Origin of the sequence: Quatrionicoccus australiensis, assembly GCF_020510525.1 — a bacterium.
Classification (GTDB): Bacteria; Pseudomonadota; Gammaproteobacteria; order Burkholderiales; family Rhodocyclaceae; genus Azonexus; species Azonexus australiensis_B.
The window spans coordinates 3,394,794-3,452,464 of sequence record NZ_CP075188.1; the positions used below are offsets into that span (position 1 = coordinate 3,394,794).

General features: G+C 63.4%; 47 protein-coding genes (2 of these 47 cut by a window edge). 30 read left to right on the plus strand and 17 right to left on the minus strand.

All coding sequences use genetic code 11. From position 1 onward, the window contains the following. A protein-coding gene (locus tag KI612_RS16210) for a ProQ/FINO family protein (RefSeq protein WP_226441102.1) crosses the window boundary here: on the plus strand, positions 1-235 show its 3' portion. It extends 212 nt beyond the left edge of the window; only the last 235 of its 447 coding nucleotides appear in the window; the start codon falls outside the window, past its left edge; the stop codon is at positions 233-235. Between the two features lie 27 nt (positions 236-262). Here KI612_RS16210 and KI612_RS16215 read toward each other — a convergent pair whose 3' ends face one another. Further along, positions 263-487: a hypothetical protein gene (locus KI612_RS16215; protein WP_226441103.1), complete on the minus strand. Its 225-nt coding sequence runs from the start codon at positions 485-487 to the stop codon at positions 263-265. Positions 488-630: 143 nt separating this feature from the next. On the opposite strand from KI612_RS16215, the gene KI612_RS16220 reads away from it, so the two are divergent. The 12 genes from KI612_RS16220 to KI612_RS16275 all read left to right on the plus strand — a co-directional run bounded on the left by KI612_RS16220 (position 631) and on the right by KI612_RS16275 (position 18,613). Beyond that, a complete protein-coding gene (locus KI612_RS16220; protein WP_226441104.1) occupies positions 631-2,178 on the plus strand; it encodes an autotransporter outer membrane beta-barrel domain-containing protein in 1,548 nt (515 codons plus the stop codon). 158 nt (positions 2,179-2,336) lie between these two features. After that, positions 2,337-3,548: an efflux RND transporter periplasmic adaptor subunit gene (locus KI612_RS16225; protein ID WP_226441105.1), complete on the plus strand. Its 1,212-nt coding sequence runs from the start codon at positions 2,337-2,339 to the stop codon at positions 3,546-3,548. A 9-nt stretch (positions 3,549-3,557) separates the two neighbouring features. After that, on the plus strand, positions 3,558-6,683 hold the full coding sequence (locus tag KI612_RS16230) for an efflux RND transporter permease subunit (protein ID WP_226441106.1): 3,126 nt from the start codon (positions 3,558-3,560) through the stop codon (positions 6,681-6,683). A 1-nt stretch (position 6,684) separates the two neighbouring features. Beyond that, positions 6,685-8,112, plus strand: coding sequence for an efflux transporter outer membrane subunit (locus KI612_RS16235; protein WP_226441107.1), 1,428 nt, complete (start codon positions 6,685-6,687; stop codon positions 8,110-8,112). A 31-nt stretch (positions 8,113-8,143) separates the two neighbouring features. Then, positions 8,144-8,773, plus strand: coding sequence for a TetR family transcriptional regulator (locus KI612_RS16240; RefSeq protein WP_226441108.1), 630 nt, complete (start codon positions 8,144-8,146; stop codon positions 8,771-8,773). Positions 8,774-8,854: 81 nt separating this feature from the next. Then, entirely contained in the window at positions 8,855-9,280 is a 426-nt protein-coding gene (locus KI612_RS16245; RefSeq protein ID WP_226441109.1) for a hypothetical protein, read from the plus strand. 43 nt (positions 9,281-9,323) lie between these two features. Next, positions 9,324-11,861: a sensor histidine kinase gene (locus tag KI612_RS16250; RefSeq protein WP_226441110.1), complete on the plus strand. Its 2,538-nt coding sequence runs from the start codon at positions 9,324-9,326 to the stop codon at positions 11,859-11,861. Then, a complete protein-coding gene (locus KI612_RS16255) occupies positions 11,854-12,216 on the plus strand; it encodes a response regulator (protein WP_226441111.1) in 363 nt (120 codons plus the stop codon). Before KI612_RS16250 ends, KI612_RS16255 begins: the two co-directional genes overlap by 8 nt. 391 nt (positions 12,217-12,607) lie before the next feature. Next, complete coding sequence (locus KI612_RS16260; RefSeq protein WP_226441112.1) at positions 12,608-14,179, plus strand: ShlB/FhaC/HecB family hemolysin secretion/activation protein; 1,572 nt, start codon at positions 12,608-12,610, stop codon at positions 14,177-14,179. Then, a complete protein-coding gene (locus KI612_RS16265) occupies positions 14,103-16,148 on the plus strand; it encodes a two-partner secretion domain-containing protein (RefSeq protein WP_226441113.1) in 2,046 nt (681 codons plus the stop codon). The genes KI612_RS16260 and KI612_RS16265 overlap by 77 nt, the downstream gene beginning before the upstream one ends. Then, complete coding sequence (locus KI612_RS16270) at positions 16,117-16,974, plus strand: FecR family protein (RefSeq protein ID WP_226441114.1); 858 nt, start codon at positions 16,117-16,119, stop codon at positions 16,972-16,974. The genes KI612_RS16265 and KI612_RS16270 overlap by 32 nt, the downstream gene beginning before the upstream one ends. Positions 16,975-17,143: 169 nt before the next feature. After that, positions 17,144-18,613 carry a DEAD/DEAH box helicase gene (locus KI612_RS16275; RefSeq protein ID WP_226444273.1) on the plus strand — a complete coding sequence of 490 codons (1,470 nt, stop codon included), beginning with the start codon at positions 17,144-17,146 and terminating at the stop codon, positions 18,611-18,613. 58 nt (positions 18,614-18,671) lie between these two features. On the opposite strand, the gene KI612_RS16280 is transcribed toward KI612_RS16275, so the two are convergent. The 5 genes from KI612_RS16280 to KI612_RS16300 form a co-directional block, all read right to left on the minus strand. Next, positions 18,672-19,469, minus strand: a complete 798-nt coding sequence (locus KI612_RS16280; RefSeq protein ID WP_226441115.1) for a PP2C family protein-serine/threonine phosphatase — start codon at positions 19,467-19,469, stop codon at positions 18,672-18,674. 92 nt (positions 19,470-19,561) lie between these two features. Next, on the minus strand, positions 19,562-20,446 hold the full coding sequence (locus KI612_RS16285; RefSeq protein ID WP_226441116.1) for an HDOD domain-containing protein: 885 nt from the start codon (positions 20,444-20,446) through the stop codon (positions 19,562-19,564). Continuing rightward, positions 20,443-21,681, minus strand: coding sequence for a glycolate oxidase subunit GlcF (gene glcF / locus KI612_RS16290; RefSeq protein WP_226441117.1), 1,239 nt, complete (start codon positions 21,679-21,681; stop codon positions 20,443-20,445). The genes KI612_RS16285 and glcF overlap by 4 nt, the downstream gene beginning before the upstream one ends. Beyond that, the gene (gene glcE, locus KI612_RS16295; protein ID WP_226441118.1) at positions 21,681-22,748 is read right to left on the minus strand and encodes a glycolate oxidase subunit GlcE; all 1,068 of its coding nucleotides are present in this window, start codon (positions 22,746-22,748) and stop codon (positions 21,681-21,683) included. The genes glcF and glcE overlap by 1 nt, the downstream gene beginning before the upstream one ends. Continuing rightward, the gene (locus tag KI612_RS16300) at positions 22,748-24,229 is read right to left on the minus strand and encodes an FAD-linked oxidase C-terminal domain-containing protein (RefSeq protein ID WP_226441119.1); all 1,482 of its coding nucleotides are present in this window, start codon (positions 24,227-24,229) and stop codon (positions 22,748-22,750) included. The genes glcE and KI612_RS16300 overlap by 1 nt, the downstream gene beginning before the upstream one ends. Before the next feature lie 277 nt (positions 24,230-24,506). Here KI612_RS16300 and KI612_RS16305 point away from each other — a divergent pair, with 277 nt between their 5' ends. Next, positions 24,507-25,784: a GGDEF domain-containing protein gene (locus KI612_RS16305; RefSeq protein ID WP_226441120.1), complete on the plus strand. Its 1,278-nt coding sequence runs from the start codon at positions 24,507-24,509 to the stop codon at positions 25,782-25,784. A gap of 4 nt (positions 25,785-25,788) precedes the next feature. On the opposite strand, the gene otnI is transcribed toward KI612_RS16305, so the two are convergent. After that, positions 25,789-26,562, minus strand: a complete 774-nt coding sequence (gene otnI, locus KI612_RS16310; protein ID WP_226441121.1) for a 2-oxo-tetronate isomerase — start codon at positions 26,560-26,562, stop codon at positions 25,789-25,791. Between the two features lie 61 nt (positions 26,563-26,623). On the opposite strand from otnI, the gene KI612_RS16315 reads away from it, so the two are divergent. The 4 genes from KI612_RS16315 (at position 26,624) to KI612_RS16330 (ending at position 30,543) form a co-directional block, all read left to right on the plus strand. Next, positions 26,624-27,214: a cob(I)yrinic acid a,c-diamide adenosyltransferase gene (locus KI612_RS16315; protein WP_226441122.1), complete on the plus strand. Its 591-nt coding sequence runs from the start codon at positions 26,624-26,626 to the stop codon at positions 27,212-27,214. Beyond that, entirely contained in the window at positions 27,211-27,495 is a 285-nt protein-coding gene (locus KI612_RS16320; RefSeq protein ID WP_226441123.1) for a DUF1330 domain-containing protein, read from the plus strand. The genes KI612_RS16315 and KI612_RS16320 overlap by 4 nt, the downstream gene beginning before the upstream one ends. 66 nt (positions 27,496-27,561) lie before the next feature. Further along, positions 27,562-28,383 (plus strand): crotonase/enoyl-CoA hydratase family protein, encoded by an 822-nt coding sequence (locus KI612_RS16325; protein ID WP_226441124.1) that lies wholly within the window; start codon positions 27,562-27,564, stop codon positions 28,381-28,383. 93 nt (positions 28,384-28,476) lie between these two features. Then, positions 28,477-30,543 (plus strand): PAS domain-containing hybrid sensor histidine kinase/response regulator, encoded by a 2,067-nt coding sequence (locus tag KI612_RS16330; RefSeq protein WP_226441125.1) that lies wholly within the window; start codon positions 28,477-28,479, stop codon positions 30,541-30,543. Positions 30,544-30,555: 12 nt separating this feature from the next. On the opposite strand, the gene KI612_RS16335 is transcribed toward KI612_RS16330, so the two are convergent. Both KI612_RS16335 and aroG read right to left on the minus strand, forming a co-directional pair. Then, positions 30,556-30,984, minus strand: a complete 429-nt coding sequence (locus KI612_RS16335) for a hypothetical protein (RefSeq protein ID WP_226441126.1) — start codon at positions 30,982-30,984, stop codon at positions 30,556-30,558. 55 nt (positions 30,985-31,039) lie between these two features. Continuing rightward, positions 31,040-32,131 (minus strand): 3-deoxy-7-phosphoheptulonate synthase AroG, encoded by a 1,092-nt coding sequence (aroG, locus tag KI612_RS16340; protein ID WP_226441127.1) that lies wholly within the window; start codon positions 32,129-32,131, stop codon positions 31,040-31,042. A 51-nt stretch (positions 32,132-32,182) separates the two neighbouring features. On the opposite strand from aroG, the gene KI612_RS16345 reads away from it, so the two are divergent. Beyond that, positions 32,183-33,289: a PA0069 family radical SAM protein gene (locus KI612_RS16345; RefSeq protein ID WP_226441128.1), complete on the plus strand. Its 1,107-nt coding sequence runs from the start codon at positions 32,183-32,185 to the stop codon at positions 33,287-33,289. Here KI612_RS16345 and KI612_RS16350 read toward each other — a convergent pair. From KI612_RS16350 to KI612_RS16365, 4 genes are read right to left on the minus strand one after another with little or no spacing between them, the layout of a single operon-like run. Continuing rightward, a complete protein-coding gene (locus tag KI612_RS16350) occupies positions 33,286-33,906 on the minus strand; it encodes a c-type cytochrome (RefSeq protein ID WP_226441129.1) in 621 nt (206 codons plus the stop codon). The genes KI612_RS16345 and KI612_RS16350 overlap by 4 nt on opposite strands. A gap of 29 nt (positions 33,907-33,935) precedes the next feature. After that, entirely contained in the window at positions 33,936-35,381 is a 1,446-nt protein-coding gene (gene tldD, locus KI612_RS16355) for a metalloprotease TldD (protein ID WP_226441130.1), read from the minus strand. A 10-nt stretch (positions 35,382-35,391) separates the two neighbouring features. Continuing rightward, on the minus strand, positions 35,392-36,198 hold the full coding sequence (locus tag KI612_RS16360) for a carbon-nitrogen hydrolase family protein (RefSeq protein WP_226441131.1): 807 nt from the start codon (positions 36,196-36,198) through the stop codon (positions 35,392-35,394). After that, the gene (locus KI612_RS16365; protein WP_226441132.1) at positions 36,195-40,091 is read right to left on the minus strand and encodes a YhdP family protein; all 3,897 of its coding nucleotides are present in this window, start codon (positions 40,089-40,091) and stop codon (positions 36,195-36,197) included. Before KI612_RS16365 ends, KI612_RS16360 begins: the two co-directional genes overlap by 4 nt. Before the next feature lie 153 nt (positions 40,092-40,244). On the opposite strand from KI612_RS16365, the gene glnE reads away from it, so the two are divergent. The 3 genes from glnE to KI612_RS16380 all read left to right on the plus strand — a co-directional run bounded on the left by glnE (position 40,245) and on the right by KI612_RS16380 (position 47,300). Next, positions 40,245-42,941, plus strand: a complete 2,697-nt coding sequence (gene glnE, locus KI612_RS16370; RefSeq protein ID WP_226441133.1) for a bifunctional [glutamate--ammonia ligase]-adenylyl-L-tyrosine phosphorylase/[glutamate--ammonia-ligase] adenylyltransferase — start codon at positions 40,245-40,247, stop codon at positions 42,939-42,941. Between the two features lie 77 nt (positions 42,942-43,018). Then, positions 43,019-44,161: an FIST signal transduction protein gene (locus tag KI612_RS16375; protein ID WP_226441134.1), complete on the plus strand. Its 1,143-nt coding sequence runs from the start codon at positions 43,019-43,021 to the stop codon at positions 44,159-44,161. Positions 44,162-44,180: 19 nt separating this feature from the next. After that, a complete protein-coding gene (locus KI612_RS16380) occupies positions 44,181-47,300 on the plus strand; it encodes a response regulator (protein ID WP_226441135.1) in 3,120 nt (1,039 codons plus the stop codon). Between the two features lie 64 nt (positions 47,301-47,364). Here the strand turns inward: KI612_RS16380 and mscL are convergent, their stop codons facing one another. Together mscL and KI612_RS16390 are read right to left on the minus strand one after the other, a co-directional pair. Further along, complete coding sequence (mscL, locus tag KI612_RS16385) at positions 47,365-47,793, minus strand: large conductance mechanosensitive channel protein MscL (protein ID WP_226441136.1); 429 nt, start codon at positions 47,791-47,793, stop codon at positions 47,365-47,367. A 78-nt stretch (positions 47,794-47,871) separates the two neighbouring features. Continuing rightward, on the minus strand, positions 47,872-49,041 hold the full coding sequence (locus KI612_RS16390; RefSeq protein ID WP_226441137.1) for a pyridoxal phosphate-dependent aminotransferase: 1,170 nt from the start codon (positions 49,039-49,041) through the stop codon (positions 47,872-47,874). 48 nt (positions 49,042-49,089) lie between these two features. Between KI612_RS16390 and mtnA the strand changes: the two genes are divergently transcribed. The 4 genes from mtnA (at position 49,090) to KI612_RS16410 (ending at position 52,163) form a co-directional block, all read left to right on the plus strand. Next, positions 49,090-50,178: an S-methyl-5-thioribose-1-phosphate isomerase gene (gene mtnA, locus KI612_RS16395; protein ID WP_226441138.1), complete on the plus strand. Its 1,089-nt coding sequence runs from the start codon at positions 49,090-49,092 to the stop codon at positions 50,176-50,178. Then, entirely contained in the window at positions 50,171-50,800 is a 630-nt protein-coding gene (locus KI612_RS16400) for a class II aldolase/adducin family protein (RefSeq protein ID WP_226441139.1), read from the plus strand. The genes mtnA and KI612_RS16400 overlap by 8 nt, the downstream gene beginning before the upstream one ends. A 4-nt stretch (positions 50,801-50,804) precedes the next feature. Then, positions 50,805-51,767, plus strand: a complete 963-nt coding sequence (dmeF, locus tag KI612_RS16405; RefSeq protein ID WP_226441140.1) for a CDF family Co(II)/Ni(II) efflux transporter DmeF — start codon at positions 50,805-50,807, stop codon at positions 51,765-51,767. Positions 51,768-51,950: 183 nt separating this feature from the next. Beyond that, complete coding sequence (locus KI612_RS16410) at positions 51,951-52,163, plus strand: hypothetical protein (protein ID WP_226441141.1); 213 nt, start codon at positions 51,951-51,953, stop codon at positions 52,161-52,163. Between the two features lie 80 nt (positions 52,164-52,243). Here the strand turns inward: KI612_RS16410 and KI612_RS16415 are convergent, their stop codons facing one another. Together KI612_RS16415 and KI612_RS16420 are read right to left on the minus strand one after the other, a co-directional pair. Next, positions 52,244-52,516: a hypothetical protein gene (locus KI612_RS16415; RefSeq protein ID WP_226441142.1), complete on the minus strand. Its 273-nt coding sequence runs from the start codon at positions 52,514-52,516 to the stop codon at positions 52,244-52,246. 36 nt (positions 52,517-52,552) lie between these two features. Continuing rightward, on the minus strand, positions 52,553-53,413 hold the full coding sequence (locus KI612_RS16420; protein WP_226441143.1) for a DUF3553 domain-containing protein: 861 nt from the start codon (positions 53,411-53,413) through the stop codon (positions 52,553-52,555). Positions 53,414-53,693: 280 nt separating this feature from the next. Between KI612_RS16420 and KI612_RS16425 the strand changes: the two genes are divergently transcribed. The 4 genes in view from KI612_RS16425 to KI612_RS16440 are tightly spaced (at most 31 nt apart) and all read left to right on the plus strand, a layout consistent with a single transcriptional unit that may run on beyond the window. Beyond that, positions 53,694-54,680, plus strand: a complete 987-nt coding sequence (locus tag KI612_RS16425) for an ABC transporter substrate-binding protein (protein ID WP_226441144.1) — start codon at positions 53,694-53,696, stop codon at positions 54,678-54,680. A 10-nt stretch (positions 54,681-54,690) separates the two neighbouring features. Next, complete coding sequence (locus KI612_RS16430) at positions 54,691-55,503, plus strand: ABC transporter permease (protein WP_226441145.1); 813 nt, start codon at positions 54,691-54,693, stop codon at positions 55,501-55,503. Position 55,504: 1 nt separating this feature from the next. Then, on the plus strand, positions 55,505-56,296 hold the full coding sequence (locus tag KI612_RS16435) for an ABC transporter ATP-binding protein (RefSeq protein WP_226441146.1): 792 nt from the start codon (positions 55,505-55,507) through the stop codon (positions 56,294-56,296). A 31-nt stretch (positions 56,297-56,327) separates the two neighbouring features. Beyond that, on the plus strand, positions 56,328-57,671 hold the 5' portion of the coding sequence (locus tag KI612_RS16440) for a sensor histidine kinase (protein ID WP_226441147.1). 486 nt of this gene lie beyond the right edge of the window; the window shows 1,344 of its 1,830 coding nt (coding positions 1-1,344); the start codon lies at positions 56,328-56,330; its stop codon lies off the right edge, out of view.

Sequence of the window (57,671 nt, forward strand, 5' to 3'; positions counted from 1 at the left end):
GGTCATGGAAAAGGCGACGGTTCGCTTCGATCTTGATGGCAACAGCGCGGACGAAGTCACCGACGCGCATCGTGCCCATGCCCTCGAAGCCATCCGCGAACGCCTGAAGAAGGAAGCCGACAAGCGGCGCGCCGAAAAGGAAGCCGCCGCGGCCGAACATGCGGCAGCGGAAGCAGAACGTCAGCGCACGGAGAAGATGGGCCAACTCCTCGCCAAGTTCGGGCGCAACAGCTAAACCAGTCGCGCCACCGGCAAGCAACACTCAGCGCCGCCGCAAATTGCCTTCCCAGCTGCAGCGAAATTCGCCGCAGCGATAACGGTAGACACGCAAAAACAGGCTAAAAAGCCGGTCGACCGGTCGCCGCCGGATCCGGCTCAAGTCCCTGCTGCCACAGACCGGGCAAACATGCCGCGGCGAACTTCTGCCCACGACAAACGTCAATGGCGCCTGAAGCAGCCACAGCCACGCCCTGTTTTGCTTTTCCATCAGCACTCCTTGCAACCAATCAGGCAGAAAACCAAGACGGCAAAATAGTCGATGTTCATAACAGGCACATGACATCGACCATGACCTCGCCAACACTGACCAGCCCGACGTTCCGATTGACCTCACCTGGTCAGGAAAGCACAATGCAGCACCCATCCCGGATCAGAATCCCCCTGCCCATGTGCCCTCCCGAACTCAAGCTCCTTGTCGCGCTGGCCTCGGGATGCCTCCTCCTGACCGGCACAACGGCACATGCCGATACTGCCAGCAGCGTTTCGAACTGGAACAGCGGCATCGAGACCCGGTTTGCGACCCCGCTCACATCCGGCTCGGTCAACACCATTTTTACCGCCTATTCCGGAACCGCCGTGCCTTATGTCATGGGTACGTTTTACGTTGGCAGCACAGGTACGTTTACGGTCAGCCTCAATGCCGGCAGCGTCGGCCAGGGATTGCAGATCATTCGCGGCAGCTTTTCGCCCAATGCGGCAGGCGTCCCGACAACGGCACTGGCCGACGTGCTCTATGGCACCCAGGCCGGTGGTGGCGTCACGATCAGCAACATCAGCCTGAGTGGTGGACAGCAATACACCTATTTGCAGCTTTTTCAGGGATTCACCAGCGGTACGAATGCACTGCTCTCGCTCAGCGGCCCGGGCTGCATCAGCCTGGGCGCAAGCAACCTTTGCCTGGCGCAATACTCCCGCCTGACCAGCCCATCAACCCTGGCCACAGCCAGCCGAAGCAGCATGCTGGCCGCCTTCACGCAGATCGGGGAACGCCTGGACAACCTCCGCTACGGCGCGGCAAACAACCTCTCGGGCAATCTCGAAGGCTCGGCACAGGGTGCCGGAGAAAGCACAAAAAGCGGCCTGTGGATAAGGTTCTATGGAACCCGGGACCAGCAGACGGCAAAGGACGCTCAACCCGGCTACAAAGGTGACGGCTGGGGCAGCATCATCGGCCTCGACCACGAATTCGCCCCCGGACTAACGGGCGGCATCGCCCTCGCCTACTCGGACACAGGCATTTCTTACCAGAACGAACTGGCTGGCAACAGCAACTCCGTCAGAAGCACGCAAATTTCGGCGTATGGCAGCAGAAACTTCGGCAACTACTTCATTGAAGGGGTGGCAGCCTACGCGCAGCAGAAATACGACAACCGGCGTGACACCAAACTCAATGGCTATGCCTATGGCAACTTCACCGGCGAGCAATGGGGTGCTCGTCTGAATGGAGGCCTGCCGTTACGCTTGTCAGGCAATACCGTCATCACGCCTCAGCTTCGCCTCGAATGGAACCGGATCAGACAGGACGGCTACAGGGAAAGTGGCGGCGACGCTCTCGCCGTCAGTGTTGCCGAAAACAGCGTCGAGCGACTGCGAGCGGGGATCGGACTCCAACTCGAACACGCCACGACAATCGCAGGCATCAATGCCCGCCCCTATGGCAAGCTGTTCTGGCAGCACGACTTTCGCAACCAGGGAATCGACGCCAGCGCCAGCTTTGTCGACGGCAGTTCGAGCTTTGTCACACCGGGCCAGACACTTGATCGCAACACCCTGGCGATAGGCATCGGTATCAACTTCTTCAACCGGAAGAACTTCTCGTCGAGTCTCGGCTACCACCTGACCACGGGCAAGTCTTACTCGACACAAACAGCTCAAGCCAGCGCCCGCTGGACTTTTTAGCGCCCCCGGCAGCATCCGGGACAATAAACAGCGAACGTTTTCCCACCCGAAGGGTCGGTCGACACTCCCTGCGCAAAAGTTACACTCGGTTACTTACATACATTCATGCATGTATGTAGAATCCGAGCATCAATAATTCCACAATCCGGAGCCCCGACATGCCCCTCAACACCCAAATGCCGCACCGCATTGCCAAGCCCTTGCTGCTTCCGCTACTCGTCAGCACTGCCCTGACCCTGGCTGCCTGTTCCGGCGGCGAAGCGCCCAAGGGCGGACCGGGCATGGGGCCGATGCCGGTTACCGTGCTGGAAATGCAGCCGCGCTCAGTACCGAATGCACTGGAAGTCGTCGCCCAGACCGAGGGTGCCAAGGAAGCCGAAGTCCGCGCCCGCGTCGGCGGCATCCTGGTCAAGCAGCTCTACCAGGAAGGCCAGATCGTCAAGGCCGGCCAGCCGCTGTTCCAGATTGACCGCTCGACCTATGAAATTGCCCATGTCGAAGCCAAGGCCCGCGCCGACCAGACCGCACGCGAACTCGCGCGCATGAAGAAACTGATCGATGCCCAGGCGATCAGCCGCAAGGATTTCGACGACGCCAACAGCGCCAATGAACTGGCCCAGGCCGCTTTGCGCCAGGCCGAACTCAATCTTTCCTGGACCACGGTCACGGCGCCGGTCGAAGGCGTCACCGGACGGGCCGCCAAGTCGGTCGGCAACCTGATCACGGTCGGCAGCGACAGCCTGCTCACCTCGGTTTACCAGAGCGATCCGATGTGGGTGCGCTTCAGCGTCTCCGAAAGCGAAGCCGCCAAGCTGCCCGGCGGCCGCCTGACTGCCAAGACGGTGACCGGCGTCGAACTGGTCATGCCGGACGGCAGCACCTATCCGATCAAGGGCAAGCTCAACTTCATGGCCAGCACGATAGACCCGACGCTCGGTACACAACAGTTGCGGGCCGAATTTGCCAACAAGGACAACACCCTGCTGCCCGGCCAGTTCGTGCGCGTCCGCCTGCTCGCCGGCGAACGCGACGATGTCTTCGTGGTGCCGCAGAGCGCCGTGCTGCAAACCGAGCAAGGCAACCTGGTGATGACCGCCGACGGCGAGAACAAGGTGGCACCGCGTCCGATCAAGACCGGTGACTGGTACGGCAAGGACTGGGTCGTGCTGGGCGGTCTCAAGGCCGGCGACAAGGTCATCATCGACAATCTGATGAAGCTCAAGCCGGGCGCGCCGGTTGCACCGCATGGCCCGGGCGAGAAGCCGGGTGCCCCGGCCGCCGCCGGCGCCCCTGCTGCCGCGCCCGCCAAGGAAGGTGCTGCTGCCGCACCGGCCAAGGAAGCCGCACCGGCTCCCGCCAAGCAAGGTTAAGGAGCGAGCATGACCAGATTCTTCATCAACCGGCCGATCTTCGCGTCGGTCATTTCGATCATCATCGTCATCGCCGGGCTGGTTGCCGCGCAGGTATTGCCGATTGCGCAATACCCGCAGATCGCCCCGCCGACCGTGCTGATCTCCGCCACCTATCCGGGTGCTTCCGCCGAAACCCTGGCCAAGACGGTCGCCGCACCGATCGAGGAACAGTTGAACGGGGTCGAGAACCTGTCCTACTTCACCTCGTCGGCCTCGGCCAACGGCTCGGTGACGATTACCGCGACCTTTGAAGTCGGCACCAATGTCGACATGGCCTCGGTTAACGTCAATAACCGCGTCAAGGCGGCCGAACCGCGCCTGCCGGAAGAAGTCCGGCGCAACGGCGTGATCGTCCAGAAGCGTTCGAACGACATCCTGCAAGTGGTCGCACTCGACTCCGAAAAGGGCAAGTACAACACCTTGTTCCTGTCCAACTACGCCAGCCTGAACATCGTTGACGAGTTGAAGCGGGTCAAGGGGGTCGGCGACGTCACCATCTTCGGCGCCCAGGACTACTCGATGCGCGTCTGGCTGAAGCCGGACCGCATGGCCCAGCTCGGCCTGACCACGACCGACGTCTCGAACGCAATCAAGGCCCAGAACGCCCAGAACGCGGCCGGCAAGATCGGCCAGGAACCGGCGCCGTCCGACCAGCAACTGGTCTACACGGTGACCGCCAAGGGCCGCCTGCTGACGCCGGAAGAGTTCGGCAACATCGTCATCCGCGCCAGCGGCCCGAGCGGCGCGCTGCGTCTCAAGGACATCGCCCGCATCGAACTCGGCGCCTACAGCTACGACCAGACAGTCAGCCTGGACGGCCAGCCGACCATCGCCATGGGCGTTTTCCTGCAAACCGGCGCCAATGCCCTGGAAGTTGCCGAGCGCGTCCGCAGCAAGATGGACGAGCTCAAGGTCAAGTTCCCGGAAGGCATGGGCTACGTCATCCCGTTCGACACGACGCGCTTCGTCTCGGCCTCGATCAACGAGGTCGTGCATACCCTGATCGAAGCCATGGTGCTGGTGCTGGCCGTGGTCTATCTCTTCCTGCAGAGCTGGCGCGCGACGCTGATCCCCATGGTCGCCGTGCCGATCTCGCTGATCGGCACCTTTGCCGGCCTGTGGATTTTCGGTTTCTCGATCAACACCCTGACCCTGTTCGCGATGGTGCTGGCAATCGGTATCGTGGTTGACGATGCGATCGTCGTGCTCGAGAACGTCGAGCGCCTGATGGCCGAGGAAAAACTCTCGCCCAAGGATGCCTCGATCAAGGCCATGCAGGAGGTTTCCGGCGCGCTGGTCGCCATCGTGCTGGTGCTGGTCTCGGTCTTCGTCCCGGTCGCCTTCCTGGGCGGCATCGCCGGCCAGCTTTACAAGCAGTTCGCCGTCACCGTCGCCGTTTCCGTGGTGCTCTCCGGGGTCGTCGCACTGACCCTGACGCCGGCGCTGTGCGCCCTGCTGCTCAAGGCCCAGCACACCGAAAGCAAGCTGTTCGCCCCGTTCAACCGCCTGTTCGAGCGCTTCACCCGCTCCTACACCAGCACCGTCAGCCTGACGCTGAAGCACGGCATCATCGGCGGCGTCCTCTTCGTCCTGGTGATCGGCGTGGTTGCTTTCTTCTTCCGCATCATTCCCGGCAGTTTCGTGCCGGCCGAAGACCAGGGCTACCTTATTTCGGCGCTGATGCTGCCCGATGGCGCAACCCTGAAGCGCACCCAGGTCACCGGCGAAAAGATGCGCCAGATGGTTGCCAACGACCCGGCCGTCAAGCATACCTTCGTCGTCTCCGGCTTCGACCTGATCGGCGGCGGCAACAAGCCCAACGCCGGTACCATCTTCATCCCCTTGAAGGACTGGTCGGAACGCGATGCCAAGGCACAGGATCTGGCCGGCAAGTTCATGGGCATGGGCATGATGCAGGCCGACGGCCTGGCGCTGGTCTTCAACCCGCCCCCGATCATGGGCTTGGGCACGGCTGGCGGCTTCGAGGTCTATGTCCAGAACCGCGTCGACGGTGACACCAAGAAGCTCAATGAGGTTGTCCAGGGTTTCATGGCCGAACTGCAGAAGCACCCGGAATTCACCCGCGTCAGCACCTTCTTCCGTCCGACCGTGCCGCAACTGTTCGTCGAAGTCGACGAACCGAAGGCGCTCGCGCTGGGCATTCCGCTCGCCGACATCTACAGCACGCTGCAAAGCACGATGGGCGCGCTCTACGTCAATGACTTCAACAAGTCCGGCCGTGTCTATCGTGTCCAGCTCCAGGCCGAAGCCAATTACCGCATGAAGCCGGACGATCTCGGCAAGGTCTATGTCCGCAGCAGCACCAGCAACGCGATGATTCCGCTGTCCGCGATCAGCACCATCAAGCGCATCGTCGGTCCGGAGCAGGTTGAACGCTTCAACGGCTTCGTTGCCGCCAAGGTCATGGGTGACAGCAAGCCGGGCATCAGCTCGGGCGATGCGATCAAGATCGTCGAGGAAGTGGCAGCCGCCAGCCTGCCGTCGGGCTATGAAATCTCGTGGACCGGCCAGGCCTTCCAGGAAAAGCGCAGCTCCGGCTCTTCGCTGTATGCCTTCGGCTTCGCAATCATCATGGTCTTCCTGATCCTCGCCGCCCAGTATGAAAAGTGGTCGTTGCCGCTCGCCGTCATCATGGCCGTGCCTTTCGCCCTGATGGGGGCACTGACCGCGATCTGGCTGCGCGGCATGCCGAACGACATCTACTTCCAGATCGGCCTCGTCGTGCTGATCGGGCTGGCCTCGAAAAACGCCATCCTGATCGTCGAATTCGCCGCCCAGAAGTACGCCGAAGGCATGAACGTCGTCGATGCGGCACTCGAAGCCGCCCGCCTGCGCTTGCGCCCGATCGTGATGACCTCGCTCGCCTTCGTGCTCGGCGTCTTCCCGCTCGTCAAGGCGAGCGGCGCCGGCGCTGCCGCCCGCCAGTCGATGGGGACCGGTGTGTTCGCCGGGATGATCGCCGCGACTTTCATCGCCACCATTTTCATTCCGCTCTTCTTCATGTGGCTGGAGCGCGGCAAGCAAGCGCTGCCGGCTGGCCATGACCATGCCGCCCACGCGGAGGAAAACTGAGATGCACGCATTTGAACGAAACCTGCCGAAAATCCGCCTTGGCGCGGCGTTGACCGCTGCGCTGCTGCTCTCCGGCTGCGCCGTCGGCCCCGACTACCTACGCCCGAGCTACTGGTTTCCGGAACAGCACAAGGAAGCCGTGCCGGAAGCCCGTGCCGAGGCACCGATCAACCCGCAGTGGTGGACGCTGTTCGGCGATGCCGACCTGAACAACCTGGAGCAGCAGGCGCTGGACGCCAACCAGGACCTGCAGGCCGCGATCGCCCGCCTCGAGCGCGCCGAAGCCGTCGCCCGCGAAGCCGGTGCCGACTACCTGCCGACTGCCACACTGGGCGTCAATAGCGCACGCAACCAGATCAGCGGCGAAACCTTCAGCGGCCGCAACACCGGCCAGGCGACCTACAACAACACCCGGGCCGCCGCCTCGCTGAGCTATGAGCTCGATCTCTGGGGCCGCATCCGGCGCAACAACGAAGCCGCCCGCGCCGACGCCCTGGCCAGCCGTTTCGGCCGCGACACCGTGCGCCTGACGCTGACCGGCCAGGTTGCCAACGAGTATCTGGCGCTGCGCAGCCTCGACGCCCAGCTCGAAGTCACCAAAGACACGCTCGCCAGCCGCGAAAAAGCACTGCAGATCGTCAAGGCCCGTGTCGATGCCGGCTCGGCCGGGGCACTTGAGCAGTCGCAGGCGGAAAGCGCCCGCGCTGCCGCCCAGGCCCAGTGGAACCAGCTGCGCCGGCAACGCGCGATTTCGGAAAACCAGCTCGGCCTGCTCACCGGCCAGCCCGGCCTGAAAATCGCGGCCGCCAACCTCGACAAGCTGCCGCTGCCGCCGACGCCGCCGGTCGGCGTACCGTCCAGCCTGCTCGACGCGCGCCCCGACGTGCGCCAGGCCGAGGAAACGCTGATCGCGGCCAATGCCCGCATCGGCGTCGCCAAGGCCGCCTACTACCCGACGATCAGCCTGACCGGCCTCTACGGCGGCGAGAGCATGGCACTGGCCAAGCTCTTCGATGGCAGCGCCGGCATCTGGTCGGCCGCACTCGGCCTCTCAATGCCGATCTTCGACGCCGGCCGCACTGGCGCCCGGGTCGACCAGGCGACGGCGAGCCAGAAGGAAAGCCTGGCCAATTACCGCAAGACCATGCAGACCGCCTTCAAGGAAGTTAACGACGCCCTGGTCAGCCTCAAGGAATACGCCGACGAGGAAAGCGCCAACAACGCCCAGGTCGTCGCCGCCCGCCGCGCCCAGGAGCTGGCCCAGGCCCGCTACGAAGCCGGCTACTCCGGTTTCATGGAACTGCTCGACGCGCAACGTACGACCAACACGGCACAGCTGTCCTATCTTGCCAGCCGCAAAAATCGCCTCGGTGCGGCGGTCGACCTGTTCAAGGCGCTCGGCGGTGGCTGGCTGCCGAGCGGCAGCTGAGCCGGGCCGGCGACCGGAAAGGGAGAGAAAAATGGTCAGAAGAACCAAGGAAGATGCCCTGGTGACCCGTAACCGCATCCTCGACACGGCCGTCGAGGTGTTCAATCACAAGGGCGTTTCGCAAACCTCGCTCAACGACATCGCCAGGGAAGCCGGCGTCACCCGTGGCGCCATCTACTGGCATTTCGAGAACAAGGTGGCGATGTTCAACGCCATGATCGAACGCCTGATCTGCCCTTTGATGATCAATGCGGAAGATCGTGATGCGCGCATCGCAGCCAACCCCCTGCGTTTCATTCGTGAAGCAACCGAGGAGTTTGTCGGCAGGATGCTGAGCGACACGAACTTTCGCAAGGTGTTCGAGATTTTCTGGCACAAATGCGAGTACGTCGGTGAAATGGCCACCATACGCGACAGCCACCTCGACGAGGGCGAGAACCACATCGACATTCTGCAACGGGCCTTCACGCTGGCCCGCGAGCAAGGCCAGATCGAGCACGAGATGAGCCCGCATCAGGTCACCATCGGCTTGATCAGCCTGATTGACGGCCTGCTCTTCAACTGGACCAAAAATCCGGCCATGTTCCCCCTCAAGGAATATGCCGGACCTATCGTGGCGACGTACTTCCGCGGTCTCGGCGCCCGCTCCGGGACGCTTTAGCCAGGGAAAAAGGGAAACGGCGGTGCAAACCGCCGTTTCCTCTTGTATTGCCGCCAAGCTGTGCGAAAATCTTGAGCCATGATGAAGCGCACATCCCTGATCACCGTTTTTTTGCTTTTTCTTGCCGGTTGCGACCAGGTCAACCAGAAACTCGGCCTCGAAGATCCGGCCAAGAAGGAAGCGACCCAGCAGGCCGAAGGCAAGGCTGTCGGCAGCGCCTGCCGCCAGTCCGGCCGGGCCATCGAAGACTGCTACTCGATCTACAGCTGGCTGCCCAAGGCTTCCATCTACGAAGGCTGGAAGGAAATGGACGCTTACATGCGGGAAAACCAGCTTGAAACCGTAGCACCGCAACTGCCACCGCCGGAATCACCAAGCGCCGCCAAAAAGCGCAAGAAAGCCGAAGCGGCAGCAGCAGCAACGGAACCAGAAAGCGAAAAAGGTAGTTCCAAGGAAGAAGCCAAGAGCGCCGCCCCGGCCGAAGAAAAACCTGCCGAAAAACATTGATTAGCTCCGCCATCAGAACGCGGGGGAAACCGGAGGTGGAGACTTGAAACTACCCGCTCTTTTTGCCGGCATCCGTGGCAAGCTGATCGCAATCTTTGTCGTCATCAAGGTTGTTCCGCTGGTTCTGCTGGCCTGGTTTGCCTGGCATGCCGCGCAGCAACTGGGCGAAGAAGTTTCAACCAGGGCTGGCGGCATGGCGAATGCGATGCTCGACAGCATCAAGTCGGTCGGCAAAACCGTCACCGACGACTCCATCCGGGCCCTTGACCTGCGTTCGCGCGAAGCGATCGAGTCGCTGACCACCGATGCGGCAAAGGAAATCGCCGCCTTCCTCTACGACCGCGATCACGACATCCGCCTTGCAGCCGGGCTTGAGCCGTCGGAAACGGCCTTCAGAAACTTCCTGGCCGAGCGCACCCGGACCTTGCACCACCATGGCCCATGGCAACTGGCAGAAGACGGCAAATCCTGGGTACCGGAAAAAGCGCCGCTGCGTGAAGCCAAGGTCACCCGTCCCATCCTGCCGGATAACGCCAAGGATTTTCATGCCAGGCCCCCCGAATACTTCGGTGAAGCCGAGCAACGGCCGCTGTTTGTCGAAATGACTTATGTCGGCCTCGATGGACAGGAAAAGATCAAGGTCACGCGCGGCGACCTGACTGAAAAAGGCCTGAAAAACGTCGTCGACCGGCGCAACACTTTCGTCCGGGCAGAAAGCTATTTCCCCGAGCTGAAAAAGCTGAAACCCGGCGAGATCTACGTTTCCGACGTCATCGGCGCCTATGTCCCGACCCAGCTCGCCGGCCCCTACCTGCCGGCTACGCTGGAGAAGGCGGGCAAGCCGTTCAAGCCACAAGAGTCGGCCTATGCCGGCACCGAGAATCCGGTCGGCAAGCGTTTCCGCGGCATCGTGCGCTGGGCCATGCCGGTCGTCCGCAATGGCCAGATCAGCGGCTACGTGACCCTGGCCCTCGACCACGACCACATCCGCCAGTTCTCCGATCGCCTGATGCCGACCGAGGAGCGCTACACGCCGATTGCCGATGCCATTAAGGGCAACTACGCCTTCATCTGGGATCACAAGAGCCGCTCGATCTCGCATCCGCGCGACTACATGATCGTCGGCTACGACGCGCAGACCGGTCGCCCGGCAACCCCATGGATGGACGAGGAGCTGTACGCCGAGTGGCAGCAAAGCGGCAAGCCGGCCGACGAATTCCTCGCTAGCGTCCCGCCCTTCCGCGACCAGAATCTCAAGCGCAAGCCGGCCAGGGAACTGGTCAAGGCCGGCACGCTCGGCCTCGACTGCCGCTACCTGAACTTTTCGCCGCAATGCGATGGCTGGAATGCAGTGACCGAGCATGGCGGCTCCGGCTCCTTCGTCATTTTCTTCTCCGGCCTCTGGAAGCTGACTACCGCTGCCGCCATCCCCTATTACACCGGCCAGTACGGAAAGACACCGCAGGGCTTCGGCTTCGTCACGATCGGCGCCAATGTCGATGAGTTCCACAAGGCAGCCACCGAAACCGCCGCCAAGATCAACACCCTGGTCAACGAAAAGGACGCCAGTTTCAAGACACAGCGCAGCGAAATGCTCGATGACATCCAGAAGAGCCTGACTGCAACGGCCATCGGCCTCTGGGGTTCGACCCTGCTGATGATCGTTCTCGTCATCGGCGTCGCCGTGTGGATGGCCAACCTGCTGACCGGGCGCATCACCCGGATGATTTCCGGCATCCATGCCTTCCAGCAGGGTGACCTGAAGCATCGGCTCGATGCCCGTTCAGCCGATGAAATGGGCGAACTGGCTAGTTCCTTCAACAACATGGCGGACTCGGTCGAAGAGTCATTCAAACGTCTGGAAGAGGCGCGCGAAAAGGCAGAAGAGGCGAGCCGCCTCAAGTCAGCCTTCCTGGCCACCGTTTCGCACGAGCTGCGCACCCCGCTCAACGGCATTCTCGGTTTTGCCGAATTGCTCAAACTCGAACTGACCGATCCAACCCAGCAGGAGTACGCCAGCATCATTCACAGCAGCGGCGAACATCTGCAGCAACTGGTCACGGAAATTCTCGACCTGGCCAAGATCGAGTCCGGCGAAATGACCTTCCACCTCGCACCACTCGCCCTCGCCAGTTTCATCGATGAAAGCGTGGCCGTACATCGCAGCAGTGCCGCAGAAAAAGGCCTCGCCCTGCATCTGGAGTTTGCCGATGACCTGCCGGAACAGCTGATCACCGATTCCACCCGCCTGCGCCAGTTGCTCAACAATCTGCTCAGCAATGCCGTGAAATTTACCGAGCATGGCTCGATTTCTCTGCGCGTCGCCCCCGTCGGCAATGAAATTTCCTTTGCCGTCAGCGATACCGGCCCGGGCATCCCCCCCGAACACCACGCCACCGTCTTCGAAAAATTCAAGCAGCTCGAAAATTTCCTGACCCGCGAACACGGCGGCACCGGCCTCGGCCTCGCCCTGGTCCGGCAGCTGGTCGAACGCATGGGTGGTCGCATCACCCTTGAATCCAGCGTCGGCATCGGTTCCACTTTCACCATCTACCTCCCCCAAGGGGAAAACCATGACTGAACGTCACGCCCTCGTCGTCGACGACCACCCGACCAACCGCCTGCTCGCCATTGCCCTGCTCAAGAAACAGGGCTGGACGGTACACGAAGCTGAAGGCGGCGAAACCGCCATCGCACTGGCCAACAGCTTTTCGCCAACCCTCGTTCTGCTCGACATCAGCATGCCCGGCCTGTCCGGCGAAGACACCTGCGCCCGCCTGCGCGAATGCCCGAACGGCAAGACAATGCGCATCCTCGCCTATACCGCACACGCCTTTCCCGAAGAGCGGGCACGCTTCCTCGCCGCCGGCTTTGACGACATCCTGGTCAAACCGATCAACCGCCAGCTGCTTGAAGACCTGATCGCCGGCCTCTGATCCCAGTCCACGGCAATGAATGCCAACAGTCCCGGCTGACGGCATCAACCCGAGCAACAAAGGCCCACGGCTTTCTGCGCCAGCCAAAACGCAAGACGAAAATGCTTGCCCTGACAGCCATCTCCGGACTGCAGCCTGCCCCCACCGGAAAACAGGAAGGTTCGGCAGAGGCTTTTACAGTACTATCGCCTGAGCCGAACCCCGCCGACAATTGGTGCATTACCAAAAGAGTCTATCCAGCGCTTAACCCCATCGTTTCGCTGGTATCTGTCTGATTGAAGAAGGGCAAGAATTCCGGATAAGCGAGAGTCTACGAAGAGTAGAGGGTCGGCTCTCTGTTCTCGTTGAAGATAACCGTACGGCTCTCGGCCCCCCCATGAAATACCACTCAATGCTGGCGCTGGTCGGCGCGTTGCTGATCACCGCTGGCCGCGCCCTTGCAGAAGCGGCTGACAGCGGCGGCACATCCCCGCGTTTTGATATCGATCGCTTTGACGTTCACGACAACACACTGTTGTCAGCGCAATCGATCGACCGACTGACCCTGCCCTTCGTCGGAAAACAAAGGGACTTTGCCGACATCATGCGGGCGCTGGAGGCCTTGGAAGCGGCTTATCATGCGCGCGGCTATCAATTGATCCGTGTCGATTTACCGGAGCAGGAGCTGGATAAAGGCGTCGTGGTCCTGAATGTCGTACAAACCAGGATCGGACACGTTACGGTCGAAGGAAACCGGCATTTTGATACGCCGAACATCCGCAACGCATTGCCCGCATTGCGCGAGGGTGAAACGCCGGACATCGCAGCAGTTTCGAAGAGCCTGAAGCTGGCCAACGAAAACCCGGCCAAAAAAGTCGTACTGAAGATGAAAGGCGGGGCACAGGACGATACGATCGATGCGACGCTGAGCGTAGCGGACGAGCGAACATGGACCACGAGCATCAATCTTGACAACACAGGCAGCGTATCGACGGGCAGAAGCCGCGCCGGCATCCTTCTGCAAAACGCCAACCTGTTTGGGCTCGATCATGTGCTGAGCCTGCAGTACACGACCTCGCTGGAAAAGCCGAGCAAGGTCAGCGTGTACGGCTTCGGCTATCACATACCGCTCTATGCACTTGGCGACTCGATCGACTTCTTCGGTGCCTATTCCGACGTCAACAGCGGCACGATCAGCGCCGGAATTTTCAATATCGCGGTGAGCGGCAAAGGCTCGGTGATGGGTACGCGCTATAACCACAATCTGGCCACGGCTGGCAATTACGCCTCGAAACTCGTTTACGGTCTCGATTACAAGGCCTACAGGAACAGCATGCAACTGCTGGGAACCGAACTGGGTAACGACGTTACCGTGCATCCGCTCAGCCTTGCCTACCAGGGCGCCTGGACACTGGCAGCCGGCGACGCCGGCTTCAGTGCAACATTACTGCACAACATTCCCGGCGGATCACGTGGCGACCAGCAGTATTTCACTGCGGCCCGCGCGGGTGCGACCGACGATTACACGCTGCTGCGCGTCAGCGCCAGCGGGACACAAGCACTACCGGGCGACTGGCTGGTACGCGCCATCGTCAACGGACAATACACCCGCGACGCCTTGATTCCCGGCGAGCAATTCGGTGTGGGCGGAGCGTCCACCGTGCGCGGTTTTGAGGAGCGTGAAGTGGCGAACGACTCTGGCGCAGTCGCCAACCTCGAAATGTATTCGCCGCCCTTGTGCAAGGGCGGCCTCTGGCAATGCCGCATGCTGGCTTTTTACGATACGGCGTATGTCTCGCGCAATCACGCATTAGCGGCCGAGATTCGCAGTGCCACGATCAGCAGCGCAGGTATCGGCGTACGTGCGCAGTGGCGCAAGGACATCGATTTTCAGGTGGATTATGGTCATGTTCTGCATGCTGAAGCGACCAACACCCGGACCGGCGACAACCGTGTGCACCTTCGTCTCAGCCTGTCTTTTTAGGAACGCCATGAAGCCCCTCAAAACGAACACCCGCCGGACCGCAGTGCCGCTTTCTGCTGCCCTGCTTGGTGCGCTCATCCTCGGCGTCAGCAGCGGCAAGGTCCTGGCCAACCCGGCCGGCGCGACGGTGATCCATGGCCAGGCGACGTTTGCGCAGCAGGGTAATGTTTTCACGATTACCAACACGCCAAACACCATCATCAACTGGTCGAACTTCTCGATCCAGCCCGGCGAGCTGACGCGCTTCATCCAGGAAAGCAGCAACAGCACCGTGCTGAACCGGATCACCGGCCAGGACCCGAGCCGGATACTGGGCGCCTTGCAGTCGAACGGTCGCGTCTTCCTGATCAATCCGAACGGCATCCTGTTCGGCCGCGATTCGCAAGTCAATGTCGCCAGCTTTGTCGCATCGAGCCTGGCGATTTCGAATACCGACTTTCTGGCAGGCAGGAACAAGTTTGCCGCCGGCGATGTAGCCGGCAAGGTAAGCAACCTCGGAGCGATCACCACCCTGTCCGGCGGACAAGTCTTCCTGATCGCTCCGGAGGTCGGCAACAGCGGCGTCATCACTTCGCCGCAAGGCGAAGTGATGCTGGCCGCAGGGCACAGTGTGCAACTGGCCAACACGAGCAATCCGGACATGCATGTCGTCGTTTCCGCGGCTTCCGACCAGGCGCTGAATCTCGGCACCATCGTGGCGCAAGGTGGCAAGATCGGCATCTACGCCGCGCTGATCAATCAACGCGGCACGCTGAACGCCAACAGCGCGGTCGTTGGCGAAAACGGCAAGATCATCCTGAAGGCAAGCCGCACCACGCTGCTGGAAGCGGGCAGCACGACCACCGCCAGCGGCGCCGGTAGCGGTGGCGAAATTCAGGTGCTCGGCGAACAGGTCGGCCTCATCGGCGATGCCCGCGTCGAAGCCAGCGGACAAACAGGCGGCGGCACGGTACTTATCGGCGGTGATTACCAGGGCAAAAACACCGCGATCACGAATGCGCAGCAGGTCTACATTGGCCAGGACGCGAAGATTTCGACCGATGCCATCGCCAGCGGCAACGGCGGCAAGCTGATCGTCTGGGGCGACAGGACAGCGCAGGTATACGGTTCGCTGTCGGCGCGCGGCGGGGCGCTTTCAGGCAATGGCGGGTTCATTGAAACATCCGGACACTACCTCGATGTCGCCGGCATTCGCGTCGACGCCAGGGCTGCCCACGGACATAACGGCCAGTGGCTGCTTGACCCAACCAACATCACTATCGCGTCCGGTGTCGATTCATCCCCACTGGCTAATTCCGCGACGTTTGCCTCCCTCGCCTTCAACGGCGGCGCCGATTCCTTCCTTAATTCGTCGCAACTATCCAACGCCAACGCAAACGTCATCCTGCAGGCGACACACGACATCAATTTCCTTGACGCGATCAATGTGACTGGCGCAGGCATCGGACTGACCGCTCAGGCAGGCAACGACATTAACATCAATGCCTCGATCACGACGCATGGCGGTGCCATGGTCTTCTCGGCCAACAATAACGGCGGCGGGACGGCGAGCGGCAGCGGCAAGATCAATGTCAGCGGCGGCAGCGTGTTGAGCGGCGGAGCGGTGACCCTGAACGACTCCACCACCACACCATCGCCCCCACCGCCATCGGCCGATATGTGCAGCATCGCCCCCCAATCGGCGCTGTGCCTGTTGTTGTCCCCCCCCTCCGCCAGCGAACCCGTCAAACCGGTCCAGCAAGCCAGTAACGAGGTGATCAGGACGATCAAAGAGTCGCCCCAAAGCACTACGCTTTCGCCAACGAGTCAGGCCCCGGACAGCACGCTTGGCACCACCAGCAATGTGTCATCGGCGGACGACAAAACCCTGACCAGCGATGACAAGAAGGGCACCACCCCGAGTGGGAGCACCTCCAGCCAAGAAAATGGAAGCAAAAATGACCAAATCAAAAAAGCATTTTGCAATTAAATCCTGGCTACTCCTCGCGCCGATGTGCGCAGGTCTACCGGTGCTTGCCGGACCGACGGTCGGCACGGTTGCGCTCCTCAGCGGCCCGTTGCTGGCAACGAGAGCGGATGGCACGACGCGGGTGCTGGCGGTGAAATCCACGGTCGAATCCGGCGATACCTTGGCCAGCCAAAAGAAGGGCTACGCGCAGATCCGCTTCAGCGATGGCAGCCAGCTGATTTTGCAACCGAATACGGCGTTGACCGTTGATCGCTTCTCGTATGACCCCGATAAGCCGCAGGCCGACCACATCAACCTGACGCTGGTTCGAGGCGGCGTACGGTCGACCGCCGGTTTACTCGGTAAACGCAGCATCGATCGCGTTGTCTTGAAGACGCCGCTGGCCGACATCGCGATGCAGAGTGCGACGGTGATCGTGCAATATCGCGAAGCGAGTGCCGAATCATTGGCCGCGCGGCGGGCTTTCCTGCTGGCCAGCACGGCAGCACTTGACTGGTCGCCGCTGGCCACGCGCAGCGATATGCCGCTTGCCGCGCGCATCGTGCCAATGAAATTGGCGCAAGTCGTACCAACTACCACACCAGCATTGCCACCGGGCATATATGTCCAGGTAATCGACGGCATGATTAATATGAGCAACAAAGGCGGGACGCAAAACTTTTCTCCCGGGCAATTCGGCTTCACACCAAGCCCGACACAAGCCCCTGTGGTTGTGCCGAAGAACCCCGGCCTCAAGTTCCTCCCGTCGCCTTCATTCAGCTCTTCGACGACAACGACAGCGCCTGGCTCGAGCAAGTCATCAAACGTCGATTGCGAGGTTCGATAAATCTTCTCGATGATATTCACCGGTACGATTGCCAAATCCGGGCGCACTTGAAGCGCGTGTCTGCCGACAGCTAGGCGTATAATCCCGACCCATGTCTGAAATCAATACGTTAGCTGGCGACGCAGCCAGTACCCCGGCGGCGGAACTGCCCGCAGAAGCCACTCCCGAAATTACCTTTGCCGATCTCGGCCTGGCCCCTGAACTGCTGCGCGCGGTTCTCGAAGAGGGTTATACCAAGCCGACGCCGATCCAGGCTCAGGCGATTCCGCTCGTCATCCGCGGCCAGGACATCATGGGCGGCGCCCAGACCGGCACCGGCAAGACGGCCGCCTTCACGCTGCCCATCCTGCAGCGCATCCTGCCCTTTGCGAGCAGCAGCCCGTCGCCGGCCAAACATCCGGTACGCGCCCTGATCCTCGCACCGACCCGCGAACTCGCCCTGCAGGTCTATGAATCGGTCAAGGCCTACAGCAAGCACACGCACCTGCGCTCGATGTGCGCCTTTGGCGGCGTCGATATCCGGCCGCAGATTGCCGAACTGAAGAAGGGTGTCGAGATTCTCGTCGCCACACCCGGTCGACTGCTCGACCACGTCGAAAACAAGAGCGTCAGCTTCAACTCGGTGCAGGCGCTGGTTCTCGACGAAGCCGACCGCATGCTCGACATGGGCTTCGTGCCCGACGTCACGCGCATCCTCAACATGCTGCCGGCACAACGCCAGAGCCTGCTGTTCTCGGCGACCTTCTCCGAGGAAATCAAGCGCCTCGCTGACACCATGCTGCGTTCACCGGTGCTGATCGAAGTCGCCCGCCGCAACCAGGTCTCCGACAACATCACGCATCGTGTGCATCCGGTTTCCGAATACGGCAAGCGCGGCCTGCTGATCAAGCTGCTGAAATCCAGCGAAATCCGCCAGTGCCTCGTCTTCATGCGCACCAAGCAGGGCTGCTCGCGCCTGACCCGCGAACTGCAGCGTGCCGGCATCCAGGCCGATGCGATTCACGGCGACAAGAGCCAGCTCGAACGCATCAAGGCGCTCGATGCCTTCAAGGCCGGCGAGACGCACGCCCTGATCGCGACCGACGTGGCCGCGCGCGGCCTCGACGTCGACGACCTGCCCTATGTGATCAACTACGAACTGCCGCACACGCCGGAAGACTACGTGCACCGCATCGGCCGCACCGGCCGCGCCGGCAAGCTGGGCAATGCGATTTCGCTGGTCAGCGCGCACGAAGTCGGCTACCTGGTCGATATCGAAAAGCTGATCAAGCGCCCGATCGAACAGGTCGAAGTTGTCGGTTTCGAGCCGGAAGCGGAATACGAATACCCGCCGGGCAACAAGAAAAAGCGCAGCGCCCCTGCCGCCGCCCCGACCAAGGCCCCCGTTGCCCAGCGCCCGGAGCGTGGCGAGCGTAACGAGCGGGCTGATCGCAATGATCGCGGCGACCGCCACGAGCGCCGCCCGGCGCGCCGCAACCCGATGATCGCTGCCGACGGTTTCGACTTCAGCAAGCCTTACGAGGACACCAGTCCGCGCAGCGACGTGCCGGATTCGCCGCAGGCACCGGCCAAGATCGACCCGCACAAACCCAAGCGGGTGGTCGCCGCCCTGCTCGGCGGCCTGGGTCGCAAGCAGTAAATCAAAACGGCGCCGAAGGCGCCGTTTCTACATCCATCTCACGCGAAGCAAGGAAAACTCAGCCGGGCCGGCGCGGCACGAAACCGACGGGGGCCTTCGGCTTTTCGGCCGGCACTTCGACCAGCTTGATGATGGCCAGCGAGATGTTGTCGCCGCTGCCGGCAGCCCGAGCCCGGGCGTGATCGATCAGAATTTCACAGGCATTGCGCGCCGAGTTTTCCGCCACGATGCGGCCCAGTTCGGCATCGTCGAAATAGGCCCAGAGGCCGTCCGAGCAGAGCACGAAAGCATCGCCGCCGGCAATGTCTTCGGCCTCGGCAAAATCGAATTTGGGGTCTTCCTGCCCGCCCAGCGAAGTCAGCAGGACATTGCGATTGGGGTGCGTCAGCGCCTGCTCGGCGGTGATCCGGCCATTGGCGACCAAATGTTCGACATAGGAATGGTCGACCGTACGGCGGACCAGTTTCCCGTCATGGAAGCGGTACAGGCGACTGTCACCGCAATGCGCCCAGGTCACTTTGCCCGGCTGCAGCAGCAGCATGACGGCCGTGCTGTGCGGATCCTTTTCGTTCATGAAGCGCGATGCCTTGATCATCGTATGCGCTTCACGCATGCTATTTTCAAGCAGGACGCGCGGACTTTCTTCCGCCGGTGCGAAATGTTCGAGGGTGGTTTTCGCCGTGTGCAACACCTGCTCGGCGGCCAGGGCTCCCCCGGTATGTCCGCCCATGCCGTCAGCGACAACGACCAGTGCGACACCCTTTTTTTTGGCATGCGGCAGAATGGCCAGACGATCCTGTTGCTCCTTGCGATCCCCCTGGTGCTGTGCTGCACACGCGTCAATTGCTAACGGCATTACCCTCTCCTTGATCCGGAGAAGATTATCATGAAAGGGATATACAAAGCTTTACACAAAATTAACCCAAAGCATGCTTGACCCGTCTTGCATCAGTGCTGCGTTGCCTGGAAACGCTCGATGATGACGTCGACAAATTCAGGCAGGGAGTCTTCGCCCAGGCCGAGTTCAGGCAGAACCTCGTCCTTGACCCGATCCCATTCGGTATTGCGAATGCGCTGCTCGCGATAATAGATTTCGATCGCCAACTGCAGGATGGCCACCATCGTGCGCGAGGCATGCATGCCCAGCTCACGGATGTCGTGGTGATAGCGGATGGCATCGCAGATGAAGTCGGGCAGATGCCAGTGACGGGCGACGATGTAGCCGACCACGCAATGATCGGCACTGAACTTGCGATCCTCGTCGGCCAGATCGACCCAGCGTCCCGGCTCACCCAGGTGCATCTCGGCGCAATAGGCGGTGAAGCGCTGCAGCAGCAGGAGCACGCCGCAATCGTGAAAAATCCCGGCGAGGTAGGCCTGATCCGGGAAGATGTTGCAGACGGCGATGCGGTCGTCGGCAATCAGCATGGCGATCTGCGCCACCGCCTGCGAACGCGCCCAGAAGGCCTCGTACACACGCGGATTCTTCTTGATGTCGCCCATGCCGGCCAGCGCCACGGCCTGTACCAGGTTGGCCGTCTGGCGCACGCCGACGGCGTGCAGGATCTGCTCGACCGTCTCAAAGGGCTGGTGCTGCTTGTAAGCCGCACTGCCCACCACCTTGAAGAGCATGGCGGTGATGCCGGGATCCTGGTTGATCACCCGCGACAACACGCGGATATCGAATTCCTTTTGCTGCAGCAGCTTGAAAAGCTCCTGCATGACCCGCGGCTGCGGCGGAATCTTGACCCCCCGTTCGAGCAGACGCTTGATCTTTTTGGCATCTTCTTCGCCCAGCGTCCTGACCGCCTCGTTTACCGATGTTCCGCTCAAACCATCACCTCATCCATCAATTCTATCCAGTGCCGGACGGGCAGCATGCTGCCCGCCTGCAAGTGCGTCAGGCAGCCGATATTGGCCGTGGCGATCAGGAGCGGACCGCCAGCATCAAGCGCAGCCAGTTTCCGGTTACGCAACTGCACCGACAATTCCGGCTGCAAAAGGGAATACGTCCCCGCCGAACCACAGCACAAATGCGCATCGGCCACCGGCGTCAGGACAAAGCCAGCCGCCTGCAGCAGATCCTCGATCACGCCGCGAATCTGCAAACCATGCTGCAGTGTACACGGTGCGTGAAAAGCCAGCCGTTCGCGAAGCGGTTGATCATCTGGCAAAAGCGACAACAGGGCGGCTCGCTCGGCGCACAGGACTTCCGATGGATCACGGCACAGCGCGCTGATTTTGGCCGCTTTTTCGGCGTAGACCGTATCGTCGGCCAGCACATGAGCGTAATCGCGCACCTGCACGCCGCAACCCGATGCGGTGACGACAATCGCCTCGACCCCGGCCTCGACATGCGGCCACCAGGCATCGATATTGCGCCGCATGTCGACCTTCGCGCCGGCCTGATCGTCGAGATGGAAACGTACGCCACCACAACAGCCGGCCTTGGCCTCCTCGAACAACTCGATACCGAGCCGGTCGAACACCCGCATCGTCGCCGCATTGATATTGGGCGCCAGCGCCGGCTGCACGCAACCTGCAAGCAACAGCATGCGGCGCGGGTGCCGGCCGCCGACCGGCTTGCCACGACTGGCACCGGGCGCCGGACGCGGCAGCTTGTCGGCCAGGCCGGAGGGCAGCAAGGGACGCAACATGCGACCAAGGCGAATCGCCGTGCCGAACAGGCGCGGCCGGGTCAGGCCCGCGCGCAGCAGACGGCGTTTCAGCGCTTCGGCGCGCGGCCGCGGCAACTGCGCCGCCAGCACCTCGCGCCCGATATCGAGCAGATGCGCGTATTGCACGCCGGAGGGACAGGTCGTCTCGCAGGAACGGCAGGTCAGGCAGCGATCGAGGTGCAGCTGCGTCCTCGCCGTCACTTCCTTGCCTTCGAGCAATTGCTTGATCAGGTAGATGCGCCCGCGCGGCCCGTCCAGCTCGTCGCCCAGCAACTGGTAGGTCGGACAGGTCGCCGTGCAGAAACCGCAGTGCACGCACTTGCGCAGGATGTCCTCGGCGATCTGGCCGGCGCGGGTCTGACGCAGGGTGTCGGTGACGCGGCTATCCATCAGAACTCCGCGTACAGACGACCGGGGTTGAGAATGCCCTGCGGGTCGAAACTCTTTTTCAGGCGCCGGTGCAGCGCCAGCAAGGGCGGCGCCAGCGGCGCGAAGGCGCCCTCCAGGCAGCGCAGCGATTCCGGCGCGCGGTAGAGCACGGCATGCCCGCCGGCCTGCTCTGCCCGCTCGCGCAGCACGGCCGCCGGGACAGCGTCGCCGGCATACCAGCGCAGGCCGCCGCCCCACTCGATCGCACCCAGGCCATCAAGGCCGAGCGCCGGGGTCGTCGTCGGCAGCGCCAGGCGCCACAGGCAGGTGCCGGCAAAAGCCGGATGCGTCTGTTCGCGCACGGAAATCCAGTGTTTTTCGCCGTCGACCGTCTGGCCGCCAAACTGGTCCGCCAGGCGCGCCACTGCGCTGGCCACCGCGGCCTGTGCACCGGACAGGCGCAACCAGAGCTGCCCGGCCGACCAGAACGAGGCCGAAACCGGCAAGGGCTGCCCGCCCCATTCGTTGAGCAGGGCCAGCGCGGCGCCTTCATCCAGATCGAAGCGCAGGGTCTGCTCGGCGCGCGGCCGCGGCAGGACTTTCAGCGTGACCTCGGCGAGTACGCCCAGGGTGCCGAGACTGCCCGCGAGCAAGCGCGAGACGTCGTAACCGGCGACATTCTTCATGACCTGGCCGCCAAAATCGTGCACCAGCCCGCGTCCGTCAACCAGCTTCACGCCGAGCACGAAATCGCGCACGCCGCCCGCCTGCTGCCGGCGTGGCCCGGCCAGCCCGGCCGCGACGCAACCGCCCAGCGTCGCCCGGCCGAAATGCGGCGGTTCGAAAGCCAGCATCTGGCCACACTCGGCCAGCGCGGCCTCGATTTCGACCAGCGGCGTACCGCAGCGCGCCGTCACATAAAGCTCGGTCGGTTCGTAAGCAACGATGCCGCGATGTGCGGAAACATCGAGCAGCTTGCCGGCCAGCATGCCGCCGTAGAAATCCTTGCTGCCGCCAGCACGGATGCGCAGGGGCTCGTTGTTGGCTGCGGCCCCGATCATCTCGGCCACCAGATCGCTGAGGCGCATCAGAACCGCTCCAGTTCGGGAAATTTCAGTTCGCCATGATGCACATGCATCTGCCCGTATTCGGCGCAGCGATGCAGGCTGGGCACAGCCTTGCCGGGATTGAGCAGGCCGCGCTCGTCGAAGGCGGCCTTGATGCGATGAAAGACTTCCAGCTCGCGCGTCTTGTACTGCACGCACATCTGGTTGATCTTCTCGATGCCGACCCCGTGCTCGCCGGTGATCGAACCGCCGAGACGCACCGACAGTTCGAGGATTTCCGCGCCGAAGGCCTCGGCCCGCGTCCACTCGCCCGGTTTGGCCGCGTCATACATGATCAGCGGATGCAGGTTGCCGTCGCCGGCATGAAAGACATTGGCGCAGCGCAGCTTGTATTTCTTCTCCATGGCGGCAATCGCAGCCAGCATTTCAGCCAGGCGCTTGCGCGGAATCGTGCCGTCCATGCAGTAATAATCGGGCGTGATCCGCCCGACCGCCGGAAACGCCGCCTTGCGCCCGGCCCAGAAGCGCAGGCGTTCGGCTTCCGATTGCGAGACGCGGATGTCGCGCGCGCCGGCCGCGGTCAACACCGCCGTGACGCGGGAAATCTCCTCGGCGACCTCTTCCGGCGTGCCGTCTGATTCGCAGAGCAGGATGGCCGCCGCAGCGAGGTCGTAACCCGCCTTGACGTAGGGCTCGACCGCCGCCGTCGCCGGCTTGTCCATCATCTCGAGACCGGCCGGAATGATGCCGGCGGCGATGATCGCCGCCACTGCCTCGCCGGCCTTGCCGACCTGGTCGAAGGAGGCCATCACGACCTGCGCCAGCGCCGGCTTGGGCACCAGCTTGACGGTCACTTCGGTGACCACGCCAAGCATGCCTTCCGAACCGATGAGCAGGGCAAGCAGGTCGTAACCGGGCGCATCGGGCGCTTCGGAACCGATCTCGAAAACCTCGCCCTCGATGCTGACCACCCGGATGCGCAGGATGTTGTGCACGGTCAGGCCGTATTTCAGGCAATGCACGCCGCCCGAATTTTCGGCAACATTGCCGCCCAGCGTGCAGGCAATCTGCGACGAGGGATCGGGCGCGTAATACAGGCCGTACGGCGCCGCCGCTTCCGACACGGCGAGGTTGCGCACGCCGGGCTGAACCACCGCCAGACGCGCCAACCGGTCGACGCGCAAAATCCGGTTAAAACGCGCCATCGACAGCACGACGCCCTGGGCATGCGGCATCGCCCCACCCGACAGACCGGTGCCGGCACCGCGCGCCACCACCGGCACGCCGAGCTGGTGACAGGTCCACAGGATATCGACCACCTGCGCCTCGCTTTCCGGCAGGCAGACGGCGAGCGGCAATTCGCGGTAGGCGGTCAGGCCATCGCACTCGTAGGGGCGCAAATCCTCGTCATCGACCAGCAGGCAATGCGCCGGCAGAATGGCCTTGAGGCGCTCGGCGAGGGCCTTGCGATCAGTCTGGAAAGTGTTTTCGGCGGTCTCCATCCATGCATTCTAAACCGTGGGCGAAGGCAAAAAGAGGGGTCACGCGCAGATTCCCGGACGGCATACGCCGCAAGCCAGGACAGCAATTTGCCAATGACATAAACAGCTTTTTTGCATGCCCGAAACAACATATTTTTACCCACTTGGCGGGCGCCTTCCCTCTATAATCGCGCGCTTTATTGGCGGCATAAAAATGCAAGCCAATCACGGACTTAGCCGATCTGCGCCAACCTCCCCTGCATGGCACCCGCGACGCGGATCACAGGAAAGATGACGAATGAACCTCTGGACAGCCCCCGACACCCGAGCCCTGCTCAGCTCGCTACTGCAGGAGCTCGATGCGCAACTGGAGAGCGCCCCGCCCGACGAGGCGGTCGTCGTTGAAAGCGTCAATGTCGCCTGGCCGCATATCAAGAATTGCCTCGTCAGAGCCCTCGTCAGCGAGGATGAAAACCAGTGCCATGCGATGCTTGAGCAACTGGCCGGCGAAGGCACGCCCTTCATGCTCTTCGCACACCAGTTCGGCGTCCTGCGCAACCTGATCATCAAGCTTGAGCTCGCTCGTGGCGATCTGGAGCGGGCGCGCCAATTGATTACGCTCTTTGAAGACATGGAGGAAGAGTTCGCCAGCATCTACCTGCGCGTCTTCCTCAATCGCCTGGGCACGCGCAACCACCTGCGCCTGAGTCACATCCAGGCGCTCAGTGACAAGAACATCCTCACTTATTTCGAGAGCCACCTCGAATGGATCGCCCAGCTGGTCGAAGCCGCGCGCCAACGCGCCCCGGAACTGATGCCGGAACTCGACCACGCGCAATGCCAGTTCGGCTCCTGGCTGAACGGCGAAGGCAGCAAGCTGATCCGCGACAAGAGCCATATCGCCCAGATCGAAAAACTGCACGAGTCGCTGCACCATGTCGTACTCGAAGTCGCCGAAATCATGGCTCACCGCCGGGCCAGCGGGCCCATCTACGCGCTGCTGAAAAAAGCCGAAACCTACTCGCTCGAACTCGGCAACGAAATCTCGCTGCTCAACAGCATCGTCATCATGAGCGTGTACAACAAGGACCCGCTGACCGGCTTCCTGAACCGCCGCTTTCTCGACCGCGTCCTGGTCAACCAGATGGAAATCGCCAAGGCCACCGAATCGGCCTTCTGCGTCATCATGTTCGACCTCGATCACTTCAAGAAACTCAACGACAGGTACGGCCACAACACCGGCGACCGGGCGCTCGAGCACATCGCCGGTATCGTCCGCGACACGCTGCGCCAGTCCGATCTCGTCTTCCGCTACGGCGGCGAGGAATTCCTGCTCGTCGCACCGTCGACCGGTAACGCCCAGGCCCACCTGCTCGCCGAAAAACTGCGCCAGCGCATTCACGACAACCCGCTGCCCGGCGAACCGGCTATCCCGCTCAGCGCCAGTTTCGGCGTAACCGAAATCGCCCCGGCCACCTACACCTTTGTAGACACCAGCCTGGTTCGCGATGTCATCGCCGAATGCGACGGCAAGCTCTATGCCGCCAAGCGACGCGGCCGCAACCGCGTCGTGTGAGCGCCTACTTCTTTAGCCAGCCAAGACCGGCTTCGGTCGTCGTCAGCGGCCTGTATTCGCAGCCAACCCAGCCGGCGTAACCGAGCCGGTCAAGCAACGCGAACAAATAGGGATAGTTGATCTCGCCGGTCCCCGGCTCATGCCGACCAGGATTGTCGGCAATCTGGATGTGGCCGATCTGCCCGATGTTGGCTTCCAGCGTGCGCGCCAGATCGCCGGCGATGATCTGGGCGTGGTAGATGTCGTACTGCAATTTGACGTTCGGACGGTCGACCGCCGCCAGCAGGCGAAAACCCTTCGCCACATCATCCAGCCAGTAACCCGGCATGTCGATGCGACTATTGATCGGCTCGATCATCACCGTGACGCCGACCGTGGCCAGCCGGTCGGCGGCGTAACGCAGGTTGGCGATATAGGTTGCTTCCAGTTCGGCCTCGGCCACGCCGGCCGGGGAGAGGCCGGCCATGCAATGCACCCGCTCGCAATCGAGCACGACGGCGTATTCGAGCGCCTGCTCGACGCTCTCGGCAAACTCGCCCTGGCGGTGCGGCAGACAGGCCAGACCGCGCTCGCCGGCCGCCCAGTCGCCGGGCGCCAGGTTGAACAGCACCTGCTCCAGATCGCTCGCCTGCAGCCATTCCGCGATGTCATGCGGCGAATGCTCGTAGGGAAAGAGATACTCGACCCCGCCGAAGCCGGCCGCTGCGGCCAGCGCGAAACGTTCGGGGAAAGGCCGGTCGGCAAATAAAAAACTCAGGTTGGCGGCGAACTTTGGCATGACGATGACAGTCTGTGGCTGAGCCAAAAGTATAATCCGCCGACAACCAAGGAGAGAGACCGTGAGCGACAACCAGAACAATACGGACAGCGAACGCAAGGGCAACCGCCTGTCGAAGATCGTCACCCGCACCGGCGACGCCGGCACTACCGGGCTCGGCGATGGCAGCCGGACGACCAAGGACAGCCTGCGCATCGACAGCATCGGCGAAATCGACGAACTGAATTCCGGCCTCGGCGTGCTGCTCTGCGAAGAACTGCCGGCCGCCGTGCGTGCCGCCCTGCTCGACGTCCAGCACGATCTGTTCGATCTCGGCGGCGAACTCTGCCTGCCCGGCATGAACATCATCAAGGATGCCCAGGTCGCCCGCCTCGAAGAACTGGCCGACGAATTCAACACCGACCTGCCCATGCTCAAGGAATTCATCCTGCCCGGCGGCACGCGCGCCGCTGCACTGGCCCACCTGAGCCGTACCGTCTGCCGCCGCGCCGAGCGCTCGATGGTCCGCCTGCACGCCGCCGAGCCGCTCTCCGAGCCGGCGCGCCGCTACATCAACCGCCTCTCCGACCTGCTCTTCATTCTCGGCCGCGTCCTCAACCGTGCCGGCGGGCGCGGTGACGTGCTCTGGCAAAAAGGCAAGAACGCCGCATGAGCGCGCTGGTCATCGGCCACATCACGGTCAAGGACGCCGACCAATGGGCGCAATACCGCGCCCGGGTGCCGGCCACGCTGGCGCCCTTCGGCGCCGAGCTGGTCTTTCGCGGCCAGCGCGGCCGGCTGCTCGCCGGCACGCATGCGCATGCCGACACCGTGGTGATCCGTTTTCCCGATCTGGCGAGCGTCGACCGCTGGTACGACTCGCCGGCCTACCAGGCGCTGCTGCCGCTGCGCCAGGCGGCCGCCGACATCGATCTGGTCAGCTTCAGCGAATAGACAGGGCTTCGCGGCATCCTGCCTTCGGGTTAAAGTCTCCGGCATAACAAACAAGGAGACAGCCGCATGCAACACCCCGAATTCACCAGCCTCACCCTGCACCTCGCCGACGGCATTGCCGAGATCCGCCTCAACCGGCCGGACAAGTCGAACGCCATGCACGATGCGATGTGGCAGGAAATCCGCCAGGCCTTCGACTGGGTCGACAGCACCCCGGAAGCGCGTGTCGCCATCCTCGCCGGCGCCGGGCGCAATTTCTGCGCCGGCATCGACCTCGCCATGCTGGGCAGCATCCAGCAGCGCATCGCCCATCCGGACGGCGCGCGCAGTCGCGAAGCCCTGCGCCGCCTGATCCTCGACCTGCAGGACTGCCTCTCCGCCATCGAGCGCTGCCGCAAACCGGTGCTGGCCGCGATCCAGGGCGCCTGCGTCGGCGGCGCGCTCGATCTCGTCACCTGCTGCGACATGCGCTATGCCGCCGAGGATGCCGTGTTCTCGATCAAGGAAATCGACCTCGGCATGGTCGCCGACGTCGGCACCCTGCAACGCCTGCCGCGTCTGGTCGGTGACGGCATCGCGCGCGAACTGGCGTACACCGGCCGGACGGTCGACGCTGCCGAAGCGGGCAAAATCGGCCTGGTCAATCGCGTTTTTGCCTCCTCCGAAGCGTTGACCGCTGGCGTGCGCGACATCGCTGCGAGCATCGCCGCCAAGTCGCCACTCGCGACGCGCGGCCTCAAGGAGGTCATGAACTACAGCCGCGAGCACAGCATCGCCGACGGCCTCAATTACGTCGCGACCTGGAATGCCGCCCTGTTGCTCTCCGGCGACCTCGGCGAGTGCATCGCCGCGCAACGCGAGAAACGCGCCCCCAACTTCGCCGACTGAGGCAGCCCGCTGGCGCTTCCCCGGCGTTCATGGGTCGGGGAAGCGCGTACAATTCAGACAGACAAGCCAACGCCGGCCAGGGAGTAACGGCACATGGGTTCGCAGCAAAATCGCAGCAAGGAGTTTCGCGCCTCTTTGCACAAGGCCATTCTCGACGAAAGCCCGGACGGGATTCTCGTCGTTGATCACGATGGTCATATCGTGTCGGTCAACAAGCGTTTTTTCGAAGTCTGGCGGATTGCCCAGCCGGACTATCCGCTCGACACCCCGGCCAACGTCTCCGACGATCCCTTCCTTGAGCAGGCACTGCACCGGGTTGCGCAACCGGAGCTCTTCCTGCAACGGGTGCGCGAGCTGTATGCCAATCCCGCACTCGAAGACAACTGCGAGATCAGCCTGGTCGACGGGCGCAGCCTGAAGCGTCACTCCAGCCCCCTGCGCAGCGCCGCTGGCGAGTATCTCGGACGCGTCTGGTATTTCCGCGACATTACCGACATCGTCCGCTCACGCCAGGCACTCACCGACAGCGAGCTACGCTACCGCACGGCCTTCCAGACCACGCTCGACGCCATCGCCATCACGACGCTGAAGGAAGGCTGCTACCTCGACGTCAATCGCGCCTTTGTCGACATGTCCGGCTACCAGGCCAGCGAACTGATCGGGCGCAGCTCGCTGGAACTCAATATCTGGGCTCCCCCGGAGGATCGCCAGCGTTTCAGCCGGCAATTCAGCAGCGGCGATCAGGTGCTCAATTTCGAGGCGCTCTTCCGGCGCAAGGACGGCAGCACCTTCTGGGGCCTGTTCTCCGCCTCGCGCATGGAATTGAACGGCGTCACCTGCCTGCTCTCGATCACCCGCAACATTACCGACAGCAAGCGGGCCGAGGAAGAACTGGCCGAATACCGCAAGCACCTAGAGCAACTGGTGGAAAAACGCACGACGGAACTGTCGACCGCCAAGGAGGCCGCCGAAGCCGCCAACATCGCCAAAAGCGCCTTTCTCGCCAACATGAGCCATGAAATCCGCACGCCGCTCAATGCGATTACCGGCATGGCCTACCTGATTCGCCGCAGCGGCCTCAATCCGGAACAAGTCGCCAGGATGGACAAACTCGAGGCAGCCGGCGAGCATCTGCTCGGCATCATCAATGCGATCCTTGAACTGTCGAAGATCGAAGCCGGCAAGGTCACCCTGAGCGAGAGCCCGGTCCGGATCGAAAGCGTCTTCGCCAATGTCCTGTCGATGTTGCAGGAACGCGCCCAGGCCAAGCATCTCCAGTTCATTGCCCGGCCCGGCGAACTGCCCGAAGGACTGCTTGGCGACCAGACGGCATTGCAGCAGGCATTGCTCAATTACGCGGCCAATGCGATCAAATTCACCGAAACAGGCAGCGTCACCCTGCAAGCCGGCCTCATCGAGGAAGACGCGCACAGCGTGCTGCTTCGCTTCACGGTCGAGGATACCGGCGTCGGCATCGCCGCCGACGCACTGCCGCGGCTGTTTTCCGCCTTCGAACAAGTCGACAACACGACCACCCGCAAATATGGCGGCACCGGCCTGGGCCTGGCAATCACCCGCCGCCTGGCCGGCCTGATGGGCGGCACCGCCGGTGCCAGCAGCATACCGGGCCAGGGCAGCACCTTCTGGTTCACCGCCCGCCTGCGCAAACAGGAAGACACCGTCCATCAGCCGGCCGCGACGGCTACCGCTGCATGCCGGTCCACGCCGGATCTCGCGCAACACCGCATCCTGCTGGTCGAGGACGAACCGATCAACCGCGAAGTGGCAAGCATGATGCTGGAGGATGCCGGTCTGCTCGTCGATACGGCAGAAGACGGACTCCAGGCGGTCGACCGTCTGGAAAACCAGGAATACGCGCTGATCCTGATGGACATGCAGATGCCGAACATGGATGGCCTGGAAGCAACCCGCTGCATCCGCCGGCTACCGCTGGGCCGTGCTGTACCGATCATTGCGATGACCGCCAATGCCTTCGAGGAAGATCGCTCGCGCTGCCTCGCTGCCGGCATGGATGACTTCATCTCGAAGCCGGCCGATCCGGAGCGCCTGATTCAGGTAATCAGCCACTGGCTGAGCCAGGGTCGTACGGGCGGCCCTGAACAGTTCCCTCGCCCCAGCCTGCCCGGCACGAAAGACTGAGGGCGGCGCCCTTTATTTCGGCAGCGGGCGCAGATACATCAGCGAAAAAGGCGCATCTGCATAAGCCGGATGCTCGGCGATGCCGTTTTCGACCACCTTGCCGGCATAACTGCCATCTGCGCCACGCCGCAGGATGGCAGTGTAATAAACCGTTTTACCGGATAGCAGAACCAGGTAGATATGCTCGCGATTGATCGCGCCATCAACGCTGTAGGAACCCAGCGTGCCGAAAAAACGCGAACCGTCCTGGACCAGGTTGGCTTCACCCCAGTTATCCCCGGGGCCTCCCGCTGTAGTCCATTTGCCGCCGACATTGGTACTGACCGTACCCGCCTTGGCCTCCAGCCAGCCGTTCGTCTCGGCGCGATTCAGGCTGTTGCCGCCGCAGGCGGCCAGGAACAGAGCCAGCAGACCGGCCAGGAACATATTTTTGCCATGCATCGCTGCTTCCTTTCGGAGATCGTGAGATGAGCGGCCTGCCGGTCGCTCCAAAAAGTTACTCGGCGGCCTCGGCGACGCGCCGGGCACGCACGGCGGCGGCCAGCTGGTCGAGCACCTTGAGACTGTCGTCCCAGTTGATGCAGGCGTCGGTAACGCTCTGGCCGTAGGTCAAGGCCTTGTCCGGCACGATGTCCTGGCGGCCTTCGACAAGATGCGACTCGACCATGACGCCGACGATGCGCTCCTCGCCCGCCGTCAGCTGGGCGGCGACGCTGTCGCTGACTTCCATCTGCAGCTTGTACTGCTTGCGGCTGTTGCCGTGCGAGAAATCGACCATCAGCCGGGCGGCGAGGCCGGACTTGGCAATCTCGGTGCACGCGGCATCGACGCTGGCCGCGTCGTAATTGGGTTCCTTGCCGCCGCGCAGGATGACGTGGCAGTCCTCGTTGCCCATCGTGGACACGATGGCGGTATGGCCGGACTTGGTCACCGACAGGAAATGGTGTGGCGAATTGGCCGAGCGGATGGCGTCGACCGCGATGCGCATGTTGCCGTCGGTGCCGTTCTTGAAACCGACCGGGCAGGACAGGCCGGACGCCAGCTCGCGGTGCACCTGCGATTCGGTGGTGCGCGCGCCGATGGCGCCCCAGGCGATCAGGTCGGCGGTGTATTGCGGCGTGATGGTGTCGAGGAATTCGGTCGCGCAGGGCAGATCCAGCTCGTTGATTTCGAGCAGGATCTTGCGCGCCAGGCGGATGCCTTCGTTGATGCGGAAGGTGTTGTCGAGCCGCGGGTCGTTGATCAAGCCCTTCCAGCCGACCGTCGTGCGCGGCTTTTCGAAATAGACGCGCATCAGCACGACGAGGTCGTCCTTGTACTTGTCGGCTTCCTTGGCCAGCTTCTTCGCGTATTCCATCGCGGCATCGTAATCGTGGATGGAACATGGCCCGATCACGACCAGCAGACGGTCATCGGCACCGTGCAGGATGCGGTGGATGGCCTGGCGGGCGACGTAGGTGGTTTGCGCGGCGCGGTTCGATACCGGATATTCGCGGAAGACGTGCGCCGGCGGCACCAGTTCCTTGATTTCCCTGATCCGCAGGTCGTCGGTATTCGGTTTGCTGATTTGCGTGCTGTGCTGCGTCATGCCCGGCCCCATTTGAAAATGCCTGAAAAACGAGCATTCTACCGGATGCGCATGCAAGATTCCGACCTTCACCCCTCGCTCGAGTTGCCGGACCGCCCCGTCAAGGGTCGCGGCGCCGTCGGCAATGTCGCCCACCGCTACAGCAGCGACCGGCGGCTGGCCGAGGATGACGGCTGGGAACGCGACACGCCGGCGCTGCCGCAAACCCGTCTGCTGGTCGATGCCGCGAAGTCGATCATCAGCCGCAACGACTCGCCCGACCTCGAATTCACGCAGTCGCTGAACCCCTACCGCGGTTGTGAACACGGCTGCATTTACTGCTACGCCCGACCGACACATGCCTGGCTCGGCCTGTCGCCCGGCCTCGATTTCGAGACGCAGATTTTCCAGAAGCCCAACGCCGCCGCGCTGCTGCGCGCCGAACTGGCCCGCCCCGGCTACGTCTGCTCGACGCTGGTCCTCGGCGCAGCGACCGACGCCTACCAGCCTTTCGAGCGCCAGACCAGGCTGAGTCGCAGCGTGCTCGAAGTGCTGCTTGAGGCGAGGCATCCGGTCGCCGTGGTCAGCAAGTCCTCACTGATTTTGCGCGATCTCGACCTGTGGACCGAACTGGCCCGCCACAATCTCGCCCACGTCGGCATTTCGCTGACCACGCTGGACGGCCCGCTCGCCCGCCAGCTCGAACCACGCGCCAGTGCGCCGCACGCCCGCCTGACAGCAATCGAAAAACTGGCCGCGGCCGGCGTGCCGGTCTCGATCTTTGCCTCGCCGCTGATTCCCGGCCTCAATGATCACGAACTGGAAAAACTGCTCGCTGCCGCCCGCGAGCATGGCGCCAGCAGCGCCAGCTACACGCTGCTGCGCCTGCCGCACGAAGTAGCCGGCCTCTTTCGCGACTGGCTGGAATGGCATGCGCCGCAGAAGGCGGCACGCATCATGTCGGTACTTCATGATTTGCGCGGTGGACGCGCCAACGATGCCAAATTTGGCAGCAGGATGACCGGCCTCGGGCATTTTGCCGAACTGATCCGCCAGCGTTTCGAACTGACCTGCCGCCGGCTTGGCTTGGCACGCGACTGGCCGCTCCTCGACCATAGCCGCTTCACCCCGCCGCCCCCGCCGCAAAACGACGGGGAACGGCAACTCAGCCTGTTTTAGGGCAGCTGCGTCAGATAGTTGCTGATCGCGACGATTTCCTCGTTCTTGAGGCCGGCCGTGGCAATGGCCATCAACTGGTTGTTGCGCACCCCGGTCTTGTCGCGATAGCGGGTGATCGTCGTCTGCAGGTAAGGCTGTTTCTGTCCGGCCAGACGGGCGATGGTTTCATTGCCGCGGCCCTGTTCGCCATGACAGCGCACGCACAGCTTGCCGAACAATTCCTTGCCTTTGCTCACCAGGGCGGCATCGGCACGCGATGGCGGCACCGGCATGCTGGCGTAGTAGGAAGCTGCCTGCAGGCGCTCGTCATCCTTGAGCACCTTGATCAGGCCCTGCATGAACGGGTCCTTGCGCTCACCGCTCCCGAACTTGCGAATCTGCTCGAGCAGATAGGCCGGGTTCTGGCCGGCCAGATTGGGCACTTCCGGCAACTTGCTGATGCCGTCCTCACCATGACAGTTGGCACAGAAGAAAGTGACCTTCTTGCCGGCGTCGACCGCTGCACGCAAGGCCACCGGATCGGACTGGATGGCCTTCAGCTTTTCCTGGACACCCTGCTGCGCCATTGCACCACCACACGCCACCAACAAGCCTGCTGCCAGAATCAACGCCCGCATTACATTGTCCTCCCCTGAGAAGGTGGTAATTATGCCGTTCCACCCACGGTCAGTCCATCTATCCGTAATGTTGGCTGACCGACGCCGACCGGCACGCTCTGCCCGTCCTTGCCGCAGGTGCCGACGCCGGGATCGAGTTTGAGGTCGTTGCCGATCATCGAAATGCGCGTCATCGCGTCCGGGCCGTTGCCGATCAGCGTCGCGCCCTTGATCGGCCGCGTCACCTTGCCGTCCTCGATCAGGTAGGCCTCGCTCATCGAGAAGACGAACTTGCCGCTCGTGATATCGACCTGGCCGCCGCCGAAATTGGCGGCATAGATGCCCTTCTTGACCGACTTGATGATTTCCGCCGGGTCGTGCTCGCCGGCCAGCATCATGGTGTTGGTCATGCGCGGGATGGGCAGGTGGGCGAAGGATTCGCGCCGGCCGTTGCCGGTCGGGGCAACGCCCATCAGGCGCGCGTTCAGGCTGTCCTGCATGTAGCCCTTGAGGATGCCGTCCTCGATCAGCACGGTGCGCTGCGTCGTGTTGCCTTCGTCGTCGATGTTCAATGACCCGCGGCGGTCGGCGATCGTGCCATCGTCGATCACGGTGACGCCCCTGGCGGCAACGCGCTGGCCAACCCGGCCGGAAAACGCCGAGCTGCCCTTGCGGTTGAAATCGCCTTCCAGGCCGTGGCCGACCGCTTCGTGCAGCAGAATGCCGGGCCAGCCGGAACCGAGCACGACCGTCATCTGGCCGGCCGGAGCAGCGTCGGCATGCAGGTTGGTAACCGCCTGGTGCACGGCTTCGCTGGCATAGCGGCGCAGGATGTCATCGGAGAAATAGGCAAAATCGAAGCGTCCACCGCCGCCCGAGCCGCCCTGCTCGCGCTTGCCGTTTTCCTCGACGATGACCGAGATCGAGCAGCGCACCAGCGGCCGGATGTCGGCCGCCAGACGACCATCCGAACCGGCGACCAGGATCACTTCGTACTCGCCGGCGAGCGAGGCCATGACCTGCACGACGCGCGGATCGATCGCCTTGGCGAAACCTTCCAGACGCTCGAGCAGTTTGACCTTGGCTTCGGCCGGCAGCGAGGCAATCGGATCGTGCGGCACGTACAGCGCGCGGCTGGCGGTCGACGCCTGCAAAGCGGGCAAAATGCCGTTCTGGCCGGCCGCAGCGATGGCGCGCACGGCACTGGCCGCATCGCCCAAAGCGCGCGAACTGATGTCGTCGGAGTAGGCAAACGAAGTCTTCTCGCCGGAAATGGCGCGCACGCCGACACCCTGGTCGATGTTGAAGCTGCCCGACTTGACGATGCCTTCGTCGAGGCTCCAGGCCTCGGAACGCGAATACTGGAAGTAGAGGTCGGCGTAATCGACCTGGTGCGTCAGGATCTGGCCGAAGGTGCGCGACAGGTCGCTCTCGCTCAGCGAGAACGGGGTGAGGAGGAGCGATTCGGCCTGGGCCAGGGCGCTGTTCTGGTTCATTGAAACTCCGTCAGAGAATACGGTGGGCGAGCGCCGGCAGGCTCTCGCGGATTTCGGCGATACGGGCGTGGTCGAGGTCGGCAATGACGACGCCCGGCCCTTTCATCTTGCGGTCGAGGATCTCGCCCCAGGGGTCGACGATCATGCTGTTGCCGTGCGTGACGCGTCCGTTTTCATGGCGCCCGCCCTGTCCGACCGCGAGCAGGTAGCATTGGTTCTCGATGGCACGCGCGCGCAGCAGGATTTCCCAGTGGGCACGGCCGGTGGTGTCGGTGAAGGCGGCCGGCATCAGGATCAGGTCGACCGGGCCGAGCGAGCGGTAGAGCTCGGGGAAGCGCAGGTCGTAGCAGATCGAGAGCGCGACACGGCCGAACGGCGTATCAACCGCGACCGGCGTGTTGCCCGGCTCGATGGTGGCAGCTTCGTTGTAGGACTCGTCGCCCTTCTTGAAGCCGAACAGGTGGATCTTGTCGTAGCGCGCGACGCAGTCGCCGCCGTCATTGAAGACCAGCGAACTGTTGCGCATCTGGTGCGGCTGCGTGGCGGTCAACGGGATGGAACCGGCAAAAATCCACACATCGTGACGTGCCGCGGTCGCCGCCAGCCAGTCCTGGATCGGCCCGTTGCCGTAAGTTTCGCGGGCGCGCACACGGTCGGCGTCGGCCGCACCGATGATCGGAAAATACTCGGGCAGGGCGACCATCTGCGCGCCCTGATCGACGGCTTCGGCAATCAGCCGGCCGGCGGTTTCCAGGTTGTCGCCGACGCGCGGTCCGGACACCATCTGCAGGGCGGCAATACGGCAGTTCTGCTTCATCGGGCGTCATTCTCCATCGGGGGTTTTTCTTCTTCCGGCTTCGGCTTGTTGTTGGGCGCGGATTCGCCCGCCTTGTCGACCTTGGGGTCGCTCCAGCTGCCGGTGACATGATAGCGGTAGCTGAACAGGCGGTTGAGCGGATTCAGCGGATTCGGCAGCACGGTATTGGCGAGCAGGGTTGCCGCGCCGACCACCGGATTGACCAGCGCCACGCCGACTGCGGCGGCATTGCCGATTTCCGGCCGGACGACGACCTGCAGGTCCTGCGTCTCGTTCCTCAGGTCGGTTTCGCCCTGCATTTCGATGTGCGCGGCCGGCCCCTTGATGCGCAGCGGTTCGGTGGTGCGCATGATGCCTTTTTTCACCGACAACACCGAGTTGATGCTGTCGAAGGCCAGGCCATCACTGAAAATATCGCGAAAATCCAGGGTCAAGCGGCGCGGCAAGGATTGCAGCGAGATCAGGCCGAGCAGCTTGCCGACACCCGGTTCGAGCTTGTTGAACTGGCCTTTTTCGGCCTGCACGGTCAGTTGACCGGTCAGCGACGGATAGTGGATGCCGGTCAGCGGCCCGCTCCATTGCAGGTCGCCCGTCAGTTTGGCCGTACCGCGCCGCACCGTGTCGGCATAGCCGAGACGATCGAGCAGCTTGCCGAGGTCCTTCGCATTCAACTCAAAATCGAGCCGCGTCTGCTGCTTGCCAGTATTGAACCAGACGCCCTTGCCCTTGAGGCTGCCATCCGGATTCTGCAGGCTAAGTTGATCAAGGTTCCAGGCGCCCTTGTCGTTGCGCGCCTTGAGATCAAGCTTGCCGAGCGCCTTGTCGCCGACATGAAAATCATCGACCGAGAGACTCATGCCGGGCAAGGAATTGAGCAGGGCACTGCCGCTCTCGCTGCTTTCCGCCGCCGGGCGCACGATCAGGCGCTTGAAATTGCCTTCGACCCAGCCTTCGCCGGCGCTCTTCCAGAAAATATCGCCGACCGCCTCGCGCGTGTTGAGGCCGATCTGCCAGCCGCCGTCGCGCGGGCGCAAGGTCGTTTCAACCTGGCTGTAATCGCGCCCCATCAGGTGCAGGCGCGGCGTTTTCAGAAAAACGCTGTTCAGGGCGAGTCCACCGCTGGCCGCGCCATCGGCACCATTGGCATCGGGCAGGAAGTGCTTCCAGGCATCGGCGTCGATCTGCGGCACCGCAACGCGCACCGCCAGCCCCTTGTCGGGCAGGCGCGGTTCGGCATCGCCGACCGCGAAGACGCCACGCTCCCAGTTGTCGCCGCGGCGCACAACCAGGCCCTGCGCCACCTTGCCCAGGGTGATCTTGTACTGCTCGCGCGTCGCATCCGGCGCCGTGCGCTCGATGCGTAGCGGCAAGGCCATGGTGGCGTTCTTGTTGAGCGGCTCGGGCAGGGGCGAACTGACGCCGAGCAAATCGGAGTCGATGACGACATCGGCGTTGCGCTTGCGAATGGCGATATCGGCCTTCCAGCCGGAACTGCCGCTCAGGTGATTGATCAGCGGAAAGCCGAAGTGCTTGCTCACTTCGCCGATATTGGCGGTACCGCTGGCCTGGACGGCGACCTTGTCGCCGATATTTTTGACCTGCACCCGGGCCGGGCCGCCGAACAGGCGACCATTGATGTCATGCGCAATGATGCTCCTTTCAGTCAGTTGCAGCCGGCCGTTGACCTGGGTCAGCGGCGGCAGGCCGGCGAGCGGCTGCACCTGGTTGTTCTGGAACTGGTAGTCGCCGCGCATGCGGGTATCGAGGGCGTGACGCAGCGGAATATCGAGTTCCAGATTGAGTCGACCGTTGCCACTCGCCTTCATGCCGTCGGTAAAGCGATCGATGCTGTCGGCGACCGGACTCTGCTCGATGAAACGCAGGAACTCGCCGGTCGGCCCCTGCGCGACGCCGCGCACGAAGAGCATTTCCTCGTGCGACTCGAAATCGGGAATCTCGACCGTGACGCCGGACAGCCTGGCGCCCAGTATCGTTCCCTGGCTGGCATTGACCTTCATGCCGACACCGAAACTCATTTCGCCATCGACATTCTCGATCACCGGCCAGCCCGGCGCGTAGTCGATCTTCGCGCCCGCCGCCTTGGCGGTGACCAGGAACTGGCCACCCTTGCCGTCGCGGAAGGGGAAGTCCTTGAGGTTGCCCTTGAGCACCAGCTTGCCGTCATAACCACGACCGCCAACGATGCCGCGGCGCAGCCAGGCGCGCGCATCGGCATTGACGGCATGCGGCATGAAACGCCAGACGGCCCGCCCGTCGCCCCGGTCGACCGTCGCCTGGAGGTCGATTTCACCCGGTCCGTCACCGCTGTAGCGATAGCTGCCACGCGCCGAACCGGCCGCTTCCGGACCCGCGAACTCGAGCTTGTCGAGCTTGATATCGGCAACCGCGCCATTGATTTTCCAGCTGGCCTTGGCCTTCAGCGTATCGAGCGCAATATCGGGTTCGGGAAACACGGCCGGCAAGGAGATTCCGGAGCTCCCCGAATCCAGCGCCATCTCGCCGCCCTTTTCGTTCGCATCGATCAGCCCGGACAAGCCGCTGGCGCCCGGCACATAACCGCTGGCGACCAGCCCGAGCTGGCTGAAAGCAGCTTTCAGCGCATAGCGCCGCAGGACATCGCCTTCCAGCGCCCAACTCGTCCGCAATTCGGTTATCCGGCCCTGCGGCCGGTGCTTTTGCAACAACTCGCGACTCTGCGCATCAAGCGGCATGTAGGCAGCCAGACTGCCAAGCACCGCCAGATCAAGGAAACTGGCGCGAGCATTGCCGCTGATCGCCAATGTTTGCGGATCGTGCTGCCATTCGACCTGGAAATCGGTCGGCGCAACGCGCATGCCTTCCTGCGTCAGCAACTCGAGCTTCTGCCCGCTCACCGCCCAGGCCTCGCCCTTGTAGCGGCCTTCCAGGCGACCGCGCATGCTTGCCAGATTGAGCTCCGGCAACTTGCGGCCGAGCCGGATGCGGACTTCTTCCAGGGCAAAATCGGTGGTCAACTTGCCGCCACCATCGGCGAAATCGCCCCAGACGCGCAGCGCGCCCCGGCCGCGCGGCAGATGCACGGGATAATCAACCCAGCTGCGCCAGCCGGCGAGGTCGGCATAGTCGAGTTCGACGAACAACTTGCCGGACAGGTCGGCCAGCACTTCGCCAATCTCGCCGCGCACCTCGCCGCGAATGTCGATGCGCGCCGCAAGTTCGGCCGGTGGCGCCGCCGAAAGGCCGAAGCGATGGCGGCGACCGCTGTTGTCCAGCCCGAATTGCAGATCTTCGAGAATGAGCGGCGGCGCCTGACGCAGGCGGTCGTCCCAGACGATGGTCGCGTCGCGGACGCGGATATGTTTCTGCTGCAGCACCCATTCGGCAAAGGCCGGATCGCTGTCACCCTCGGTCGCCATGCCGGCGACGCTAATCTTGCCGTTGCTTTCGCGCCGCACATGCAGCACCGGCCCCTCGAAGGAAAGCAGGGACAAGGTCGGCTGCAGACGCCACAGGCTCTGCCAGGAAAGCACGCTCTCGACGCGGGTGAGCGAAAAGGCCGGCTGACCGAGACGATCGGACACGGTCACATCGTCGAGCACGAGATCCGGATTGAGCCCCCGCCAGCGCGCCTCGATTTTGCCGATTTTGACCGGTTGACCGACAGCACGCGTCGCCGCCTGCTCGATTTCTGCCTGGTAGTCGCCAACCTTGGGCAGCACGACATAGCGCAAGGCCAGGACCAGCCCGACAAACAGCAGCCACAGCACGAACAGGCTCCAGCCCAGGACGCGCAAGCCGCGCGCCACGGCCGGCCGGGCCAGCCAGGGCCACAACCAGTGCAGGCGGTGATAGACGCCCTCCCGGATTTCCTGCCGGGTCAGCGGGCTATTCACGCGGCAAACCGTTGTACCGGTGCTGACCGGAAGCGACAGGAATCAAGGGGAAGCGCAGGCTTTTTTGCCGGAGAGGGAAATAGATCACTACAATCGAAGATCAGCTAAAAAGCGCATTCTATCCTTTTCGGCATACGCGCCGATCGAGTAATCATGGACCACACCACGCCCCCCCTCTGGCAGGCCGCCTTCGAGCACAGCCGCTACTTCACCAACCAGTTGCGGGCCCGCCCCGAACTGATCCCGGAACTGCTCGCGACCTGGCAGCAGCCGCTCAGCGAAGACATGCTGCAGGCGCCGCTGCGCGGCCCCTTTGCCGACGACGATGCGGTCAAGTGCAGCTTGCGCCGCCTGCGCCAGCGCGTCATGACCCACCTTGTCTTGCGCGACCTGTGCGGCCTCGCGCCGCTGTCCGAAATCGTCGAGAGCATGACCATGCTGGCCGACGTAACCACCAATTTCGCCCTCGACCACTACCACCGGCAACTCGTCGCCACCTACGGCGAGCCCCTCGACAAGGCCGGCCAGCCGCAGCGCATGCTGGTCATCGGCATGGGCAAGCTCGGTGGGCGCGAACTGAATGTCTCTTCCGACGTCGATTACATCTTCATCTACCCGGAAGACGGCGACACCGCCGGCCCGAAGAGCATCGAGAATTACGACTTCTTCAACCGTCTCGGCAAGCGGGTGATACAGGCGCTCGGCGACATCACCGCCGACGGCCAGGTTTTCCGCGTCGACATGCGCCTGCGCCCGAACGGCGACTCCGGGCCGCTGGTCTGCTCGCTCGACTCGCTGGAAAACTACTTCATCACGCAGGGCCGCGAGTGGGAGCGCTACGCCTGGATCAAGGGCCGCACCATGAATTCCGGCGACAACCTGCAGCCGGCCTGGGTGGCGGCGATGCAGAAAATCGCCCGGCCCTTCGTCTTCCGCAAGTACCTCGATTTTGGCGCGATCAACGCGATGCGCGACCTGCATGCGCAGATCCGCCGCGAAGTCGCGCGCAAGGACATGGCCGACCACGTCAAGCTCGGCCCCGGCGGCATCCGCGAGATCGAGTTCATGGCCCAGGTCTTCCAGCTCATCCGCGGCGGCCGCGATCCGGCGCTGCAGATCCGGCCGACCCTGTCGGTCCTCAAGCTGCTCGTCGAACGCAAGCTGCTGCCGGCCGAAAGCGAGCAGGAACTGCGCGAAGCCTACATCTTCCTGCGCCGCCTCGAACACCGCCTGCAATACGTCGAGGACAAGCAGACGCACATGCTGCCGGAAACCCCGGAAGCCCGCGCCAGCATCGCGCGCAGCATGGACTTTGCCGACTGGGACGCCATGCTGCTCGTGCTCAACGCGCATCGCGACAAGGTCAGCCGGCATTTCGAAGAAATCTTCTCCGACCCGGAAGCCGGCGAACATCCGCTGACCGGTCTGTGGATGGGGCAGATCGACGAAGAAACCGCGATCGAGGCCTTCGGCAATCTCGGCTTTCGCCAGCCGCGCGAAGCCATCGCCCGCCTTGGCGAACTGCGCACCTCCGGCCGCTACCAGCAACTGCCGGCCAGCAACCGGGCGCGGCTCGATGCCGTCGGCCCGCGCCTGATCGAAGCGGCGGGCGCCACCGCCGCCCCCGACACGACGCTGACGCGCGGCCTGAGCTTTCTCGAAAACATCGCCCGGCGCGGCTCCTACCTTGCGTTGCTGCAGCAATACCCGATGGCGCTGCGCCGTGTCGCCGACATGATGTGCGCCTCGTCGTGGGCGGCCGATTACCTGAACCGGCACCCGCTGCTTCTCGACGAGCTGCTCGACCCGCGTCTCTACGACATTGCCACCGACTGGGCCGCCTTCCGCGACAACCTGCAGCGCAGCCTGGCCGACAATGTCGACGATACCGAGCGCGAAATGGACATCCTGCGCGAAATGCACCATGCGCAGATTTTCCGGCTGCTGGCGCAAGACCTGGCCGGTTTGCAAACGATCGAACACCTCTCCGACCATCTCACCGAACTGGCCGACACCATCGTTCAGGAAACCCTGCCGCTGTGCTGGAGCAAGGTCAGGAACCGGCACTGTGACGTACCGAAGTTTGCCGTCATCGGCTACGGCAAGATGGGCGGCAAGGAACTCGGCTACGCCTCCGACCTCGATCTCGTTTACCTGTTCGACGACGATGCCCAGGAAGCCGAGGAAAACTACACCCGGCTCGGACAGCGTCTGAACACCTGGCTGTCGAGCCAGACCCCGGCCGGCATCCTGTTCGAAACCGACCTGCGCCTGCGCCCGAACGGCGACTCCGGCCTGCTCGCGGTGTCGGTCGATTCCTTCCGCGACTACCAGTTGAAGCACGCCTGGGTCTGGGAGCACCAGGCGCTGACCCGCGCCCGCTTCGTGGCCGGCGACCCGGCGGTCGGCGCGCGCTTTGAGGCGATCCGCAATGAAATCCTCTGCCAGCCGCGCGACCTCGCCAAACTGCGCGAGGAAGTCATCGCCATGCGCGACAAGATGCTCGACGCGCACGCCTCGAACAGCGACACCGAGTTCGACCTCAAGCACGACCGCGGCGGCATCGTCGATGTCGAGTTCATCGTGCAATACCTGATCCTGGGTTACGCCAACCGGCACGGTGAACTGACCGGCAATCTCGGCAACATCGCGTTGCTCCGGATCGCCGCCGAGCTCGGCCTGATTCCTGCTGCACTCGCCGCCGCAGCCGGCAACGCCTATCGCGAATACCGCCGCCTGCAGCATGCCCGCCGCCTCACTGCCACCCCCAAGGCACGCGTCGAGCGCGACAGCGTCGCAAAGCACGCCCAGGCGGTCGACCAGCTCTGGCAAACGGTTTTTGCCAGTTAACGGCGGTTGACCGTCAGCGGCGGCAATACCCACATGCAGCCTGTGGTATTTTCACGCCGAACCATATAGGAGACAGGATGCGCATCGTTCAGGAAACCCTCAGGAGGCCGGGCGAGCTCGCCAAGGCTCTGGGTGCGCTGAGCGCCCTGCAGCCCGATCTGCTGCTTGCCTTTGCCGCGACCACGCAGCTCAACGCACCGGACTTGGTCGCCAGCCTGCGCAGCGCCTGTCCGCAGAGCCTCTTGCTCGGCTGCTCGACCGCCGGCGAAATCACCGCCCAGGGCGTCGATAACGCCAGCTGCGTGCTGACTGCCATCCGCTTCGACAAAGTCCGCCTGACCGAAGGCTGTACCGTGCTGACCGGGATGAACGACTCCTTCGCAGCCGGCGCGCGCCTCGCCCAGCAGTTGCAGGCGCCTGACCTCAAGGCCGTGCTGGTCTTCGGGCCTGGCGTGCAAATCAATGGCAGCGCCCTGGTTAACGGCCTGGCCAGCGTACTGGGCACGGAACTGCCGATTACCGGCGGACTGGCCGGCGACGACGGCGCCTTTCGCCAGACCTTCACGCTCGGCCGGGATGGCGTCAGCGACCAGGCCGTGGTGGCCGTCGGTTTCTGCGGCAACGAATTGCACCTGGGCCATGGCTCGTTCGGCGGCTGGGAGCCCTTCGGCCCGGCCCGCAAGGTCACCCGTTGCGAAGGCAACGTCCTGTTCGAACTCGACGGCGAACCGGCGCTCGCGGTGTACAAGCGCTATCTCGGCGAACACGCGGCGCGTCTGCCCGCCTCCGGCCTGCTCTTCCCCTTCGCCATGCTCGGCGAAGACCACCACAGCAGCGGCCTGATCCGGACCATACTCGGCATCGACGAAGCCGCCGGCAGCCTGACCCTGGCCGGCGAAATCGTCACCAACGGCTATCTGAAACTGATGCATGCCAGCACCGACAAGCTGGTCGCCGGCGCCGAAACGGCGGCGGAAATGGCGGCCGGCATGCTCGACAACGCGGGCGATTGCCTGTCCATCCTGGTCAGCTGCGTCGGCCGCAAACTGGTCATGGGCGAAGGGGTCGATGAAGAAGTCGAAGCGGTCAGCGCGATTTTCGGCAGCAAGGCCGTGTTGACCGGCTTTTACTCCTACGGCGAGATCAGTCCGTTCAAGCCGGATGCCGCCTGTCGCCTGCACAACCAGACGATGACCATTACCTGCCTGAGCGAAAGCTGAAAGCCGTCGCACCTCTGCCATGAAAAAGACCCTGCTCCGCCAGTTGAAACGCACCGTCGGCATCGCCGACGAGGCGGCGCTTGGCCAACTGCTGGACAAGCTGCAGACCGCCGCGAGTATCGCCGACCCCGAGCTGGCCGGCCTGTTCAACGGCTTCGGCGAACTGCTGCAACGGGTTGATGCTTCCTACGAGCAGTACGAGCGCGACCTCGAACTGCGTACACGCAGCCTGGAAATCTCCTCGCAGGAACTCTCCAGCCTCAATGAGCAGTTGCGCCGCGAACTGGGCGAGCGCGAAAGCGCGCTCTGCTCGGTACGCGATGCGATCCGCGACCTGTTACCGAATGCCGCGACCCAAGCCGATTCGCTGATTCTGGCCCAGGAAGACCTCGCCGCCCTGGCGCAACGCCTCGCCGCCCTGGTCAATGAGAGCGAAGCCGGGCGCCACGCACTGGCCAATCAGAAGTTCGCCCTCGACCAGCACGCCATTGTCAGCATCACCGACACATCCGGCACCATCATCTATGCCAACGACCGCTTCTGCGAAATCAGCGGCTACCCCCGCCATGAACTGCTCGGCCGCAACCACCGGATCATCAATTCGAACCGGCACCCGGCCGAATTTTTCCGCGACATGTGGGACACCATCAGCCAGGGCAAGGTCTGGCATGGCGAAGTCTGCAACCGGGCCCGCAACGGCCGCAGCTACTGGGTCAATGCGACCATCGTGCCGCTGCTCGACGCCAACGGCCTGCCCGAACAATACATCGCCATCCGCACCGACATTACCGACCGCAAGCAGATGGAGGCCCAGCTCTCCGAACAGTTGCACATGGTTGAGGAACTGATCGAGGCCATCCCGCTGCCGATGTACATGAAGGATGCCGCCGGTCGCTACCTGCGCATGAACCGCGCCTTCGAGCTGTTCTTCCATACGACGCGCGAGCAGTTCATCGGCCGCACGCTGCACGACCTGCTCAGCCCCGAGGATACCGCCCTGCATGCCGCCAAGGACAAGGAGTTGCTGGCCAGTTCCGGCATCCAGTCCTATGAGGCGGTGGTGCATGCGCGCGACGGCACGCGCCATGACACGATTTGCCGCAAGGCGGCCCTGACCCAGCTCGACGGCACGGTGCATGGCCTGCTCGGCATCATCATCGACATCACCGACCGCAAGCAGGCCGAGGCCGAGCTGCGTCTGGCCAAGGATGCCGCCGAGTCGGCGAGCCGGGCGAAGAGCGACTTCCTCGCCAACATGAGCCACGAGATCCGCACGCCGATGAACGGCATCATCGGCATGACCGATCTGGCCCTCGATACCGCGTTGACCGATGAGCAGCGCGAGTACATGTCGATTGTCAAATCCTCGGCCGAATCGCTGCTCACCATCATCAACGACATTCTCGACTTCTCGAAGATCGAGGCCGGCAAACTGCTCGTCGAACACATTTCCTTCGACCTGCACCGCCTCGTCTCGGAAACCCTGAAAACGATGTCGCTGCGCGCCCACGAGAAAAACATCGAACTGGTCAGCGAAGTCCTGCCGGAAGTGCCGACGCATACGCTGGGCGACCCCAGCCGCATCCGTCAGGTCCTGACCAACCTGGTCGGCAACGCCATCAAGTTCACCGAAAATGGCGAAATCGCGCTGCGCGTCACGCTGAGCGCCCGCCGCGGCAATACCGCCACAGTGCATTTTGCGGTGCGCGACACCGGCATCGGCATTGCCACGGAAAAGCAGCAACTGATTTTTGATGCCTTTGCCCAGGAAGACAGCTCGACCACCCGCAAATATGGCGGCACCGGCCTCGGCCTGTCGATCTCGCGCCGCCTGGTCAATCTGATGGGCGGCGAAATCTGGCTGGAAAGCGAGCTCGGCCAGGGCAGCACCTTCCATTTCTCGGTCAATCTGCAAATCGACCAGGCGCCGTCCGAAACCCTGCGCCCACCGGTCGACCTCGCCGGCAAGCACATTTTGCTGGTCGACGACAACGACACCAACCGCCGCGTCCTGGCCGGCATGCTGAGTTCCTTCGGCATCACGCCAAGCGTCGCCGATTCCGGCCAGGCCGCCCTCGCGCTCGTCCAGCAGGAAGGGCGCCAGTTCGACTGCATTCTGCTCGATGCCCACATGCCGGAAATGGATGGCTACCAGCTGGCCGCCGCCCTGCGTGCCGCGCTCGACCAGGTACCGCCGATGCTGATGCTGTCGTCCGGCGCCATGCGCGGCGACGGCCAACGCTGCCAGGAAGTCGGCATTTCCGGCTTTTTCTCGAAACCGATTTCCTCCGAAGAACTGCTCGCCGCGCTGTGCCGGCTCTTTGGCACCTGCCAGAACCAGCAAGTGGCACCGCCGAAACAGCTGGTCACCCGCCACTCGCTGCGCGAACTGCAACGCGCCCTCGACATCCTGCTGGTCGAGGATCATCCGGTGAACCAGAAACTGGCGATCGGCCTGCTGGAAAAATGGGGACACCACCCGATCCTCGCCCAGAACGGTCAGGAAGCCCTCGTCCGGCACGCCGAGCGCAACTTCGACGTCATCCTGATGGACATGCAGATGCCGGTCATGGGCGGCATCGAGGCAACCCGGCGCATCCGCCACTTCGAACAGGCCTCCGGCCTGCCGCGCACACCGATCATTGCCATGACCGCCGCGGCCATGCAGGGTGACCGCGATGCCTGCATCGAGGCCGGCATGGACGACTACCTGTCAAAGCCGATCAAGATCAAGGAATTGCTGGAAAAGCTGCAAACCTATGGCGGGCCGCAAAAAGCGCCGCTCGATCAGCCCCCGGCCTTTGACTACGGCATCGCGCTGCGCCAGGCCGATCGCGAAATGGTCGAGATCATTGCCGAGATGTTCCTCGACACCTGGCCACGCAACATCGAACACCTGCGCAGCGGCATCGCCAGCGACAACGCCGAACAGGTCGAACATAGCGCGCACAACCTGAAGGGCATTCTCGCCACCTTCCATGCCGACCCGGCAACCCGCCTCGCCGACGAACTCGAAACAGGCGCCCGGCAGCCGCCGCTGAGCGGCATGTCGGTTCTGGTAGACAAGCTGGAACAGGAAATCACCACCCTCGCAGCCCACCTCAAATTGCTGGCCAGCCACTGGCATGGCGGCAGCTGAAGCCGGAATTCACCGACCACAAAAAAGCCGCTCGTGAGCGGCTTTTTTGCGGATGCAGCAAAGCTTACTTCTTCAGCGAATCGCGGATTTCGCGCAGCAGCAGGACATCTTCCGGCGTCGCCGGGGCTTCCGGCGCCGGTGCCGGCGCTTCGGTCGGACGCAGGCGGTTCATCTGCTTGATCATCATGAAGATGATGAAAGCGAGAATGACGAAGTTGACCAGGATGGTCAGGAAGGAACCGTAGGCGAAGACCGGAATGCCGGCCTTCTTCAGTTCGGCCAGCGCAGTCAGGTTGTTCGGGTTGTCGCCGAGCACGACGAACAGGTTGGAGAAATCGAGTTTGCCGACGATGCGGCTGACCAGCGGCATGATCAGGTCGCCGACGATGGAATCGACGATCTTGCCGAAAGCACCACCGATGATGACACCGACCGCGAGGTCCATTGCGTTGCCCTTGACGGCAAATTCCTTGAATTCCTGAATCATTCCCATGTTGTTTCCCCTGTGTGATCAATGAACGGGCGGATTATTCGCGCCCGGACGGAACAGCGTCAAGGCGCAATTCATAATTTAAGTTTTCTTCACAAAGGCTTTACAAAGCCGCTCGGCCGCGGCGCGCAGCGTTTCTTCCCGTTTGGCGAAGCAGAAGCGGACGACCTTGTCGTCGCGCCCGTCGGCATTGAACACCGACACCGGGATCACCGCAACGCCGACTTCGCGCGTCAGCCATTCGGCAAACGCGCGGTCGCCGAGCTCGGACAGCCCGGCGTAGCTGGCGAGCTGGAAATAGGTACCGCGACAGGGCAACAGCTCGAAGGGCGTCGGCGCCATGAGTTGGCGGAAGAAATCGCGCTTCTCTTGGTAGAAGGCGGCCAGCCCGAGATGGCGCGAGGCGTCCTGCATGTACTCGGCAATCGCCAGTTGCGACGGCGCGTGCACGGTGAACACGTTGAATTGATGCACTTTGCGGAACTCCGCCATCAGCGCCGCCGGACCAACCACGTAGCCGATCTTCCAGCCGGTGATGTGATAAGTCTTGCCAAAGCTGGAGACGACAATGCTGCGCGCCGCCAGTTCGGGATGGCCGCACAGGCTGGCGTGCTGTTCGCCGTCGAACAGGATGTGCTCGTAGACCTCGTCGGAGAGGATGACGATATCGGTGCCGCGGACCAATTCGGCCAGTTTTTCCCGGTCGACCGCTGAGAGCAGGCTGCCGGTCGGGTTATGCGGCGAATTGACGATGATCATGCGCGTCTTCGGTGAAATCAGCTTTTTCACCTGCTCCCAGTCCGGCGCGTAATCGGGAAACTTCAATTGCGCAAACACCGCCGTACCGCCGACAGTTTCAATGGCCGGCACATAGCTGTCGTAGACCGGCTCGAAGACCAGCACCTCGTCACCGGGCCGGACAAAGGCGGCAATCGCCGTGAAAATCGCCTGCGTCGCGCCGGCCGTGACGGTGACTTCGGACTCGACGTCGTAGCGCGTACCGTACAGCGCCGCGACCTTGTCCACAATGGCCTGGCGCAGTTCCGGCAGACCAGTCATCGGCGCGTACTGGTTGCGCCCGGCCAGCATGTGGCGATGCATCGCGTCGAACAGCGCCGGCTCGGCCTGAAAGTCGGGAAAGCCCTGCGACAGATTGACGGCACCGCACTCGGCGGCCATTTTCGACATCACGGTGAAGATCGTGGTGCCCATGTTCGGGAAGCGGGAAGCGATGCGGACAGGCGTATCCATGGCGGCGACGGGTAGTTCGGGAATGGGGCACTATGCCACAATGTCGGCATGAACATCGACGGCACCCCCACCCGCACCCTGCGCGCCCATCCGGCGCAGCGCCTCATCGACATCATCGACCAGACCCGGTTGCCGCACGCGCTGCACTGGGTGCGCGTCACGACGCTGGACGAGGCGGCACACGCCATCCGCGCCATGCAGGTGCGCGGCGCACCGCTGATCGGCGCCACCGCGGCCTACGGCCTGGCCATCGCGCTCAACGACGACGCCTCCGACATGCAGTTGCAGCACGCCATCGCGATGCTCGGCGCCACCCGCCCGACCGCCGTCAACCTGCACTGGGCGCTGGCCCGCATGCAGGCGGTGCTGGCGCCGCTGGCGCCGGAAATGCGCGCTGCGGCGGCGTGGACCGCTGCGGCGGCGATTGCCGAAGAGGACGTCGCCCAGAATGCCGCGATCGGCCAGCATGGCCTCGGCCTGTTCCGCCAGATCGAACGCAACTCGGGCAAGACCTTGAACATCATGACCCATTGCAACGCCGGCTGGCTGGCCACCGTCGATTGGGGCACCGCGCTGTCGCCGGTCTATGCCGCGCACGATGCCGGCCTGCCGGTGCATGTCTGGGTCTCGGAAACGCGGCCGCGCAACCAGGGCCTGCTCACCGCCTGGGAACTCGCGCAGCACGGCGTGCCACACACGCTGATCGCCGACAACGCGGCCGGCATCCTCATGCGGGAGAAGCAGGTCGACGCGGTCATCGTCGGCGCCGACCGCATTGCCGCCAACGGCGATGTCGCCAACAAGGTCGGCACCTACCTCAAGGCGCTGGCCTGCGCCGACAACGGCATTCCCTTCTATGTCGCAGCGCCGCGTTCGACGCTCGACTTCGCCTGCGCCGAAGGCACCGCGATTCCCATCGAAGAACGCGACGGCGATGAATTTCGCCTCGTACACGGCGTCGACCGCCACGCCGCACCGAGCGCGCTGCGCCAGTTGGCCGCAAGCGAAGCGGTCGCCAATCCGGCCTTCGACGTGACGCCGGCCCGTCTGGTCACGGCCATCATCACCGAGCGCGGCGTCTGCCCGGCCAGCCGTGACGGCCTGCTCGAACTCTATCCGGAAGAAGCCCGTGCCTGATCTGCGCCTTGATCTGATCGCCACCGCCCGGGCCATGCAGCCGGCCGGGCTCAATCGCGGCACGGCCGGCAATGTCAGCGTGCGCAGCGGCGCCGGCTTCTACATCACGCCGACCGGCATGCCCTACGCCACGCTGCAGGCCGACGACATCCCGCTGATGGCGCTCGACGGCTCGCACCAGGGCCGCCGCAAACCCTCCTCGGAATGGCGCTTTCACCGCGACCTCTACGCTAGCCGGCCGGAAGTCGGCGCCGTGCTGCACGCACATTCGCCGTTTGCCGTCAGCCTGGCCTGCCTGCGCTACGACATCCCGGCCTTTCACTACATGATCGCGCGCTTCGGCGGCGACAGCATCCGCTGCGCCGACTACGCCATTTTCGGCTCGCCGGAACTGTCGACCGCTGCGCTCGCCGCCATGCACGAACGCAAGGCCTGCCTGCTCGCCAACCACGGCCTGCTCGTCGCCGGCCGCGACCTGGCCGAAGCCATGGCGCTTGCCATCGAACTGGAAGAACTCTGCGAGCAGTACTGGCGCGCTTGCCAGCTCGGCCAGCCGGTCATCCTTTCCCACGACGAAATGACGGCCGTGCTGGCGAAATTCGCCGGCTACGGTCAACAGTAAAAACATGGCCAAAATCAAACACGACCTGACGCGTTGGGCGCACAACCACCACTACTCGGACGGCAACGCCGCAGCCGAGCGCGGCACCCGCCTGGTGATGTGGATCACCGTCGCGACGATGCTGATGGAAATCGGCGCCGGCTGGTGGTTCAACTCGATGGCCGTGCTCGCCGACGGCTTCCACATGAGTTCGCACGCGCTCGCCCTCGGCCTGGCCGCCTTCGCCTACGCCGCGGCGCGCCGCTACAGCGCCGACCCGAGCTTCGCCTTCGGCACCTGGAAGATCGAGGTACTGGCCAGCTACACCAGCGCCATCTGCCTGCTCGGCGTCGCCGCCGCAATGATCTACGGCTCGCTCGAACGCCTGGTCGCGCCGCAGACCATCCATTACCCGGAAGCGATGGCCGTCGCCGTGCTCGGCCTGGCGGTCAACCTCGTCTGCGCGCTGATTCTTGGTCAGGCGCATGACCATCACCACGATCACGATCATGCCCACGACCATGGCCATGCGCACTCACACGGCCACGACGACCTCAATCTCAAGGCCGCCTACATCCACGTCATCACCGACGCCGCCACCTCCGTGCTCGCCATCGCCGCGCTGGCCGGCGGCTGGTTCTACGGCTGGGACTGGCTCGACCCGCTGACCGGTCTGCTCGGCGCCGTACTGGTTGCACTGTGGTCGAAGAAACTGCTCGCCCAGAGCGGCCGCGTCCTGCTCGACCGCGAAATGGACCACCCGGTCGTCGCCGAAATCCGCGACGTCATCGCCGCCCTGCCCGCCGCCGGCCAGACCGAGCTGACCGACCTGCACGTCTGGCGCGTCGGCACCGGCGCCTACGCCTGCGCGCTCAGCCTGCTCACCCACGACGCCACCCTGACCCCGCTCGCCATTCGCGAGCAACTCGGCATCCACGCAGAAATCGTGCATGCCACGGTCGAGATCCATCTTTGCGACGAGTGCTGAGCATGGCCCGTCGCCGGCAACACGCCGGTACAAAGCGTTGCAATACAGGGGAACGCCGACCGCCCGTTTGCGGTCAATATTGAGCCTCTACTTTTTTGCAAGGCAAAACGAAATAGCCGGTTTCACGCTTCTCAAAACCTGAGTAAGATTGTTCACGCAAAACCACACGGGAGATTTGGCCGAATGAAAGTGAAGTCTTCAATCGAACGCGGTGCAGAGTATCTGTGCACCAAATTGGGCGATGTTGTTACCGCCATAGAGCAAGTGGCCGTCGTCAAGGGCGCGGCCATGTGGGAAGTCGAGCGCAAGATAGGCGCGGGCATCAGAAAACGCCTGATCGTCTCCGAACGTTCCCTGATTGCACCCCAGTTATCGCCGGTCGGCAGTCCGGCCTGAAACCCCGATACTGCACATACAAGAAGGCCGGCAAACATGCCGGCCTTTTTTCATCTGCTCACTGCACTATCCTGGCTGGGTCAGTCCGCGCTGCGGCACATGCTCTGCTCTTCCTCAAGCGCGGCCTTCAGGTCGGCGATCAGATCCTCGATGTTTCGCTGCGCATCGTAAAACTCGAATTCGCCATCGCTGGTTTCGAGAACGACGTTCGGCTCGTCGCCGAACAGCGGCACCTGCACATGCACGCCCTTGGTGAACATGATCATGCCGTCTTCCTTCTTGGACGGCTCGCTCAGGGCGACGGGGGTGTAACCCAGCTTGTTCAGTTTTTCAGCGAGTACTTGCGCGTTCATGTCTTTCCTTTCGAATAATGGGCTGTAGCGTACTACTTATTTCTGGCTGATCGACCAGATGAAGGCTTGCACGTCGATCAGGTCGCGCGGCATCAGGCCTTCTTCCAGCAGGTTGGTACGGACGTAACTGTAGAGGCGCAGCACGGCATCGTAGGTCTTCCAGTTCGGTTCCGGCTTGTAGCCGATGCGCCAGCACAACGCCTTGGCCGAATTCTGGATGGCCAGCGGCTTGATGAAGATGGACTGCTTGGGATGGCGGATGAAGCTGAACAGGGTGGCAAACGGCCACTTGTTCAGACCCAGGATGCCCAGGGTACGCAGGAAATGCTTGAAACGCGCTTCATCGGTTTCTGCGCCGTAAAGGAGTTCAAGCAGCGCGACGGCAAACAGTTTCTGGCAGGGGGCCGACTCGAGGGCGTCGTGAAAGACCTTGCGCTCGCTCTTGGTCAGCAGGTTGGTGCTCGATTCGACGTGGCGGGCGCGATCACAGACAGCGTCGAAACTGCCTTCCTCGATCAGGCGGGAAAGTTCTTCCTGGCTGAGCAACTGAACGCAGAACTTGTTGCCGCGCACATTGGCCTCGCGCGCATTCTTGATGTAATCAGCATCTTCGAAACCATCCGGGTAGTTCGCCATGAAACGGTCGATGGCCATCGGCACCGTGACAAAGTCATCGGCATTCATCAGCGTGGCTTCGATCAGATTATCGAGGAGGCGGTGCTTGGATGCGGCGCCTTCGGCCTTTTCCAGCTGGATGAAGGAGCGCGACAGGCGCTTGCGGCCGGCGCCGACAAAAAACACGTCAAGGTTGTCCGGGGTTGCGCTGAGCACCTTGCCGAGACCCCATTCCTGCTGCTTGGGGTGGGTCACACGATCGCCTGCGATTAGGGTGCTCATCTTGCTCTCCGCTTCTATTACCGGAAAAAGCGATCAATTTTATCATGGACACCGAGCCGCTGCCCCCCACAGCGCGTCATTCGCCAGCGCGAGATTCCGCACCGGCCACGACCGGCATTGCGGATTTCCGCACAGCAGCCCCGCCGGTCGACTGCAAAAAACAGGCAAAAACCAATTAAATCAGACAGCTGAATCAGCCGGCCCGGGATGGCACGCCTCCTGCAATCTGTTTCTCGCCGCCGCTCTGCGGACGTCGTAAAAAACACTCAAGGAGATATTCATGACCCAGTTCGCCCCCAAGGCCGCCAGCATTGCCCTGGCCCTCGCTTTTGCCGCGCCGTTTGCTGCCCAGGCCCAGACACCGGACGTCGTCCGCCTCGGCAATCTCAAGTTCGCGCATTACGGCGCCGTGTCCTACATGAAGGAGGCCTGCGGCAAGTACAACCTCAAGGTCGAGGAACGCATGTTCGCCAAGGGGCCGGACATCATGCCGGCGATCGTCGCCGGTGAAATCGACATCGCGGCGCTCGCTTCCGACGGCGCCATCTCCGGCCGCGCCAACGGCGTGCCGATCTACACCGTGGCCGGTTTTGCCAAGGGCGGCGCACGCATCGTCGCCGGCATCGACACCGGCATCAAGAGCATTGCCGACCTCAAAGGCAAGAAGGTCGGCGTCACCCGTGGTGGCGCACACGAACTGCTGCTCTACGCGGAGCTGGAAAAGGCCGGCCTGAGCTGGTCGGACAAGCCGGGCAAGGACGTGCAGATCGTCTTCCTCGCCTTCGCCGACCTGAACCAGGCGCTCGCCGCCAAGCAGATCGACGCGATGAACCAGTCCGAGCCGCAATCCTCGCAGGCGATCAACAAGAAATTCGGCGTCGAGATCATGAAGCCCTACACCACGAAGATGGGCGAGCCGGTGCGCCTGCTGGTGATGACCGAGAAGATGTACGGCGAGAAGAAGGATGTCGCGCAGCGCCTGATGAAGTGCTTCGTCGAAACCACCGCACTATTCAACAGCGACCCGATCCTGGCAGAGAAATATGTGCGCGAGTCCATGTTCAAGGGCCAGATCACCTCGCAGGATTTCCGCGACGCGATGGACAACGCCGACTACACCTACGACGTGACCCTCGAGCACATCGACATCACCACCGACTTCATGCAGAAGTACGGCGTCGGCCGCATGCAGAAGCCGCCCAAGGCCGCCGAGTGGGTCAAACTCGACCTGCTGCAGAAGGCCAAGACCGAGCTCAAGGTGAAGTGAGCGGTCGACGATGAAAAATCTCAAGAATTTCCTGTTCGGGAGCATCGTCCCCGTCCTGCTGCTCATCCTCTGGGAAGCCGGCTCGCGTCTCGGCCTCTTCTCGGAGGTGCTGCTGCCCTCGCCGACCGCCGTCGCCATCAAGTGGTGGGCCTACCTGCTGCCGCTGCAGCCGCAGGAAGCCGGCCAGAGCTACCTGGCCTGGCTGGTCTCCGGCGAGATGCTGCATGACGCCTACTCCAGCCTGTTCCGTGTCGTCGCCGGCTTCGTCATCGGTGCCGCGCTGGCCCTGCCGCTCGGCCTGCTGATGGGCGCCAGCCCGCGCATCTACGAGCTGTTCAACCCGCTGATGCAGATCCTGCGCCCGATCCCGCCGATCGCCTACATTCCGCTGGCAATCCTCTGGTTCGGTCTGGGCAATCCGCCGTCCTTCTTCCTGATCGCGATCGGCGCCTTCTTCCCGGTGCTGATGAACACCATCGCCGGCGTGCGCCAGGTCGACGGCATCTACCTGCGCGCTGCACGCAACCTCGGCGTCAATCAATGGACGATGTTCACGCGCGTCATCCTGCCCGCCGCGACGCCCTACATCCTGGCCGGCGTGCGCATCGGCATCGGTACCGCCTTCATCGTCGTGATCGTCTCCGAGATGATCGCGGTCAATGACGGGCTGGGTTTCCGCATCCTCGAAGCGCGCGAATTCATGTGGTCGGACAAGATCATCGCCGGCATGATCACCATCGGCCTGCTCGGCCTCGCCATCGACTCGGCGGTCAGCCGCCTCAACAATCATCTGCTGCGCTGGCACCGCGGCCTGGAGCACTGAGATGTCGCAGATCATCGTCAACAACGTACAAAAAGTCTTCAAGACACCGGGCAAGGATGTCATCGCGCTCAAGGACATCAATCTCGAGATCAAGGCCGGCGAATTCGTCTGCCTGCTCGGCCCCTCGGGCTGCGGCAAGTCGACGCTGCTCAACGCCGTGGCCGGCTTCGCGTTGCCTTCGGCCGGCGAAATTACCGTCGAAGGCAAGAAGATCACCGGCCCCGGCCCGGAGCGCGGCATGGTCTTTCAGGAGTACGCGCTGTTCCCGTGGATGAGCGTGGCGCAGAACATCGCCTTCGGCCTGCAGGTGCAGAAAAAGGAAAAGGCCGAGATCGACCTGACCGTGAACCAGTTGCTCGACCTGCTGCATCTCACCGACTTCCGCGACCGTTTCCCGAAGGACCTGTCCGGCGGCATGCGCCAGCGCGTCGCGATTGCCCGCGTGCTCGCCCTCGACTCGCCGATCATGCTGATGGACGAGCCGTTCGGCGCCCTCGACGCGCTGACCCGGCGCAACCTGCAGGACGAGTTGCTGCGCATCTGGGAAAAGCTGGGCAAGACCATCCTGTTCGTGACGCACTCGATTGAGGAGTCGATCTACCTGGCCGACCGCATCGTCGTCATGACCTACCGGCCGGGCACGGTGAAGCGCGACCAGGTCGTGGACATGCCGCGCCCGCGCGACCCGGCGAGCGCCGAGTTCAACGAACTCAAGCGCGAACTCGGCCGCCTGGTCATGGAGGAGCAGCAGCGCCACGCCAACGACGAAATGAAGCTGGCGGCGGTCGACTGAGAAAAACGGGCAAAATCGGTAGGATGTCGGGGTGACCCTCGATCCTTCCCCCACCGCCGGCCGCAAGCGCCGCGCCCTGCTTCTGCTCGGTGCGGCGGTTGGCTTCTGCCTGCTCCTCGGCTGGCTGGCCTACCGCCTGTTTTTCGGCATCTACCTGGGCAACGACCGGCAACTGTCGGCACAGCGCCTCGATGCCTTCGCGCTGTCCCTCGAAGCGACGCTGGCCCGCCACGAATCGCTGCCCGGCCTGCTCGCCCTCGACCCGTCGCTCGCCGCATTGCTGCGCGAACCGCGCAACCCGCAACGCATCGCTGCCGCCAATGCCTATCTCGAAGCCGCGCAGCAGGGCGCCGCGGTCAGCGTCACCTTCCTGATCGATGCCCACGGCGAGACGCTGGCGGCCAGCAACTGGCAGTTGCCGCGCAGTTTCGTCGGCCACAACTACGCTTTCCGCCCCTATTTCCGCGATGCGCTGCAGGACGGCCTCGGCCGTTTCTACGGTGTCGGCGTCACCACCGGCGAGCCCGGCTATTTCCTCGCCGCGCCGGTACGCGCAGCCGGCAAGGTGCTCGGCGTGATCGTTCTCAAGCTCTCGCTCGACAGCATGGAACAGGCCCTGGCCGGTGCCGGCGACACCCTGCTGCTGGCCGACGCCGACGGCGTCGTCTTCCTGTCCTCGGAGCGCCGCCTGCGCTACCGCACGCTGGCGCCGCTGCCCGAGGCAGTCAGCGCGCGTCTTGCCGAAACCCGCCAGTACGGCACGCAGCCGGTCACGCCGCTCGCGGCGCAGGCTATTTTGCCCGCTGCAAACGGTCAACCGCTACGCCTCGCCCTGCCCGGCGAAGTGGCGCGCGAACGCCTGATCCACAGCCGCCCGGTCGGCGGCCAGGGCTGGCAGGTCGTGCAACTCGGCGACCCCGGCGAGGCCCGTGCCGCCGCACTTGGCGCGGCCAGCGCCGTGGTTTTTGCCGCCGCCTTCCTGCTCGGCCTGGCCGCCCACTTCCGCCATCGTGCCCGCCGCCGCGAGGAATTGCGCCGCGTCTATGGCGAACTCGAGGAGCGCATCGCCGAACGCACCGCCGACCTGACCGAGCAGATCGCCGCCCTCGAAAGCACCAAGGCCATCCTGCGTGAAACGCGCGACGCCGCCGTGCAGGCCGGCAAGCTCGCGACGCTGGGCCAGATGTCGGCCGGCATCAGCCACGAGCTGAACCAGCCGCTCGCTGCGCTGCAAACCCTGGCCGACAATGCGCGCGCCCTGCTCGCCCGCGGCCGCCATGATGAAGTCGGCGAAAACCTGCAGCTGATCAGCGAGCTGGTCGACCGCACCGGGCGCATCGTGCGCCAGTTGAAAAGCTTCGCCCGCAAGGAGGCG

Excerpts from the sequence above, each read along its gene's own strand:
- KI612_RS16215 (WP_226441103.1), bottom strand. The coding sequence starts at position 487 with ATGGAAAAGCAAAACAGGGCGTGGCTGTGGCTGCTTCAGGCGCCATTG.
- KI612_RS16220 (WP_226441104.1), top strand. The coding sequence starts at position 631 with ATGCAGCACCCATCCCGGATCAGAATCCCCCTGCCCATGTGCCCTCCC.
- KI612_RS16225 (WP_226441105.1), top strand. The coding sequence starts at position 2,337 with ATGCCCCTCAACACCCAAATGCCGCACCGCATTGCCAAGCCCTTGCTG.
- KI612_RS16230 (WP_226441106.1), top strand. The coding sequence starts at position 3,558 with ATGACCAGATTCTTCATCAACCGGCCGATCTTCGCGTCGGTCATTTCG.
- KI612_RS16235 (WP_226441107.1), top strand. The coding sequence starts at position 6,685 with ATGCACGCATTTGAACGAAACCTGCCGAAAATCCGCCTTGGCGCGGCG.
- KI612_RS16240 (WP_226441108.1), top strand. The coding sequence starts at position 8,144 with ATGGTCAGAAGAACCAAGGAAGATGCCCTGGTGACCCGTAACCGCATC.
- KI612_RS16245 (WP_226441109.1), top strand. The coding sequence starts at position 8,855 with ATGAAGCGCACATCCCTGATCACCGTTTTTTTGCTTTTTCTTGCCGGT.
- KI612_RS16255 (WP_226441111.1), top strand. The coding sequence starts at position 11,854 with ATGACTGAACGTCACGCCCTCGTCGTCGACGACCACCCGACCAACCGC.
- KI612_RS16260 (WP_226441112.1), top strand. The coding sequence starts at position 12,608 with ATGCTGGCGCTGGTCGGCGCGTTGCTGATCACCGCTGGCCGCGCCCTT.
- KI612_RS16265 (WP_226441113.1), top strand. The coding sequence starts at position 14,103 with ATGTTCTGCATGCTGAAGCGACCAACACCCGGACCGGCGACAACCGTG.
- KI612_RS16270 (WP_226441114.1), top strand. The coding sequence starts at position 16,117 with ATGACCAAATCAAAAAAGCATTTTGCAATTAAATCCTGGCTACTCCTC.
- KI612_RS16280 (WP_226441115.1), bottom strand. The coding sequence starts at position 19,469 with ATGCCGTTAGCAATTGACGCGTGTGCAGCACAGCACCAGGGGGATCGC.
- glcF (WP_226441117.1), bottom strand. The coding sequence starts at position 21,681 with ATGGATAGCCGCGTCACCGACACCCTGCGTCAGACCCGCGCCGGCCAG.
- glcE (WP_226441118.1), bottom strand. The coding sequence starts at position 22,748 with ATGCGCCTCAGCGATCTGGTGGCCGAGATGATCGGGGCCGCAGCCAAC.
- KI612_RS16300 (WP_226441119.1), bottom strand. The coding sequence starts at position 24,229 with ATGGAGACCGCCGAAAACACTTTCCAGACTGATCGCAAGGCCCTCGCC.
- KI612_RS16305 (WP_226441120.1), top strand. The coding sequence starts at position 24,507 with ATGAACCTCTGGACAGCCCCCGACACCCGAGCCCTGCTCAGCTCGCTA.
- otnI (WP_226441121.1), bottom strand. The coding sequence starts at position 26,562 with ATGCCAAAGTTCGCCGCCAACCTGAGTTTTTTATTTGCCGACCGGCCT.
- KI612_RS16320 (WP_226441123.1), top strand. The coding sequence starts at position 27,211 with ATGAGCGCGCTGGTCATCGGCCACATCACGGTCAAGGACGCCGACCAA.
- KI612_RS16325 (WP_226441124.1), top strand. The coding sequence starts at position 27,562 with ATGCAACACCCCGAATTCACCAGCCTCACCCTGCACCTCGCCGACGGC.
- KI612_RS16330 (WP_226441125.1), top strand. The coding sequence starts at position 28,477 with ATGGGTTCGCAGCAAAATCGCAGCAAGGAGTTTCGCGCCTCTTTGCAC.
- KI612_RS16335 (WP_226441126.1), bottom strand. The coding sequence starts at position 30,984 with ATGCATGGCAAAAATATGTTCCTGGCCGGTCTGCTGGCTCTGTTCCTG.
- aroG (WP_226441127.1), bottom strand. The coding sequence starts at position 32,131 with ATGACGCAGCACAGCACGCAAATCAGCAAACCGAATACCGACGACCTG.
- KI612_RS16345 (WP_226441128.1), top strand. The coding sequence starts at position 32,183 with ATGCAAGATTCCGACCTTCACCCCTCGCTCGAGTTGCCGGACCGCCCC.
- KI612_RS16350 (WP_226441129.1), bottom strand. The coding sequence starts at position 33,906 with ATGCGGGCGTTGATTCTGGCAGCAGGCTTGTTGGTGGCGTGTGGTGGT.
- tldD (WP_226441130.1), bottom strand. The coding sequence starts at position 35,381 with ATGAACCAGAACAGCGCCCTGGCCCAGGCCGAATCGCTCCTCCTCACC.
- KI612_RS16360 (WP_226441131.1), bottom strand. The coding sequence starts at position 36,198 with ATGAAGCAGAACTGCCGTATTGCCGCCCTGCAGATGGTGTCCGGACCG.
- glnE (WP_226441133.1), top strand. The coding sequence starts at position 40,245 with ATGGACCACACCACGCCCCCCCTCTGGCAGGCCGCCTTCGAGCACAGC.
- KI612_RS16375 (WP_226441134.1), top strand. The coding sequence starts at position 43,019 with ATGCGCATCGTTCAGGAAACCCTCAGGAGGCCGGGCGAGCTCGCCAAG.
- KI612_RS16380 (WP_226441135.1), top strand. The coding sequence starts at position 44,181 with ATGAAAAAGACCCTGCTCCGCCAGTTGAAACGCACCGTCGGCATCGCC.
- mscL (WP_226441136.1), bottom strand. The coding sequence starts at position 47,793 with ATGGGAATGATTCAGGAATTCAAGGAATTTGCCGTCAAGGGCAACGCA.
- KI612_RS16390 (WP_226441137.1), bottom strand. The coding sequence starts at position 49,041 with ATGGATACGCCTGTCCGCATCGCTTCCCGCTTCCCGAACATGGGCACC.
- mtnA (WP_226441138.1), top strand. The coding sequence starts at position 49,090 with ATGAACATCGACGGCACCCCCACCCGCACCCTGCGCGCCCATCCGGCG.
- dmeF (WP_226441140.1), top strand. The coding sequence starts at position 50,805 with ATGGCCAAAATCAAACACGACCTGACGCGTTGGGCGCACAACCACCAC.
- KI612_RS16410 (WP_226441141.1), top strand. The coding sequence starts at position 51,951 with ATGAAAGTGAAGTCTTCAATCGAACGCGGTGCAGAGTATCTGTGCACC.
- KI612_RS16415 (WP_226441142.1), bottom strand. The coding sequence starts at position 52,516 with ATGAACGCGCAAGTACTCGCTGAAAAACTGAACAAGCTGGGTTACACC.
- KI612_RS16420 (WP_226441143.1), bottom strand. The coding sequence starts at position 53,413 with ATGAGCACCCTAATCGCAGGCGATCGTGTGACCCACCCCAAGCAGCAG.
- KI612_RS16425 (WP_226441144.1), top strand. The coding sequence starts at position 53,694 with ATGACCCAGTTCGCCCCCAAGGCCGCCAGCATTGCCCTGGCCCTCGCT.
- KI612_RS16430 (WP_226441145.1), top strand. The coding sequence starts at position 54,691 with ATGAAAAATCTCAAGAATTTCCTGTTCGGGAGCATCGTCCCCGTCCTG.
- KI612_RS16435 (WP_226441146.1), top strand. The coding sequence starts at position 55,505 with ATGTCGCAGATCATCGTCAACAACGTACAAAAAGTCTTCAAGACACCG.